Source organism: Enterobacter cloacae complex sp. FDA-CDC-AR_0132 (assembly GCF_003010695.1).
Taxonomy (GTDB): Bacteria; Pseudomonadota; Gammaproteobacteria; order Enterobacterales; family Enterobacteriaceae; genus Enterobacter; species Enterobacter ludwigii.
Genome location: NZ_CP027618.1, coordinates 1,207,444 through 1,264,197, shown reverse-complemented (window position 1 = coordinate 1,264,197; position 56,754 = coordinate 1,207,444). Strand labels below are relative to the sequence as shown.

General features: G+C 56.2%; 56 protein-coding genes (2 of these 56 cut by a window edge). 33 read left to right on the top strand and 23 right to left on the bottom strand.

The genetic code is table 11. The features are described from left to right. Positions 1-597 carry the 3' portion of a pimeloyl-ACP methyl ester esterase BioH gene (gene bioH, locus AM379_RS06245; RefSeq protein ID WP_020884568.1) on the top strand. It extends 177 nt beyond the left edge of the window, so 597 of the gene's 774 nt are visible here — the last part of the coding sequence; its start codon lies off the left edge, out of view; it ends in the stop codon at positions 595-597. Between the two features lie 111 nt (positions 598-708). Continuing rightward, positions 709-978 carry a YdgH/BhsA/McbA-like domain containing protein gene (locus AM379_RS06240; protein ID WP_020884569.1) on the top strand — a complete coding sequence of 90 codons (270 nt, stop codon included), beginning with the start codon at positions 709-711 and terminating at the stop codon, positions 976-978. Positions 979-1,008: 30 nt separating this feature from the next. Here the strand turns inward: AM379_RS06240 and feoC are convergent, their stop codons facing one another. From feoC to greB, 5 genes are all read right to left on the bottom strand, one after another. Further along, entirely contained in the window at positions 1,009-1,248 is a 240-nt protein-coding gene (gene feoC / locus AM379_RS06235; protein ID WP_106503539.1) for a [Fe-S]-dependent transcriptional repressor FeoC, read from the bottom strand. Between the two features lie 10 nt (positions 1,249-1,258). Further along, positions 1,259-3,577, bottom strand: coding sequence for a Fe(2+) transporter permease subunit FeoB (gene feoB / locus AM379_RS06230; protein ID WP_106503538.1), 2,319 nt, complete (start codon positions 3,575-3,577; stop codon positions 1,259-1,261). Between the two features lie 30 nt (positions 3,578-3,607). Next, a complete protein-coding gene (feoA, locus tag AM379_RS06225; RefSeq protein ID WP_020884570.1) occupies positions 3,608-3,835 on the bottom strand; it encodes a ferrous iron transporter A in 228 nt (75 codons plus the stop codon). A 292-nt stretch (positions 3,836-4,127) separates the two neighbouring features. Next, positions 4,128-6,458: a Tex family protein gene (locus AM379_RS06220; protein WP_032679114.1), complete on the bottom strand. Its 2,331-nt coding sequence runs from the start codon at positions 6,456-6,458 to the stop codon at positions 4,128-4,130. Positions 6,459-6,546: 88 nt separating this feature from the next. Then, the gene (gene greB, locus AM379_RS06215; RefSeq protein WP_014171964.1) at positions 6,547-7,020 is read right to left on the bottom strand and encodes a transcription elongation factor GreB; all 474 of its coding nucleotides are present in this window, start codon (positions 7,018-7,020) and stop codon (positions 6,547-6,549) included. Between the two features lie 232 nt (positions 7,021-7,252). Between greB and ompR the strand changes: the two genes are divergently transcribed. Together ompR and envZ are read left to right on the top strand one after the other, a co-directional pair. Then, positions 7,253-7,972, top strand: coding sequence for an osmolarity response regulator transcription factor OmpR (gene ompR, locus AM379_RS06205; RefSeq protein WP_006177890.1), 720 nt, complete (start codon positions 7,253-7,255; stop codon positions 7,970-7,972). After that, on the top strand, positions 7,969-9,315 hold the full coding sequence (gene envZ, locus AM379_RS06200) for a two-component system sensor histidine kinase EnvZ (RefSeq protein ID WP_014171962.1): 1,347 nt from the start codon (positions 7,969-7,971) through the stop codon (positions 9,313-9,315). The genes ompR and envZ overlap by 4 nt, the downstream gene beginning before the upstream one ends. Before the next feature lie 47 nt (positions 9,316-9,362). Here the strand turns inward: envZ and pckA are convergent, their stop codons facing one another. From pckA to AM379_RS06175, 5 genes are all read right to left on the bottom strand, one after another. Next, positions 9,363-10,982, bottom strand: a complete 1,620-nt coding sequence (gene pckA, locus AM379_RS06195; protein WP_014171961.1) for a phosphoenolpyruvate carboxykinase (ATP) — start codon at positions 10,980-10,982, stop codon at positions 9,363-9,365. Positions 10,983-11,335: 353 nt separating this feature from the next. After that, positions 11,336-12,214 (bottom strand): Hsp33 family molecular chaperone HslO, encoded by an 879-nt coding sequence (gene hslO, locus AM379_RS06190; RefSeq protein WP_014171960.1) that lies wholly within the window; start codon positions 12,212-12,214, stop codon positions 11,336-11,338. 24 nt (positions 12,215-12,238) lie between these two features. Continuing rightward, positions 12,239-12,640 carry a ribosome-associated heat shock protein Hsp15 gene (hslR, locus tag AM379_RS06185; RefSeq protein WP_020884572.1) on the bottom strand — a complete coding sequence of 134 codons (402 nt, stop codon included), beginning with the start codon at positions 12,638-12,640 and terminating at the stop codon, positions 12,239-12,241. Then, complete coding sequence (gene yrfG, locus AM379_RS06180) at positions 12,637-13,320, bottom strand: GMP/IMP nucleotidase (protein WP_025202858.1); 684 nt, start codon at positions 13,318-13,320, stop codon at positions 12,637-12,639. Before yrfG ends, hslR begins: the two co-directional genes overlap by 4 nt. 67 nt (positions 13,321-13,387) lie before the next feature. Next, positions 13,388-15,523: an intracellular growth attenuator family protein gene (locus AM379_RS06175; protein ID WP_032679110.1), complete on the bottom strand. Its 2,136-nt coding sequence runs from the start codon at positions 15,521-15,523 to the stop codon at positions 13,388-13,390. Positions 15,524-15,849: 326 nt separating this feature from the next. On the opposite strand from AM379_RS06175, the gene nudE reads away from it, so the two are divergent. Beyond that, entirely contained in the window at positions 15,850-16,410 is a 561-nt protein-coding gene (gene nudE, locus AM379_RS06165) for an ADP compounds hydrolase NudE (protein ID WP_014171956.1), read from the top strand. Between the two features lie 72 nt (positions 16,411-16,482). Here nudE and mrcA read toward each other — a convergent pair whose 3' ends face one another. Continuing rightward, positions 16,483-19,035 carry a peptidoglycan glycosyltransferase/peptidoglycan DD-transpeptidase MrcA gene (mrcA, locus tag AM379_RS06160; RefSeq protein ID WP_106503537.1) on the bottom strand — a complete coding sequence of 851 codons (2,553 nt, stop codon included), beginning with the start codon at positions 19,033-19,035 and terminating at the stop codon, positions 16,483-16,485. A gap of 119 nt (positions 19,036-19,154) precedes the next feature. On the opposite strand from mrcA, the gene AM379_RS06155 reads away from it, so the two are divergent. The 12 genes from AM379_RS06155 to trpS all read left to right on the top strand — a co-directional run bounded on the left by AM379_RS06155 (position 19,155) and on the right by trpS (position 29,132). Next, positions 19,155-19,931, top strand: a complete 777-nt coding sequence (locus AM379_RS06155) for a DNA utilization protein HofM (protein ID WP_106503536.1) — start codon at positions 19,155-19,157, stop codon at positions 19,929-19,931. Continuing rightward, positions 19,928-20,416 (top strand): PilN domain-containing protein, encoded by a 489-nt coding sequence (locus tag AM379_RS06150; protein ID WP_106503535.1) that lies wholly within the window; start codon positions 19,928-19,930, stop codon positions 20,414-20,416. The genes AM379_RS06155 and AM379_RS06150 overlap by 4 nt, the downstream gene beginning before the upstream one ends. A 3-nt stretch (positions 20,417-20,419) precedes the next feature. Then, positions 20,420-20,881 carry a HofO family protein gene (locus AM379_RS06145; protein WP_106503534.1) on the top strand — a complete coding sequence of 154 codons (462 nt, stop codon included), beginning with the start codon at positions 20,420-20,422 and terminating at the stop codon, positions 20,879-20,881. Beyond that, complete coding sequence (locus AM379_RS06140; RefSeq protein WP_059305538.1) at positions 20,871-21,275, top strand: HofP DNA utilization family protein; 405 nt, start codon at positions 20,871-20,873, stop codon at positions 21,273-21,275. Before AM379_RS06145 ends, AM379_RS06140 begins: the two co-directional genes overlap by 11 nt. Then, the gene (gene hofQ, locus AM379_RS06135; protein WP_032680150.1) at positions 21,187-22,425 is read left to right on the top strand and encodes a DNA uptake porin HofQ; all 1,239 of its coding nucleotides are present in this window, start codon (positions 21,187-21,189) and stop codon (positions 22,423-22,425) included. The genes AM379_RS06140 and hofQ overlap by 89 nt, the downstream gene beginning before the upstream one ends. Positions 22,426-22,711: 286 nt before the next feature. Next, entirely contained in the window at positions 22,712-23,233 is a 522-nt protein-coding gene (gene aroK, locus AM379_RS06125) for a shikimate kinase AroK (protein ID WP_003861630.1), read from the top strand. A gap of 57 nt (positions 23,234-23,290) precedes the next feature. Continuing rightward, on the top strand, positions 23,291-24,379 hold the full coding sequence (gene aroB / locus AM379_RS06120) for a 3-dehydroquinate synthase (protein WP_032679104.1): 1,089 nt from the start codon (positions 23,291-23,293) through the stop codon (positions 24,377-24,379). Positions 24,380-24,471: 92 nt separating this feature from the next. Next, positions 24,472-25,782: a cell division protein DamX gene (gene damX / locus AM379_RS06115; RefSeq protein WP_032679103.1), complete on the top strand. Its 1,311-nt coding sequence runs from the start codon at positions 24,472-24,474 to the stop codon at positions 25,780-25,782. 67 nt (positions 25,783-25,849) lie between these two features. Beyond that, positions 25,850-26,662 (top strand): adenine-specific DNA-methyltransferase, encoded by an 813-nt coding sequence (gene dam / locus AM379_RS06110; RefSeq protein ID WP_032679102.1) that lies wholly within the window; start codon positions 25,850-25,852, stop codon positions 26,660-26,662. Between the two features lie 41 nt (positions 26,663-26,703). After that, a complete protein-coding gene (rpe, locus tag AM379_RS06105; RefSeq protein ID WP_014885523.1) occupies positions 26,704-27,381 on the top strand; it encodes a ribulose-phosphate 3-epimerase in 678 nt (225 codons plus the stop codon). Continuing rightward, complete coding sequence (gene gph / locus AM379_RS06100; RefSeq protein ID WP_020884582.1) at positions 27,374-28,135, top strand: phosphoglycolate phosphatase; 762 nt, start codon at positions 27,374-27,376, stop codon at positions 28,133-28,135. Before rpe ends, gph begins: the two co-directional genes overlap by 8 nt. Further along, on the top strand, positions 28,128-29,132 hold the full coding sequence (gene trpS, locus AM379_RS06095) for a tryptophan--tRNA ligase (protein ID WP_014171943.1): 1,005 nt from the start codon (positions 28,128-28,130) through the stop codon (positions 29,130-29,132). The genes gph and trpS overlap by 8 nt, the downstream gene beginning before the upstream one ends. A 100-nt stretch (positions 29,133-29,232) precedes the next feature. Here the strand turns inward: trpS and AM379_RS06090 are convergent, their stop codons facing one another. From AM379_RS06090 to nirB, 4 genes are all read right to left on the bottom strand, one after another. Then, the gene (locus AM379_RS06090) at positions 29,233-29,403 is read right to left on the bottom strand and encodes a YhfL family protein (protein ID WP_032679101.1); all 171 of its coding nucleotides are present in this window, start codon (positions 29,401-29,403) and stop codon (positions 29,233-29,235) included. Positions 29,404-29,548: 145 nt separating this feature from the next. Then, positions 29,549-30,922: a siroheme synthase CysG gene (cysG, locus tag AM379_RS06085; protein ID WP_020884584.1), complete on the bottom strand. Its 1,374-nt coding sequence runs from the start codon at positions 30,920-30,922 to the stop codon at positions 29,549-29,551. 136 nt (positions 30,923-31,058) lie between these two features. Next, a complete protein-coding gene (nirD, locus tag AM379_RS06080) occupies positions 31,059-31,385 on the bottom strand; it encodes a nitrite reductase small subunit NirD (protein WP_032679100.1) in 327 nt (108 codons plus the stop codon). Then, positions 31,382-33,925, bottom strand: a complete 2,544-nt coding sequence (nirB, locus tag AM379_RS06075) for a nitrite reductase large subunit NirB (RefSeq protein WP_014171939.1) — start codon at positions 33,923-33,925, stop codon at positions 31,382-31,384. The genes nirD and nirB overlap by 4 nt, the downstream gene beginning before the upstream one ends. A 240-nt stretch (positions 33,926-34,165) precedes the next feature. Between nirB and AM379_RS06070 the strand changes: the two genes are divergently transcribed. Further along, positions 34,166-35,482, top strand: a complete 1,317-nt coding sequence (locus tag AM379_RS06070) for a cytosine deaminase (protein ID WP_032679098.1) — start codon at positions 34,166-34,168, stop codon at positions 35,480-35,482. Positions 35,483-35,486: 4 nt separating this feature from the next. Here the strand turns inward: AM379_RS06070 and tsgA are convergent, their stop codons facing one another. Further along, positions 35,487-36,671, bottom strand: coding sequence for an MFS transporter TsgA (gene tsgA, locus AM379_RS06065; protein WP_020884588.1), 1,185 nt, complete (start codon positions 36,669-36,671; stop codon positions 35,487-35,489). Between the two features lie 278 nt (positions 36,672-36,949). Here tsgA and ppiA point away from each other — a divergent pair, with 278 nt between their 5' ends. The 5 genes from ppiA to argD all read left to right on the top strand — a co-directional run bounded on the left by ppiA (position 36,950) and on the right by argD (position 40,290). Then, positions 36,950-37,522, top strand: a complete 573-nt coding sequence (gene ppiA, locus AM379_RS06060) for a peptidylprolyl isomerase A (RefSeq protein ID WP_014171936.1) — start codon at positions 36,950-36,952, stop codon at positions 37,520-37,522. A gap of 107 nt (positions 37,523-37,629) precedes the next feature. After that, positions 37,630-37,797, top strand: coding sequence for a YhfG family protein (locus tag AM379_RS06055; protein WP_014171935.1), 168 nt, complete (start codon positions 37,630-37,632; stop codon positions 37,795-37,797). Continuing rightward, positions 37,787-38,389, top strand: coding sequence for a putative adenosine monophosphate-protein transferase Fic (locus tag AM379_RS06050; protein ID WP_025202869.1), 603 nt, complete (start codon positions 37,787-37,789; stop codon positions 38,387-38,389). The genes AM379_RS06055 and AM379_RS06050 overlap by 11 nt, the downstream gene beginning before the upstream one ends. A gap of 30 nt (positions 38,390-38,419) precedes the next feature. Next, on the top strand, positions 38,420-38,983 hold the full coding sequence (gene pabA / locus AM379_RS06045) for an aminodeoxychorismate synthase component 2 (RefSeq protein WP_032680156.1): 564 nt from the start codon (positions 38,420-38,422) through the stop codon (positions 38,981-38,983). Positions 38,984-39,069: 86 nt separating this feature from the next. Then, entirely contained in the window at positions 39,070-40,290 is a 1,221-nt protein-coding gene (gene argD, locus AM379_RS06040) for a bifunctional acetylornithine/succinyldiaminopimelate transaminase (protein WP_171032977.1), read from the top strand. Here argD and AM379_RS06035 read toward each other — a convergent pair. Together AM379_RS06035 and crp are read right to left on the bottom strand one after the other, a co-directional pair. Beyond that, entirely contained in the window at positions 40,287-42,374 is a 2,088-nt protein-coding gene (locus tag AM379_RS06035; protein WP_020884592.1) for a YccS/YhfK family putative transporter, read from the bottom strand. The genes argD and AM379_RS06035 overlap by 4 nt on opposite strands. Before the next feature lie 57 nt (positions 42,375-42,431). Further along, complete coding sequence (crp, locus tag AM379_RS06030; protein WP_000242758.1) at positions 42,432-43,064, bottom strand: cAMP-activated global transcriptional regulator CRP; 633 nt, start codon at positions 43,062-43,064, stop codon at positions 42,432-42,434. Positions 43,065-43,375: 311 nt separating this feature from the next. Here crp and AM379_RS06025 point away from each other — a divergent pair, with 311 nt between their 5' ends. Next, entirely contained in the window at positions 43,376-43,780 is a 405-nt protein-coding gene (locus AM379_RS06025; RefSeq protein ID WP_025202873.1) for an OsmC family protein, read from the top strand. 67 nt (positions 43,781-43,847) lie between these two features. Here the strand turns inward: AM379_RS06025 and AM379_RS06020 are convergent, their stop codons facing one another. From AM379_RS06020 to AM379_RS06010, 3 genes are read right to left on the bottom strand one after another with little or no spacing between them, the layout of a single operon-like run. Next, on the bottom strand, positions 43,848-44,717 hold the full coding sequence (locus AM379_RS06020) for a phosphoribulokinase (RefSeq protein ID WP_014171927.1): 870 nt from the start codon (positions 44,715-44,717) through the stop codon (positions 43,848-43,850). Between the two features lie 30 nt (positions 44,718-44,747). Further along, complete coding sequence (locus tag AM379_RS06015) at positions 44,748-44,966, bottom strand: YheU family protein (RefSeq protein ID WP_003861664.1); 219 nt, start codon at positions 44,964-44,966, stop codon at positions 44,748-44,750. Further along, entirely contained in the window at positions 44,963-45,985 is a 1,023-nt protein-coding gene (locus AM379_RS06010) for a hydrolase (RefSeq protein WP_106503533.1), read from the bottom strand. Before AM379_RS06010 ends, AM379_RS06015 begins: the two co-directional genes overlap by 4 nt. A gap of 228 nt (positions 45,986-46,213) precedes the next feature. On the opposite strand from AM379_RS06010, the gene mdcA reads away from it, so the two are divergent. The 8 genes from mdcA to mdcH all read left to right on the top strand — a co-directional run bounded on the left by mdcA (position 46,214) and on the right by mdcH (position 53,259). Beyond that, entirely contained in the window at positions 46,214-47,869 is a 1,656-nt protein-coding gene (gene mdcA / locus AM379_RS06005) for a malonate decarboxylase subunit alpha (protein ID WP_014171924.1), read from the top strand. After that, a complete protein-coding gene (locus AM379_RS06000) occupies positions 47,869-48,726 on the top strand; it encodes a triphosphoribosyl-dephospho-CoA synthase (protein WP_020884594.1) in 858 nt (285 codons plus the stop codon). The genes mdcA and AM379_RS06000 overlap by 1 nt, the downstream gene beginning before the upstream one ends. Positions 48,727-48,735: 9 nt before the next feature. Next, positions 48,736-49,035 (top strand): malonate decarboxylase acyl carrier protein, encoded by a 300-nt coding sequence (gene mdcC / locus AM379_RS05995; protein ID WP_020884595.1) that lies wholly within the window; start codon positions 48,736-48,738, stop codon positions 49,033-49,035. Continuing rightward, positions 49,028-49,861, top strand: coding sequence for a biotin-independent malonate decarboxylase subunit beta (locus AM379_RS05990; RefSeq protein WP_014171921.1), 834 nt, complete (start codon positions 49,028-49,030; stop codon positions 49,859-49,861). Before mdcC ends, AM379_RS05990 begins: the two co-directional genes overlap by 8 nt. Then, a complete protein-coding gene (mdcE, locus tag AM379_RS05985; RefSeq protein ID WP_032670503.1) occupies positions 49,861-50,661 on the top strand; it encodes a biotin-independent malonate decarboxylase subunit gamma in 801 nt (266 codons plus the stop codon). Before AM379_RS05990 ends, mdcE begins: the two co-directional genes overlap by 1 nt. A gap of 122 nt (positions 50,662-50,783) precedes the next feature. Next, positions 50,784-51,743, top strand: a complete 960-nt coding sequence (locus tag AM379_RS05980; protein ID WP_014171919.1) for an AEC family transporter — start codon at positions 50,784-50,786, stop codon at positions 51,741-51,743. Between the two features lie 2 nt (positions 51,744-51,745). Next, positions 51,746-52,363 (top strand): malonate decarboxylase holo-ACP synthase, encoded by a 618-nt coding sequence (locus AM379_RS05975; protein ID WP_059306250.1) that lies wholly within the window; start codon positions 51,746-51,748, stop codon positions 52,361-52,363. After that, a complete protein-coding gene (gene mdcH / locus AM379_RS05970; RefSeq protein WP_020884598.1) occupies positions 52,363-53,259 on the top strand; it encodes a malonate decarboxylase subunit epsilon in 897 nt (298 codons plus the stop codon). Before AM379_RS05975 ends, mdcH begins: the two co-directional genes overlap by 1 nt. On the opposite strand, the gene AM379_RS05965 is transcribed toward mdcH, so the two are convergent. After that, on the bottom strand, positions 53,248-54,198 hold the full coding sequence (locus AM379_RS05965; protein ID WP_047355660.1) for a LysR family transcriptional regulator: 951 nt from the start codon (positions 54,196-54,198) through the stop codon (positions 53,248-53,250). The two genes, mdcH and AM379_RS05965, sit on opposite strands and share 12 nt — an antisense overlap. Positions 54,199-54,213: 15 nt before the next feature. After that, a complete protein-coding gene (locus tag AM379_RS05960) occupies positions 54,214-56,118 on the bottom strand; it encodes an ABC transporter ATP-binding protein (protein ID WP_014171915.1) in 1,905 nt (634 codons plus the stop codon). Positions 56,119-56,256: 138 nt separating this feature from the next. Between AM379_RS05960 and kefG the strand changes: the two genes are divergently transcribed. Further along, a protein-coding gene (gene kefG / locus AM379_RS05950) for a glutathione-regulated potassium-efflux system ancillary protein KefG (protein ID WP_020884601.1) crosses the window boundary here: on the top strand, positions 56,257-56,754 show its 5' portion. It continues 54 nt past the right edge of the window; the window shows 498 of its 552 coding nt (coding positions 1-498); it begins with the start codon at positions 56,257-56,259; its stop codon lies beyond the right edge, outside the window.

The following is a 56,754-nucleotide window of genomic DNA, read 5'->3' as shown; positions in this document are numbered from 1 at the left end:
TCGGTCGAGGAGATGGCGCAGCAGGTGCTGGACGCTGCGCCGCAACACGCCATCTGGCTGGGCTGGAGCCTGGGCGGGCTGGTGGCGAGCCAGATTGCGTTGACCCATCCCGAGCGCGTGCGTGCGCTGGTCACGGTAGCCTCGTCACCGTGCTTCAGTGCAAAGGACGACTGGCCGGGCATAAAACCGGATGTGCTGGCCGGGTTCCAGAAACAGCTGAGCGAAGACTTCCAGCGGACCGTTGAGCGTTTCCTGGCCCTGCAGACAATGGGAACCGACACCGCGCGTCAGGATGCCAGAGCGCTGAAGCAGACCGTGCTTTCCCTGCCGATGCCGGACGTTGAGGTGCTTAACGGGGGGCTTGAGATCCTCAAAACCGTCGATTTGCGTGAGCCGCTGGCCGCGCTGGCGATGCCGCACCTGCGTATCTACGGCTACCTCGACGGGCTGGTGCCGCGCAAAGTGGTTCCAGTACTGGATTCACTCTGGCCACAAAGTGAGTCTCTGGTGATAAATAAAGCCGCGCATGCGCCGTTTATCTCTCATCCGGCGGAGTTTTGTTCAGCGCTCGTTGCGTTAAGTCAACGTTTAGACTGATTATTTTCTATCCAGCCTGGAAAAAGTTTCACACCGCAACCATACTCCAGATGTCGTTGCGGTTGTTCTGCCTACGATAATCAAAACAACAATCCTATGGAGAGTCAGGCTATGAAACTTGTTACAGGTATCGTCACTTCTCTGGTTATTGGGTCACTTTCATTTGGCGCCTTTGCGGCACAAGAGCTGGAAAAAGATAAAGTTGCCGGGATGAATCTGACCAAAGTTGGTGAGATTTCTACGTCTGACACGACCGCGCCGATGGACGCTAAAAGAGAGCTGTCTAAGAAAGCGGATGAGCTGGGTGGGAAGTACTACGTCGTCACCAGTGCCGAAAAACAGACCAAAAACGTACGCGCAACGGCGGACGTCTATAAGTAATACGTTAATGCCGGGCAGCGATGCCCGGCTTTATGCGCGCAGTGCCCACCACTCTCTGAGACAGGCTTTTCCTTCCGGGCAGCTTTTACACCTGCCGGACAGGCAGCCCTCCGCCTCTTCCTGAATACGCACCGCTTTTCCCATGGCTTCCAGTCTTTCCAGCATGGCATCGATCATCGGCTGCGGGGTATGCAGGGTGAGGCTCAGCTGTTTCGCCTCCATTCGCCCTTGTAACGCCAGCAGGTCACGTACCTGAATCAACGATGCCATGGCTTACCCCTTAATGACAGTCGCCCGCCGGGCTGTTGCAGCAGGTGGCAGCCGTTTTGCGGTTTGCCAGCAGGTTGATATCAACCCGGCTGCGTGCCCGGCGTAGCAGGCCGAGAACGAGCACGTTAAACAGCACAACCGCCAGGATGCACACCAGGCTATAACGCGGGTGCTGGCTAAAGTTAACGGTCTGATAAAAGAGCGTCGCCAGCGAGTACGCGATGTTGAGCCCCCACAGAATGGAGAAGCCCATCCAGCCACGGCTGGACTCGCGGGCAATCGCGCCCATGACGGAGATGCACGGAATATAGAGCAGAACAAAGATGAGGTAGCTGTAGGCCGCAGAGGCGCTACCAAATTTCTCGCTCATCACGCCCATGGCACCCGTTGCCATTTCGCCGTCACCTTTACTGGCCTCAATAGGGTTCGCCAGCACGCTCAGGCTAAAGGTGTCTTTCAGGCTCTGCCATGTCTCTTCGACGGCGCCCAGCAGTTCGTTACCGAGATGAAACTCTGCCGGATTGAACGCTTGCTCCTGGATGTTCTCCGCGGTGTAGAGCGTATTCAGGGTCCCGACGACCACCTCTTTCGCCATCGCACCGGTGAACAGACCGACGGTCGCCTGCCAGTTATCGTCATGGACACCAATCGGTTTGAAGACCGGGGTTATGACGCGGCTGACGGAGGCGAGGGCGGAGTCGTTGATGTTATCCGCAGCCTCTCCGCTCAGGGTGAAGCTGTTCAGCGCGCTCAGGAAAATACTCACGATAACAATCACTTTACCGGCACGCAGGACGAAGCCTTTCAGGCGCTGCCAGGTCTGGATCACCAGGCTTTTAAGATGGGGGACGTGGTAGACCGGCAGTTCCATGACGAACGGCGACGCTTCGCCGCGCATGATGGTGTGTTTCAGCATCAGCCCCGTGAGAATGGCCATGACGATACCCAGCACGTACAGCGAGAAGACCGCCAGCGCCCCCTGCTGCCCAAAGAAGGCCGCGGCAAAGACCGCGAAGATAGCCAGTCGCGCACCGCAGGACATAAACGGTGCCATCATAATGGTCATCAGACGTTCACGCGGCGCATCCAGCGTACGGGCACCCATAACCGAGGGCACGTTACAGCCGAAGCCCACGATCAGCGGCACGAAGGATTTGCCCGGCAGACCGAGCGCCTGCATCAGGCGATCCATGACGAAGGCGGCGCGCGCCATGTAACCGGAATCCTCAAGGAAGGAGAGGAACAGATACATCATGCCGATTTGCGGCACCAGAGGCAGTACGGTGTTGATACCACCGCCAATCCCCTGGGCAAGGAAGATAGTCAGCCATTCCGGGAAATGCAGGGTGTAACCCACCCACTGAATACCATGAACAAAGATAGCAACGGAACCGGCATCGAAAATCGGCTGGAGTGCGCCACCAATGTTAATGGCGAGCAAGAACATCAGGTACATCACCAGCAAGAAGACCGGCAAACCGAGGAAGCGGTTAAGCACAACTTTATCCACGGCCGCGGTGAAGCGGCTCGGTTCCGCCGTCAGGGCGTTACTGACCACGTCGCAAATCGCGGCGATGGCCTGATAGCGAGCATCAGCGATATGCAGGGCCGGGTCATCCAGCTCGTCGCTCAGACGGGCGAGGACCACGTCCAGTTTATCTGCCGCATGACCAGCATAGGCGCGGCTGTAGATATCCCCTTCCAGCATTTGCAGGCTGAGCCACAGACGCTGTTTCGCGGGCATGCTTTTGTCCATCTCTTGCGCCAGCAGATCCGCTTCGCGCAGGAGCGGCTGGGCGTAGTGCACCAGCTCAACGTTACGATTTCCCGCGTGGCGATCGATAGCCAGTTTCAGGGCATCAATACCGCGGGCGCGCGTCGACACCAGCGGAACGACCGGGCACCCCAGCCGTGCGGAGAGGGCATCGACGTCGATACGCAGTTTCTGTTTCTCTGCAATGTCGAGCATGTTGAGCGCCACGATGCAGGGAATGCCCAGCTCCAGCAGCTGCAGCGTCAGGTAGAGGTTACGCTCAAGGTTTGAGGCATCAACCACGTTGATGAGCAGATCCGCGTCGCCGCTAAGAATATAGTGGCAGGCAATCTGCTCATCGAGCGAAGTTTGCGAGGAGATCGTGGTTAAGGAGTACGTGCCGGGCAGGTCAACCAGCGTGACCTGGTGATCTGTTGTTGAGAACAGGCCTTCTTTACGTTCAACCGTTACGCCAGCCCAGTTACCGACGCGCTGGCGCGCACCCGTGAGCTGGTTAAATAGCGTTGTCTTGCCGGAATTAGGATTGCCAATTAAGCCAATAGTTAATTTTTTCATTTTTCTGGACTCACTGAAACCGCTGGCTTGTTATCGGGATAAGGCTTCGACTTCTATTAATGCGAGATCTTTTTTACGCAATACCAGATTTACGCGTCGGGTTTCGATATGCACCGGATCACCTAACGGGGCGACGCGCACGACCTGAAATGACGAGCCGGGCAGCATGCCCAGCGACAGCAGCTTTTGTCGATAGGCCGGGCTAATTTCGTGGGTAAAACCGGTAATTTTCCATGCACTGTCTGGAGTGAATTGCATAATGCCTGATTCCACGAGAGGTTAAAATATCTACTATGGGATGATAATGAGAATAGTTTTTATCAGCAATAATAAAACTGTGACGGAATGTTGTTTGCGGTATTAATTTACGGCCTGTTTGACCTTGCTCAATATTTACTGATTCTGCGGCAGGGAGAGGAAAGGCTTATTTGTTAATAGTGTGATCACTGATGGTTGAAATATAGATATACAACCGGTTTCATATTTTACAATTAATTTCGGCGGGATAACGGCCCGATGAGTGACGTATCACCGGGCCTTTTTTATGCGGTTAGCGTTTCTTACCCATTGCTGCCGCCAGTGCATCCATCATGGCGCTGTTGCCCGCAGGCTGGGCGTCACGTCCGCGTGGCTTCGCCGCTTTTGCGGCCGGGCGCTGCTGCTCGCGACCGCCGCCGTTACTGCCGCGGCGCGCGTTGGTTTCACCTGGCTGCTCGTCCAGACGCATCGTCAGGGCGATACGCTTACGCTGCAGATCCACTTCCATCACCTTCACCTTCACAATGTCGCCCGCTTTGACCACGGTATGCGGATCTTCAACGAATTTATCGGCAAGGGAAGAGATGTGGACCAGACCGTCCTGGTGCACGCCGATATCGACAAACGCGCCAAAGTTGGTGACGTTAGTGACCGCCCCTTCGAGTACCATGCCTGGAAGCAGGTCATTCATGGTTTCAACGCCGTCGGCGAAGGTCGCGGTTTTAAACTCAGGACGCGGATCGCGGCCCGGTTTTTCCAGCTCTTTGATGATGTCCGTGACCGTCGGCACCCCGAACTGCTCGTCGGTAAAATCGACCGCCTTCAGGTTACGCAGCGCGCTGCTGTCGCCCATCAGGTCTTTCAGCGCCTGCTGGGTTGCGGCCAGAATGCGTTCCACTACCGGGTACGCTTCCGGGTGAACGGTTGAGGCATCCAGCGGGTTATCGCCGTGGTTGATGCGCAGGAAGCCCGCGCACTGCTCAAACGCTTTTGGCCCCAGACGGCTCACCTTCAGCAACTGCTGGCGGTTCTGGAACTGGCCGTTCTCATCACGCCAGGCAACGATGTTTTGCGCCATCATGCGGGTTAAGCCCGCCACGCGGGTCAGCAGGGGAACAGAGGCCGTGTTCAGGTCAACGCCGACGGCGTTTACGCAGTCTTCCACGACCGCATCCAGCTTACGGGCCAGCTGAGTCTGGCTCACGTCATGCTGATACTGGCCGACGCCGATGGATTTCGGGTCGATCTTAACCAGCTCCGCCAGCGGATCCTGCAGACGGCGGGCGATAGAAACTGCACCGCGCAGGGAAACGTCCAGGTCCGGGAACTCCAGGGCGGCCAGTTCAGACGCCGAATAAACGGAAGCACCCGCCTCGCTGACAATCACTTTCTGTGCGGTGACTTTCGGGAACTGTTTCTGCACGTCGAGGTAGAAACGCTCGGTTTCACGGGAGGCCGTACCGTTGCCGATGGCTACCAGCTCCACGTTGTATTTCTCGCACAGCGCCGCAACCACGACGGCAGCCTTCGCCGCCTGGCCGGTATGCGGATAAATGGTATCGGTAGCCACCAGCTTGCCGGTACCGTCAACCACGGCCACCTTTACGCCGGTACGCAGACCCGGATCGAGACCCATGGTGGCGCGCAGGCCGGCAGGTGCGGCCATCAGCAGGTCGTGCAGGTTACGGGCGAAGACGTTGATTGCTTCGTCTTCGGCGCGTTCACGCACGGTGCCCATCAGTTCGGTTTCGAGGTGCATTAGCACCTTGATGCGCCACGTCCAGCTCACCACGCCTTTGCGCCAGCTGTCTGCCGGCGCGTTGTTCAGGCGCAGGCCGAGGTGGTCGATAATGATCTGCTCGCAGTGGCTCTCTTTTGGTGGCTCGTCAAACTGCGGGTCGGCATTCAGGGAGAGCTGGAGCACGCCTTCGTTGCGGCCGCGGAACATCGCCAGCGCGCGGTGTGAAGGGGTGGTAGAGATGGGTTCGTGATGATCGAAATAATCGCGGAACTTGGCGCCTTCTTCCTCTTTCCCGCTGACCACGGTAGAGACGATGTGGGCGTTTTTCCACAGATAGTCACGCACTTTCGCGAGCAGGGCGGCATCTTCGGAGAAGCGCTCCATCAGAATGTAGCGCGCGCCGTCGAGTGCGGCTTTGGTGTCTGCGACCCCTTTATCGGCATCGATAAACTTCGCGGCTTCGGTTTCCGGGTCGTGGGACGGTTCGTTCCACAGCAGTTCGGCCAGCGGCTCCAGGCCTGCCTCAATGGCAATCTGTCCACGGGTGCGGCGCTTCGGTTTATACGGCAGATAAAGGTCTTCGAGTTCGGTTTTGCTCAGGGTGCCGTTGATTGCGGTTTCCAGATCGCTGGTCAGTTTTCCCTGTTCGCCGATGGATTTGAGGATCGCCTGACGACGGTCTTCCAGTTCGCGCAGGTAACCGAGACGGGTCTCCAGGTTACGCAGCTGCGTGTCATCCAGACCGCCGGTGACTTCCTTACGATAACGTGCAATAAACGGCACGGTGTTCCCTTCATCAAGCAGGCGAACGGCAGCTTCTACCTGTTCGGCTCTGGCCTGAAGTTCACCCGCAATAATGCGGCAGAGCGAATCTTTCATCATGGCTTTATCATCTGTTGAGTCGAAAAAATCAGGGGATAGTTATACGGGCTGACACGGCAAAATGCCAGCCGCGGAGGGCGCTCTCGGACTATTTAACGTACGTAATTTCGTTGACGTACCAGCTGGCTTCGCCGCCAGGGGTCTGCACGACGGCCAAATCGCCCACTTCCTTTTTCAGCAGCGCACGGGCCATTGGTGAGTCGATAGAGATGTAATCCTTACGACCAAAAATTTCGTCATAGCCGACGATACGAAAACGCAGGGTGTCACCATCGTCGTTCTCAATCTCGACCCACGCGCCGAAAAACACTTTGCCTTCCTGCTGTGGGGAGTAATCCACTATTTTGAGGTTCTCAAGGCATTTGGTCAGATAGCGGACCCGGCGGTCGATTTCACGTAACCGTTTTTTGTTGTACTGGTAGTCAGCATTTTCACTGCGATCGCCCAGGCTTGCGGCCCAGGTCACTTTCTTGGTCACTTCAGGACGCTCTTCGCGCCACAGGTAATCCATCTCTTTTTTGAGTTTCTCATACCCTTCGCGGGTGATCAGGGGCGTTTTCATGGGGTGACCTTAAGACTCGACATCATTGCATTCTTTGCGCACATTACGTATCACGTAGTCTAACAGACAACGTTAATAATGATTTATGTGATGAAATGTGCAGATAAGCTGCTGTTAAATATGCTTTGTAACAATTTCGACTAGAATTTATACCAGAATTAGCTGGTCGAACACGTGCACTTTTTTAGAATACGCTGTTATTAGACTATCCGAACCTTTGGGAGTACACACAATGCAAGAGAACTACAAAATTCTGGTCGTGGATGACGACATGCGCCTGCGTGCGCTGCTTGAGCGTTATCTGACCGAGCAGGGCTTCCAGGTTCGTAGCGTGGCCAACGCTGAGCAGATGGACCGTCTGCTGACCCGCGAATCATTCCATCTTATGGTACTCGACCTGATGCTGCCTGGTGAAGACGGGCTTTCCATCTGCCGCCGTCTGCGTAGCCAGAGCAACCCTATGCCGATCATCATGGTGACGGCGAAAGGGGAAGAGGTTGACCGCATCGTTGGTCTGGAAATCGGTGCTGACGACTACATTCCAAAACCGTTCAACCCGCGTGAACTGCTGGCCCGTATTCGCGCCGTGCTGCGCCGTCAGGCGAACGAACTGCCTGGCGCACCGTCGCAGGAAGAAGCGGTGATTGCGTTTGGTAAGTTCAAGCTGAATCTCGGTACCCGTGAGATGTTCCGTGAAGATGAACCTATGCCGCTCACCAGCGGTGAGTTCGCGGTGCTGAAAGCGCTGGTCAGCCACCCGCGTGAGCCGCTTTCACGTGACAAGCTGATGAACCTGGCGCGCGGCCGTGAATACTCCGCAATGGAACGTTCCATTGACGTGCAGATCTCCCGTCTGCGCCGCATGGTGGAAGAAGATCCGGCGCATCCTCGTTATATTCAGACCGTATGGGGTCTGGGCTACGTGTTTGTCCCGGACGGCGCTAAAGCATGAGGCGAATGCGCTTCTCTCCGCGAAGCTCATTTGCCCGTACGCTGTTACTGATTGTCACCCTGCTGTTCGTCAGCCTGGTGACAACCTATCTGGTGGTGCTGAACTTTGCGATCCTGCCGAGCCTCCAGCAGTTCAATAAGGTTCTGGCATACGAAGTGCGTATGCTGATGACCGATAAACTGCAACTGGAGGACGGCACGCAGTTAGTTGTTCCCCCGGCGTTTCGCCGTGAAATTTACCGTGAGCTGGGTATTTCGCTTTACTCCAACGAAGCGGCAGAAGACGCTGGCCTGCGCTGGGCGCAGCATTATGAGTTCCTCAGCCAGCAGATGGCGCAGCAGTTAGGTGGCCCGACGGAAGTGCGCGTTGAGGTCAACAAAAGCTCGCCGGTCGTCTGGCTGAAAACGTGGCTGTCACCCAATATCTGGGTGCGCGTCCCGCTGACCGAAATTCACCAGGGTGACTTCTCACCGCTGTTCCGCTACACCCTTGCCATTATGCTGCTGGCGATAGGCGGCGCGTGGCTGTTTATTCGTATACAGAACCGACCGCTGGTCGACCTGGAGCACGCTGCGCTGCAGGTCGGTAAAGGGATTATTCCCCCGCCACTGCGTGAGTACGGCGCCTCAGAAGTGCGTTCCGTGACGCGGGCCTTTAACCATATGGCGGCCGGCGTGAAGCAGCTGGCAGACGACCGTACGCTGCTGATGGCGGGCGTGAGTCATGACCTGCGCACGCCGCTCACGCGTATCCGTCTGGCGACGGAGATGATGGGCGAAGAGGATGGTTATCTTGCGGAGTCCATTAACAAGGACATCGAAGAGTGTAACGCCATCATTGAGCAGTTTATTGACTACCTGCGTACCGGGCAGGAGATGCCGATGGAGATGGCCGATCTGAATGCGGTACTCGGTGAAGTGGTCGCGGCGGAAAGCGGCTACGAGCGGGAAATCGATACCGACCTGCAGGCCGGTGAAATTCAGGTGCGGATGCACCCGCTTTCCATTAAACGTGCGGTGGCCAATATGGTGGTTAACGCGGCCCGTTATGGCAATGGCTGGATTAAAGTCAGCAGCGGGTCTGAGCTCAACCGCGCCTGGTTCCAGGTAGAAGATGACGGTCCGGGCATTAAGCCAGAGCAGCGTAAGCATCTGTTCCAGCCGTTTGTGCGGGGCGATAGCGCGCGCAGTACCAGCGGAACCGGCTTAGGCCTGGCAATTGTGCAGCGTATTGTGGATAACCATAACGGCTTGCTGGAGATTGGGACCAGTGAGCGGGGTGGTTTAAGCATTCGCGCATGGTTACCGGTGCCGGTGACGCGCGGGCAGGTGAGAGAGAGTTAAAAAAGGGTGGCAAAAGCCACCCTTTTTTTTGCAGGTCGTGTCAGCTGTTACAGCTTCGGACCCGCACTCACCAGCGCTTCACCTGCCGGGGTATCGGTATACTTCTCGAAGTTCTCAATAAACAGTTTCGCCAGCGATTCTGCTTTCTCACGCCACTGCTCCGGTGAACCGTAGGTATTGCGTGGGTCGAGAATACGGGTTTCTACGCCCGGCAGCGCCGTCGGGATTGCCAGATCAAACATCGGCAGCGTGAAGGTTTCGGCGTTATCGAGTGAACCATCCAGAATGGCGTCGATAATGGCGCGGGTATCTTTGATGGAGATACGTTTGCCGGTGCCGTTCCAGCCGGTATTCACCAGGTACGCCTGCGCACCGGACGCCTGCATGCGTTTGACCAGCACTTCCGCGTACTGCGTCGGGTGCAGCGACAGGAACGCTGCGCCGAAGCAGGCGGAGAAGGTTGGCGTTGGCTCCGTCACGCCGCGCTCGGTACCGGCCAGTTTGGCGGTAAAACCAGACAGGAAGTGGTACTGCGTCTGGCTGGCGGTCAGGCGGGACACTGGAGGCAACACGCCGAACGCATCTGCCGTCAGGAAAATCACCTTCGTCGCGTGGCCCGCTTTTGACACCGGCTTCACGATGTTGTCGATGTGGTAGATAGGGTAAGACACGCGGGTGTTTTCGGTTTTCGAAGCATCGTCGAAGTCGATCGTTCCATCGGCACGCACGGTGACGTTTTCCAGCAGCGCATCGCGGCGGATGGCATGGAAGATATCTGGCTCCGCTTCTTCAGACAGGCGAATGGTCTTCGCGTAGCAGCCCCCTTCGAAGTTAAACACGCCGTCATCATCCCAGCCGTGCTCGTCATCGCCAATCAGACGACGTTTCGGATCGGTAGAAAGGGTGGTTTTACCGGTGCCGGACAGGCCGAAGAACACCGCCACATCCCCTTTTTCACCGACGTTTGCCGAACAGTGCATGGAGGCGATACCGCGCAGCGGCAGCAGGTAGTTCATCACCGAGAACATCCCTTTCTTCATTTCGCCGCCGTACCAGGTACCGCCGATCAGCTGAATACGCTCGGTCAGGTTGAAGGCGATGAAGTTCTCGGAGTTAAGACCCTGCTCTTTCCACTGTGGGTTCGTGCATTTCGCCCCGTTCATCACGATGAAGTCAGGGGTGAAATCCTGCAGCTCTTTGTCGTCAGGACGAATAAACATGTTTTTCACGAAATGCGCCTGCCAGGCCACTTCAGTGATAAACCGCACGGAAAGGCGAGTGTCGGCGTTAGCGCCGCAGAAAGCATCAACGATAAACAGACGCTTGCCGGAAAGTTGATGGGTAACGAGCCCTTTCAGATGCTGCCAGGTTTCCGGAGAGAGCGGTTTGTTATCGTTCTTCCCTTTGCCTTTATCAGCCCACCACAGTGTGTCGCGGGTGGTCTCGTCTCGGACGATGTATTTATCTTTCGGCGAACGACCGGTAAAGATACCGGTATCGACGGCGATAGCACCAAGGTTAGTCAACACACCTCGCTCGTATCCTTCCAGTGCTGGATTGAGCTCTTCCTGATACAGCGTATCGTAATCGGGGTTGTAGACGATTTCCTGGACGTCGTGAATACCATAAGCCTTGAGATCTTGCGGGGTTAAACCAGTAACACGCATATCACTGCTCCTTAGCCAATATGTACTGTCTGAAATTGTAGGGTTTTTGTGAGGTTGTTAACCGCGACGGGGCTCATAGATTTACGCATCTGGACAAAACCCTTACTAACGGAAAACGCTGCGACTCCAGTCACAGGGCAGGCGGATTATCGCAGGAATCGCTTTTTGGTTGGGGAAAATGTTCCGAAAAGGTTAATGGCTGGTGATTTTATCGGAAGGAATGTGAATGTAATCGCATACACGTAAGAAAATTACGTAAGAGTTACAGTGTTAAAAACGATTCAGCCAGAGAGGGCTTTTTTGCACTTTGCCCTCTCGCAAAAGGGAGAGGGCAAGGTGAGGGCAGGCTTTGCTTAGTGGACCTGAGGATCCGCCGGGGAGGCGTTGTTGCGGATCTCAGCAATATCCATCGAATTGAACACGTAGTGCGTACCGCAGTAGTCACAGTGCATATCGATTTCGCCGTCTTCCGCCATGATGCTGTCGATCTCTTCATCCGGCAGCGTCTTCAGCGCGCCAGCGCAGCGTTCACGTGAACAGGTGCACTTAAATTCCACCGACTGTGGGTCGTAAACCGTCACTTCTTCTTCGTGATAAAGACGCCACAGGACATCTGTCGCCGACAGGGTGAACAGCTCTTCTGCTTTGACGGTTTCCGTCAGAGTCGCGAGGTGCTCGAAGTCGTTGGTCTGCGCGTCCTGCGCAGGCAGAACCTGCAGCAGCATACCGCCAGCAGCAGGCTGACCGTCTACTTCACCGGTGCGGATGAACAGACGCGTCGGCAGCTGTTCAGAACGCATGAAGTAATCTTCCAGGCAGGCCGCCAGCGTATCGCCTTCGAGGCCAACCACGCCCTGATAGCGCTCACCTTCCTCCGGGGAGATGGTGATGACCAGATAGCCATTACCCACCAGCGTTTTCAGGTCCGCGTTTTCAGGAACATCGCCCTGTACGCGCGCCACGCCGCGCATCTGCTGCTGGTTATTACCGTTGATGACCGCCAGGGTCATAGGGCCATCACCCTGCAACTGCACGGTGATATCCCCGGCAAATTTCAGGGTGGCAGTCAGCAGGCTGGTGGCAACCAGCAGTTCGCCCAACAGGGTTTTCACCGGCAGCGGGTAGTTGTGGTTTTCCAGAATCTGTTTCCAGGTTTCGGATACGGTGACCAGCTCGCCGCGCACGGCGAATTGTTCAAACAGATAGCGGTGTAATTGGTCGTGTTGGGCCATAATAGTCTCTCGTGCAGGTGAGGGTTACTCGGTCTCACCGTGTTTAAATTTCATCAGATCGCGGCGCTCTTTTTTATCCGGACGCCGGTCCGGGTGGGGCATTGTCAGCGCATTCATTTTGCGCGCCAGCGCGGTCTTCTCGCGTTTTTCAATGCTCTCAGCCGTCTCTTCATACAGCAGTACGGCTTCGGTTGCGGGCCGTCGTTGTTCAGTAATGGCTTTAATCACCACGGTACGTTCATCGTTGCCCTGACGCAGCGTTAAGGTGGCATTCAGTTCGACCAGCTTGCTCGGTTTGCTGCGCTGGCCGTTGTAATGCACTTTACCGCCGTCGATCATGTCGCGGGCAAGGGCGCGCGTTTTATAAAAACGGGCCGCCCACAGCCATTTATCCAGTCTTACCCCTTCAGAGGGTTTTTCTTTCATGGCCTCTCCTTCACGGTCAGTGAGGGGATCATCTGGCGATAGTCGTTCAGCCCCGGATGACGCAGATAGCTTTTTTCAGCCAGGCCAGAGTCAGGGTTGGTAACGCCCAGACAATAGCGAATGCCAAACCTGGCCGCGGAATCCAGAATAGGCTCGCTGTCATCAATAAACAGCGTGCGTTCCGGCTGCAAACCGGTCTCTTCCGCCACCGCATGCCACAACCGCTGATCCTCTTTCGGATAACCAAATGTGTGGGTGGAAAGTAATAAATCAAGGTGCGAAGCAAGACCCGTATGCTCCAGCTTCACGGCCAGATTGTGAGGATGGGCGTTGGTCAGCAAGATACGGCGCTTGCCGCTCGCTTTCAGCGCATCCAGAAAAGGCACGGTATCCTCACGCAGTACGGCGCGCGGGCCCTGGGCGGTGGTCATGGCACAAATATCCAAACCGAGGCGCTCGCTCCAGTAGTCAAGACAGTACCAGTTTAGCGTATGCTGCACCGCGCTATATTGCGAACGAATGAATTCCTGCGCTTCTGCCGGGGAGATCCCCTGCTGTTCACCATAGGTTTCCGGAACCAGCTTTTGCCAGAAATAGTTATCAAAGGCGAGATCGAGCAGCGTGCCGTCCATATCCAGCAGAACGGTATCAACCTCCTGCCAGGCGATATCAAGATGCATAAGGGGGAACTCCAGCCTGAAGAAACGTGCGCGACAGGGTAGCACATCTTGTCGCGCATCGACGTTATCAGATCAGGCTCTCAGAGGAGGGGATCAGCTTAGGGTTAAGGCAATTTTCGTAATACTGCTGGATGTCGGCAAGCCTGGTGCGTGAGCGCTGATAGCGACGCAGCGCCATAAAACCGTTCCAGCAAATGCATACCAGCATCGCAATCATCAGCAGCGAGGTGCCAATGTAGCGCCACAGGCCAGCGCTGTCCGGCATGCGGTGCAGGCCGATGTGGCGCGTGCCGTTGGCATCGGTAAAGATACTCGTCACAATCCCTTCAGCGCTAAACGGCGTCTGCATCAGCATCTGCGCCAGGCGCTGGAACTGGCCCCATTGTTCCTGAGCCGGGTAGTCATAAAGTGCGACCTGCGGGTAAGGCTGATCGACCAGGTCGCTCCCTTCATCACTGACGATCACAAAGCCGCCCGGTGCCGGGCTGTTCAGCGCCTGCGCCGCGCGGGTGGTTTCGCGCATCACGAAGGGTGCGGTTGACGTGGCGACCAGATTATCCAGCGACTCGGCGCTGACCGGACGCAGCAGCACGTTAACGCCATCCAGCCGGCCCGCTTCCGCGCGTTTCACCAGCGAATCCCAGTCTTTACTGTTACCCAGGTTCACAAGGGCGTTTTTGAGACGTACGCATTCGTCCTGAGCGGAACACAAATCCTGCGTTTTCAGAACGATGTCACCAAAGTCGTCCAGAAGCACCATCCCCGATTTCTGAATGGCCGAGCGCAGGGCAGGGCTCACGCGTGAGTCGTCATCGGGTTTCGGGTGCAGCTGGCGGTTGACCGTCTGGGTAAGCGACGTGGCTTTATTAACAACCTCAGATTCAGGCAGCGGCAGCGGCGGCGCGTCATTCCAGATAATTTGCGAGCAATCGAACGGCATGAACGGCGAGCTCTGACGCGTATTCCATGCGCCAGGCGTATGAATGTTACACATCCCGGTGCCCTTCAGGCGCAGCGTATCACCGACCCGCACGCCAGCCTCGTCCAGTTGGTTGACGCTGGTTGCCTCAATGGTTTGCGCCCCTTTTATCCATGACAGGGTAAATTTAATGGGCATATCCAGCGGGACAAACAGCAGAAGCATGATAAAGACCAGCGCTGCCCCCCCGGCAATAACCGCACTGCGTAACCAGTGCTGAAGCGGGAAATTTTTTACTTCATCATGCAGGGATAAAAAGCGCCCCTGGCGCACCACATGGCGGTCAAGGTAGATATCGATATCGGTTTTCTGCCCTAAATCCTGGGCAATCCACGGCTGCCAGTGGCGCGGGTAGATAAGATCGATAATACCGAGCGAGATATTATTGAGGTGCTCCTGGTCACTCTCACCGAACAGACCCCAGCGCTTAGGGGTACCGCGCAGGCAGTGGATCTCACGTAGCGAGGTTTTTGCCGGCGGAGCAAAGAGCCCCCACAGCCCGGCTGCCAGCAACAGCACCGCACCGCCAGCCAGCCAGGGAACAAACACATCCGGCGTCAGCAGGCAGATGAAAAAGAGCAGGAACGCGGCCACGATCAGAATCGCTTCGCGAATGCCGTCAGGGCGGCTCAGGGCGTACTCTTCATGCGTCTCCTGGCGAATGTTCAGCAGCTCGATCTGCTCTGTCTCTTCGCCACGAATGGAGGCCTGCGTTGAGCTTGCGCGTTCCAGCGCAAAACGCGGGGCTTCCTGAAGATATTCATTCAACGTATGGCCGTTGAGTGAGATAACCAGCGGCAACGAATCGGTATGGATCAGCTCTACGCTGTTTTCGTCATTAATGTACTGCTCCCAGGACGGGGGCAGATGCACTTCAACCGAATCCAGGTAATAGCGCCATTTATTGGGATCGTCTGTGGTGATGCCATAGCGGGTGATGGAGCGCGTCACACTGAGCACTGTGTCACTTTGCGCATTTAACTTGAGCGCCACCGGCGCAGCAGTTGCCCCCGTCGGCCCAGGTGTTAACTGAGAACGGTTCAGTGTTTCGAGATAGTTTTCTACTGCATCGCGCTCTTCTTGCGTCAGTTTACGCGTCGTCGCACCGGCAAAGGCGTTTAAAAAGGGCAGCCGGTAACGACGCCTTACGCGACGCCTGTATACCCACCCTGCAACCAATGCGCCGGCCAGCATAGCAGCGAGAACAATCAAAATGGTGCTCATGCTTTCCCCATCTTACTTATCTTCTTACAGGTGTAGTCAGTAGCACCTTTAACATTGAATGAGAGTCTGTGGTTGGCTATCGGCAAGTATGGAGTCGAACTTGAGCATTCTGAAGCGCATCCCAGTGACCGATGATGATAGCAAAGCCTGTTATGGCGCGATATCAGCAAATTCCTGGAAACATTTCAACCTCTTGACATTTGTTTTGAATTGAGGATTGATTCCTGTTACGTTGCGTAAATGTAAATACAGAACAATTGACATTGCCGAAACCGTGCGGCGTATCGCACAATAAAGCCAGTTCCCACTGCTAAGACCCCATCACGATGAGCAAACCACTACAAAAACCCACCATTCTGAATGTTGAAACAGTCGCAAAATCGCGCCTGTTTAATGTCGAAAGTGTGGATCTGGAGTTCAGCAACGGTGTGCGTCGCGTTTACGAACGTATGCGCCCTTCTTCGCGCGAAGCGGTGATGATTGTTCCTGTCGTCGACGACCATCTGATCTTAATCCGCGAGTATGCCGTGGGAACCGAATCTTACGAACTTGGGTTCTCGAAAGGGCTCATCGATCCGGGTGAAACGGTCTTTGAGGCGGCCAATCGCGAGCTGAAAGAAGAGGTCGGTTTTGGCGCGAACGAACTGACGTTTCTGAAAAAACTGAGCATGGCACCCTCCTATTTTTCCAGCAAAATGAACATTGTGGTTGCTGAGGATCTCTATCCAGAATCGCTGGAAGGGGACGAGCCGGAGCCACTGCCACAGGTTCGCTGGCCGCTGGCCCATATGATGGACCTGCTCGAAGACCCTGACTTTAACGAGGCCCGCAACGTGAGCGCGCTGTTCCTGGTACGCGAATGGCTGAAGGGGCAGGGGCGTTTATAGCAGCCTGATGTCCGCAACGTGTGAGAGAACAAAAAAAACGGCAACCTGAGGTTGCCGTTTTTACGTTGCCCGTTAGAACAACTCGTGCGTTTCGCCGTTATCAATGATTTCTGTACCCACCTCATGCACCGCCTGTGTGGTCGGCTGCGTGCCCTCGATGAAATACTCTGCACGGCTATTGCCGCCATTGGCGAGCTGCCCGGTGCTGCGGTCGATATTGACGGTAACCACGCCCGGTGGTGGCGTCAGCGGTTGCTCCGGAACGCCTTCCAGCACGGATTTCATATAGGCATCCCAGGCCGGTTGCGCACTCTTCGCGCCGCCTTCGTAGCCAGAAATCTGATCTTTAATCGCGCCTGAAGCCGTGGTGCGGCCTAAATCACGGCGATGATCATCAAAACCGATCCAGACTGACGTCACCACGCCCGGGCCGTAACCGGAGAACCACGCATCTTTCGAGCTGTTTGTTGTCCCCGTTTTACCGCCGATATCATGGCGCTGTAAATCACGTCCTGCGCGCCAGCCGGTCCCTTGCCAGCCAGGTTCGCCGAAGATGTTGGTGTTCAGCGCGCTCTTTATCAGGAACGACAGCGGCGTGTTGATGACATGCGGTGCATACTCCTGCGCCCCGCTCTGCGCCACCAGCGACTGGTTAGCCTGTTCCAGCTGCGGCTGCGGCAACACAGGGTTCGTCTGCTCCTGAGACACGGCAACGTCTTCCATGTCTTTGTTTTCAATCACCTCAGATTTTGGCGTATTGCCGTAAATGACCGGAATATCGCAGTCAGGGCAGGCAATTTTCGGCTTCGCTTCAAACAGCACGCCACCCTGGTCGTTCTCGATTTTACTGATGAAGTACGGGTCAATCAGGAAGCCGCCGTTAGCCATCACCGAGTACCCCCGCGCCACCTGAAGCGGCGTAAAGGATGCAGAGCCTAACGCCAGCGATTCGGTGCGCACGATGTTCTGAGCCGGGAAACCGAAGCGTTGCAGATATTCCGCGGCATAGTCGACACCCATCGCACGCATTGCGCGCACCATCACCACGTTTTTCGACTGCCCAAGACCCTGACGAAGACGAATAGGGCCTGAATATTCCGCCGGTGAGTTCTTCGGCTGCCAGTCAGAACCGGCACCGGCATCCCAGCGGGAGATAGGCACGTCGTTCAGGATACTGGCGAGAGTCAGTCCCTTATCCATGGCTGCGGTGTAGAGGAACGGCTTGATGTTAGAGCCAACCTGACGCAACGCCTGGGTGGCGCGGTTAAATTTGCTCTGGTTGAAATCGAACCCACCGACCAGGGCCAGCACGGCACCATTCTGCGGATTGATGGACACCAGGGCCGAGTTAACGTCTGGCACCTGCGCCAGCCACCAGCTGTCGGCCACCTTGCGTACCCAGATTTGCTGTCCGGTCTGGACGACATCCGTCACTTTACGCGGTGTCGGGCCTTGCAGGGTGTCTGAGCGGTACGGGCGAGCCCAACGGATCCCGTCCATACGCAGGGAGACAGACGTTCCATCCGCCAGCGTTGCCACCGCTTCCTGCGGATCGGCCTGAGTCACCACGGCGGGAAGGAGCGGGCCATAGGTGGGCAGCGCTTTCAGCGTACTGGTGATTTTTTTGCTGTCCCAGGCGCTTTCGCCGACTTTCCACAGCACATTTGACGGGCCGCGATAACCGTGGCGCATGTCGTAATCCATCACGTTGTTACGCACCGCTTCCTGAGCCGCCTGCTGAACGTTGCGGGTCACGGTGGTGTAAACGCGGTAGCCATCTTCGTAGGCTTTATCGCCGTAGCGGCTCACCATCTCCTGACGCACCATTTCGGTGAGATAAGGGGCAGAGAAGGCAATCTCCGGCGCATGGTAGTTGGCATCGATGACATCGTTGCGCGCCTGTTCGTACTCGCTCTGGCTGATATAGCCTTCGCTCAGCATACGTGACAGGACGACGTTACGACGCGCCGTAGCGCGTTCAAGCGAGTAGAGCGGGTTGAAGGTCGATGGCGCTTTAGGCAGACCAGCAATGGTCGCCATTTCGCTTAACGTCAGCTGCTCGACAGGTTTACCAAAGTACACCTGCGCGGCCGCACCAACACCGTAGGCGCGGTAGCCGAGGTAGATTTTATTGAGGTACAGCTCAAGGATCTCGTCTTTGCTCAACAACTGCTCAATACGGATCGCAAGGAACACCTCTTTGATCTTACGGGTCAGGGTCTTTTCTGGGCTAAGGAAGAAGTTACGCGCCAGCTGCTGTGTAATGGTACTTGCCCCCTGAGAGGCATGACCGGAGAACAGCGCAATACTTGCAGCACGGAAAATCCCCACCGGATCGACACCGTGGTGCTCGTAAAAACGGCTGTCCTCGGTAGCGATAAAGGCTTTGACCATTACGGGTGGAATTTGATTTAAGGTCAGCGGGATACGACGCTTTTCGCCGTACTGCGCCATTAACTCGCCATCGGCGCTGTAGACCTGCATCGGGATCTGGAGTCGCACATCGCGAAGCGTAGCGACATCAGGCAGCTGCGGCTCAATATATTTGTACAAACCATAAATCGAGCCTGCTCCCAGCAGAATGCAACAGACTGCAAGGATTAATAAATACTTTACGAACTTCACCGGAGATTTCCCATTTGGTTTCACTTGGGCAGTTTCTAAACAATCGCGCGGTAGTATAAAGGCAAGCCTGATTCATTGATATAGCCGTCACCTGACGGGCGATAAGGAGATCGTGAAGCATGGCTTTTAAAACATGGCAAACAGGCGTTCATATTCAACAGGATAGGGTGCAGATAGTGGCGCTGGCCCGGGAGCGGTCGGGCTGGCGTTTGTGCCGCTGGTGGGCTATCACTCTGGCCGACGGGATTATCCGGGATGGCAAAATTTGCCAGCCTGAACAATTGGTTGACGCCCTGCGCGACTGGCGGAAAACGTTGCCCCACTCCCACCGGGTGTTTCTCTCATTTCCGGCGGCACGCACGTTGCAACGATCGCTTCCCCGTCCGGGCGTGGCGCTGCGCGACAGCGAACAGCTCTCATGGCTGGGGGCGACGCTCGCGCGTGAACTGGAGATGGCTGCTGACACGCTCTGTTTTGATTATGCGCAGGATACGTTCAGCAATACATTCCATGTCACCGCTGCACAAAACAACGAGATTCACCCCCTGCTGACGCTGGCAAAGATGTTGCGTTTACGGCTCGTGACGATCACCCCGGATGCCAGTGCGCTGGCGAACCTTCTCCCTGCGGTAGCGCCGGCGCAGTGTGTCGCCTGGCGGGATGGGCATCAGTGGCTGTGGGCGATGCGCCATCAGTGGGGACGGCGTTTTACCACGGAAGCGGAAAACGTGGCCGATCTCGCGGCACTGCTGGCCCTCACGCCGGAGGACATTGCCCTCTTTGATAGCCAGCGAGACCCCTGGGACGCCCTGGTTCGTTGCCATGCTCCTCTGCCGGCGTGCGGCGCTGATTATACCGTCGCGCTGGCGCTGGCCATGAGTGAGGTGCCGGAATGAGCATGACGAACTTTCTGCCGTGGCGGCGGCAGCGACGCGTGCGCTGCCTGCGATTCTGGGGCGTACTGTTTGTCGCTACGTGGCTGCTGATACTGATGGGGGTTTTCAGCCTGCGGATGAACCCTCTCGTGATGTCGCGTGCGCTGCATATTCAACTGGCGGGCATGCAGTCCGTGCAGCAGGTGCTGGTGTCTCGTACAAGGTCAGGCACGGAGACGCCGACACCCGCGCCTCAACGACGCGCCTGGCAGCCGGTGCTGGAGTCCTTTGCCGGGATGATGCCATCCCAGGTCTGGCTGACCGAACTGCGCTATCAGCCCCCTTCACTGATGTTAACCGGATATGCCGCAACACTCCCCGCGCTCTCTGCTCTGCGGGATGGGCTCGGAAAAATGGCGGGGTTTACCCCGGGGCAGACGGGGGAATTACAGCAGGACGACCAGGGGCGCTGGATGTTCACCTTTCATCTGCGAAGCGAGGGCTAATGCGTGGAAACCTTGTTCGAACGCTGGTGCGAAAGCAGCCCCCGATGGCGGGTGCTGTGCTGGTGTCTGAGCGTTCTCTTTCTGGGGAGTACGACATGGGGCATGGTGCTTCGACCGGTTGCAAAGCAGGTGGCTGAACTTCAGCGGCAGGTCAGCGAGGCCGCACAGGCTAATGTCTCGCTATGGCCCGCCGCCAGTCAGGTGCCGCAGCGTCACGCCCCCCGTGAAGCCATGGTAAAGACGCCTTTTTCGCCACTCGAGTTTCAGGGGGCGGGTACAAGACTGGTTCACTGGAAGCCGTTGCAAAACGGAGGGGAACTGACGCTGGATGCTGAATGGCAGGCCATCCCGACTGTTTTCACCCGGCTGGCGCAGTGGGATGTTCAGGTTGCCGCCTTTGCTCTCTCTGCACAGGGTTCGGCATTACGCCTGCGGGTGGAGCTGGAGGAGCCGCATGCGAAATAGCGCGCGTTGCCTGCTGGTGTGTTGCGCCCTGTTAGTGACCGGGATGCGGGATCCTTTTCGCCCGCCGGATGACCCTTGTGCGGTAGGGCAACTGGCGCAGTGGCATTACCACGGGATGGTGGGCGGCACGCAGGACACCGGCATTTTACAGGACGGGCAAAAGCGCTGGCATCGCCTGACACCGCAACAGCATCTCCCGGTGGGCTGGCGGGTAACGGCCCTCAATGAAAGGGAACTGGTCGTCGATGTGGGGGATGCATGTGAACCCAGACAATGGACGTGGCAACGAGAAGGAACGAAAAAGAATGAACATAAGGATAACGCTGTGGCTGCTGGCGTTCAGTCATCCGCTGTGGGCCGCCGCGCCAAAGCCGGTCACGCTGGTGGTGGATGAGGTACCGGTGGTGCAGGTGCTACAGGCGCTGGTCGCGCAGGAGAACCGTAATCTGGTGGTATCGCCAGATGTCAGCGGCACGCTGTCGCTCAATCTGACACGCGTCCCCTGGCGACAGGCGCTACAGACGGTCGTCACCAGCGCCGGGCTTGTTCTGCATGAAGAAGGGGGCATTTTTTATGTTCACACCGCAGCCTGGCAGCGTGAACAGCTGGAACGCAAAGAGCAGGAGCGGACACGCCGACAGCTTGATGCGCCGCTGGTCTCGCACAGCATACCTTTTTCTTACGCTGACGCCGGGGAGCTGCAAAAAGCGGCGGAAAAACTGCTCAGTCCAAAAGGGAGTTTGTCTGTCGACAAGCGCACCAACCGTCTGCTGATACGGGATAACCAGGCGGTGCTTGATACGCTGCAGCACTGGGCGACACAAATGGATATCCCTGTCGAGCAGGTGGAACTGGCGGCGCATATCGTGACCATCAATGAAAAAAGCCTGCGTGAGCTGGGGGTGAAGTGGAATCTCGCCGACGCAACGGAGGCGGGCAAGGTCGGGCAACTCACAACGCTTGGCAGCGATCTGTCCGTGGCAAACGCCACCACCCATGTGGGTTTTAACATTGGGCGGATTAACGGCAGGCTGCTGGATCTGGAGTTGTCGGCGCTGGAGCAAAAGCAGCAGGTCGATATCATCGCCAGCCCACGACTGCTGGCCTCGCATATGCAACCGGCCAGTATTAAGCAGGGCAGTGAGATCCCATATCAGGTCTCCAGCGGTGACAGCGGGGCGACCTCCGTGGAATTTAAAGAGGCGGTGTTAGGCATGGAGGTGACGCCGGTGGTGCTGCCCGGCGGTCGCGTACGCCTGAAGCTGCACATCAGTGAAAATATGCCAGGACAGGTGCTGCAGCAGGCTGATGGTGAAACGCTGGCTATCGATAAACAAGAAATTGAAACCCAGGTGGAAGTAAAAAGTGGAGAAACGCTGGCGCTGGGCGGAATTTTTTCGCAAAAGAATAAAACCGGAAGCGATCGCGTGCCCGGGCTGGGCAACATCCCGTGGCTTGGACAGCTTTTTCGCCATGACGGAAAGGACAATGAACGACGGGAGTTAGTGGTGTTTATTACACCACGACTGGTCGGTATTCGCTGAAGAGTCACGATCCTCCCAATGATTTTGCATTCAGATTGTTGCAGATGTTTGACGTGGGGCATGAATTAGCATACAAGGAGTACCGATTTGAGTTGGACTTACGTCTTATTGCCTTATGCGTCTGGTGCGGTGATTTAATCAGTTGCCAAACAAGCCGGAGTATTGAGATAATTTTTAGTCTGACTCTCGCTCTATTGCATATGAGGTTTCAGTTCATGTCCTGCTACGCCGGGTGTCTGCGAAGCGGGGATTACCATTAACGAATAGTCTTAGTAGTACCGATAAAATGGCAGAGAAACGCAATATCTTTCTGGTTGGGCCTATGGGTGCCGGCAAAAGCACTATTGGGCGTCAGTTAGCTCAACAACTCAATATGGAATTTTACGATTCTGATCAAGAGATTGAGAAACGAACCGGAGCTGATGTGGGCTGGGTTTTCGACGTAGAAGGCGAAGAAGGTTTCCGTGACCGAGAAGAAAAAGTGATCAACGAACTCACGGAAAAGCAGGGCATTGTTCTGGCAACAGGCGGTGGCTCTGTCAAATCTCGCGAAACCCGCAACCGTCTCTCCGCCCGTGGCGTAGTGGTCTATCTCGAGACGACCATCGAAAAACAGCTGGCACGTACGCAGCGCGATAAAAAGCGCCCGCTGCTGCAGGTTGAAACGCCACCACGCGAAGTTCTGGAAGCGTTGGCCGATGAACGCAATCCGCTGTACGAAGAGATTGCTGATGTGACCATTCGTACTGACGATCAGAGCGCTAAAGTGGTTGCAAACCAGATTATTCATATGCTGGAAAGCAACTGATTCTGGCTTTATATATAATCGCCTGCGGGTAAAAGCATTAAAGGTGGATGTCGCGTCATGGAGAGGATTACAGTTACTCTCGGGGAACGTAGTTACCCAATCACCATCGCGGCTGGTTTGTTTAACGACCCAGCTTCCTTTTTACCACTGAAAGCGGGTGATCAGGCGATGCTGGTCACCAATGAGACGCTGGCTCCGCTTTATCTCGACCGCGTTCGCCACCTGCTTGAACAGGCGGGCGTTAAAGTCGACAGTGTGATTCTGCCCGATGGCGAGCAGTATAAAAGCCTGGCGGTACTGGATACCGTCTTTACCGCATTGCTGCAAAAACCGCATGGTCGCGATACAACACTGCTTGCCCTGGGCGGCGGTGTTGTGGGCGATCTGACGGGCTTTGCGGCTGCAAGTTATCAACGTGGTGTGCGTTTTATTCAAATCCCTACCACGTTACTGTCTCAGGTCGACTCTTCTGTCGGCGGCAAAACGGCCGTTAACCATCCGCTCGGTAAAAATATGATTGGCGCGTTCTACCAGCCGGCATCGGTGGTGGTGGATCTCGACTGTCTGAAAACCCTACCGAAACGCGAGCTGGCTTCTGGCCTGGCTGAAGTGATCAAATACGGCATTATTCTGGATGGCGAGTTCTTTGACTGGCTGGAAGAGAATATGGATGCGTTGCTGCGCCTGGATGAGGCGACACTGGCTTACTGCATTCGTCGTTGTTGTGAGCTGAAAGCGGAAGTTGTCGCTGCAGACGAGCGTGAAACGGGCTTACGTGCTTTACTGAATCTTGGGCATACGTTTGGTCACGCGATTGAAGCCGAAATGGGTTACGGTAACTGGCTTCACGGTGAAGCAGTCGCTGCCGGAATGGTAATGGCTGCCCGCACTTCTGAACGTCTGGGGCAGTTTAAACCGGAAGAGACGGCACGCATCATCACGCTGCTTGGGCGTGCGGGCTTGCCGGTAACCGGGCCGAAAGAGATGTCGGCACAAGCGTATTTACCCCACATGATGCGCGATAAAAAAGTATTGGCAGGTGAGATGCGTCTTGTACTCCCGCTTGCAATAGGGAAGAGTGAAGTACGCGGCGGAGTGCCGCATGATGTGGTTCTTGGCGCTATTGCTGACTGTCAGCAGGCGTAACAACTAGAAAGGTCAGGCCACTGTTACAGGTGGTCGTTTAGCTTCAGGCGAAATGCAAAGTCGTTGGCATAAGCCTTTGAGTGGGGTGTTAAATGGATGAATTCAAACCAGAAGACGAGCTGAAACCCGATCCCAGCGATCGTCGTACTGGTCGTTCTCGTCAATCTTCAGAACGTGATAACGAGCCGCAGATCAACTTTGACGATGTTGATCTGGATGCAGACGATCGTCGCCCTTCGCGTAGCCGCAACGCGCGTGATGAGCGAGAAGAAGAAGAGGGTTATGAGTCCGAAGAAGATTCAATGGACGAAGAGCCTGTAGAGCGTCGCCCACGTAAACGTAAAAAAGCCGCTGCGCAGAAACCCGCCTCCCGCCAGTACATCATGATGGGACTCGGCGTTCTGGTGCTCGTGCTGCTGATTGTCGGTATTGGTTCTGCGCTAAAAGCGCCTTCGACCCCTTCCGGTGAGCAAGCGGCATCCACTGAGAAGAGCATCAGCCTCTCTGGTAACGATGCGACCGATCAGGCGAATGGTGCGCAGCCAGCGCCGGGTACCACCTCCGCCGAGCAGACTGCCGGAAATACAACACAGCCGCAGGATGTTTCTCTGCCGCCAGTTTCTTCTACCCCCGCACAGGGTCAGGCACCTGCCACGCCGGAAGGCCAGCAGCGTGTAGAAGTTCAGGGCGACCTGAACAATGCCCTGACGCAGCCGCAAAATCAGGCGCAGGTGGACAATGCCGTGGTTAACTCTACGCTGCCAACTGAACCTGCGACCGTTGCGCCAATCCGCGGTGGTAACGCTCAGCCGCAGACGGCTGCAACCGAAACCAAACCGCGCCAGACGCAACCTGCGACCCGTCCTGAACGTAAGCAGGCTGTGATTGAACCTAAGCGTGAAACCAAACCTCAGGCAGTCGTCAAAGCGCCTGAAGTGAAAGCGCCGGCTCAGACAAAACGTACTGAAACGGCCACGGTGAGCGAACCGGCAAAAGCACCGGTTACGCAGACTGCACCGAAAGCAACGGCGACCACCACGGCACCGGCTGCCACTGCACCTACTGCAACTGCACCTGCAGCGACGGCAACAACCAGCGCCGCAGCAGGCAAGACTGCAGGTAACGTCGGTTCGCTGAAGTCAGCCCCGTCCAGCAATTACACGCTGCAGCTGAGCAGTTCGTCTAACTATGACAACCTCAACGGTTGGGCGAAGAAAACAAATCTGAAAAACTATGTGGTTTATCAGACGACCCGTAATGGTCAGCCGTGGTACGTGCTGGTAAGTGGCGTTTATGCTTCAAAAGATGAAGCGAAACGTGCTGTCGCAACGCTGCCAGCCGACGTTCAGGCGAAAAACCCATGGGCTAAGCCAATTCATCAGGTTCAGGCTGATCTGAAGTAATGTTTAAAGCGCAGGATGCTGTCGGAGCTTTCTCCACAGCCGGAGAAGGTGTAATCAGTTAGTCAGCATGAAAAAAAATCGCGCTTTTCTGAAATGGGCAGGGGGGAAATACCCCCTGCTCGATGATATTAAAAAGCACCTGCCGAAAGGCGAGTGTCTTATCGAGCCCTTTGTGGGCGCTGGATCGGTATTCCTGAATACCGATTTTTCTCGTTATATCCTGGCGGATATCAACAGCGACCTCATCAGCCTCTACAACATCGTCAAGCTGCAGACCGACGAGTACGTGGAAGAGGCTCGGAAGCTGTTTACACCCGAGCACAATAATCCGGACGTTTACTACCAGTTCCGCACTGAATTTAATCAGAGTCAGGATCCGTTCCGTCGGGCGCTGTTGTTCCTCTATCTCAATCGACACGGCTACAACGGTCTGTGCCGGTATAATCTTCGTGGTGAATTTAACGTGCCGTTTGGCCGTTATAAGCGTCCGTATTTCCCACAGGATGAGTTGTATCACTTTGCTAAAAAAGCGCAGAATGCCGAATTCCACTGCCTCTCCTATGAAGAGTGCATGGAGCTGGCAGGCGTAAACTCGGTGGTCTATTGCGACCCGCCTTACGCACCGCTGTCTGCGACGGCAAATTTCACCGCTTATCACACCAACAGCTTCAGTCCGGCCGAGCAGGCCCGTCTGGCGGAGATGGCGGAAAAGCTGGTCAGCAAAAGAATTCCGGTGTTAATTTCGAATCACGATACCCCTGATACGCGCGAATGGTACAAAGCCGCGAAGCATTTTCAGGTCAAAGTGCGGCGTAGCATAAGCAGCAACGGCGGCACACGTAAAAAGGTGGACGAACTCCTGGCGCTTTATCGCCCCTGAGCCGTTTTGCCCGCCGGTAAACACATTTCAAGGAGATGCGGATGAAACAGTTTTTGATTGCTCCCTCAATTCTGTCGGCCGATTTTGCCCGCCTGGGTGAAGACACTGCAAAAGCACTCGCGGCGGGCGCGGATGTCGTCCATTTCGACGTTATGGATAACCACTACGTTCCTAATCTGACCATTGGCCCGATGGTGCTTAAAGCGCTGCGTAACTACGGTATTACCGCGCCGATTGATGTCCATCTGATGGTGAAGCCTGTTGACCGTATCGTGCCTGATTTTGCCGCTGCGGGAGCCAGTATCATCACCTTCCACCCTGAAGCGTCTGAACATGTGGATCGCACGCTGCAGCTCATCAAAGAGAATGGCTGTAAAGCGGGTCTGGTTTTCAACCCGGCTACGCCGCTGAGCTATCTCGACCATGTGATGGATAAGCTGGATGTCATTTTGCTGATGTCCGTTAACCCGGGCTTTGGCGGTCAGTCGTTTATCCCTCATACGCTGGATAAACTGCGTGAAGTGCGCCGTCGTATTGATGAGTCAGGTTACGACATTCGTCTGGAAGTCGACGGTGGTGTAAAAGTGAATAACATTGGTGAAATTGCGGCAGCGGGCGCGGATATGTTCGTTGCAGGTTCAGCGATTTTCGACCAACCGGATTACAAAAAAGTCATTGATGAAATGCGCCGTGAACTGGCGAAGGTAAGTCATGGATAAATTGCAGGCAACCCGGGGTATCGCATTTGACCTCGACGGCACGCTGGTCGACAGCGCGCCGGGCTTAACCAGCGCCGTAGACCAGGCGCTGTATGCTCTTGAATTGCCCGTTGCGGGCGAAGAGCGTGTCATCACGTGGATTGGCAATGGCGCCGATGTCCTGATGGAGCGCGCGTTGACATGGGCCCGCCAGGAGCGTGTGTCCCAGCGTTCCGCACAGGGTAAACCGAGCGTGGATCATGCGGATATCCCGCAGGAAGAACAGCTGCGTATCCTGCGTAAATTGTTCAATCGTTTCTATGAAGAGACGGTCGAAGAGGGCAGTTTCCTGTTCCCGGATGTCGCAGAAACGCTGAGTGCGCTTCATGCCAACGGCATTCCGCTGGGGCTGGTGACAAACAAACCGACACCTTTTGTCGCCCCTCTGCTGGAAGCGCTGGATATCGCGAAGTATTTTTCCGTCATTGTTGGCGGTGATGATGTGCAGAACAAAAAGCCGCATCCGGAACCGTTACTGCTGGTGGCAGGAAAATTATCCTTAACGCCCGCGGAGCTGCTCTTTGTCGGTGATTCCCGCAATGATATTCTGGCTGCCAGAGCGGCGGGTTGTCCTTCAGTGGGATTAACCTATGGCTACAACTACGGTGAGGCCATCACGCTGAGTGAGCCGGACGTCGTGTTCGACCACTTCAAAGATTTGTTGCCCGCACTCGGGCTTTCGCACAGTGATAATCAGGAATTGAATAATGACTAAGCCCATCGTTTTTAGTGGCGCACAGCCGTCAGGTGAATTGACCATTGGTAACTACATGGGTGCGTTACGTCAGTGGGTCAGCATGCAGGATGATTACCATTGCATTTACTGCATCGTGGATCTGCATGCTATCACTGCACGTCAGGATCCTGAGAAGCTGCGTAAGGCCACCCTGGACACCCTGGCGCTGTATCTGGCCTGCGGAATTGATCCTGAGAAGAGCACCATTTTCGTTCAGTCTCACGTTCCAGAGCATGCGCAGCTGGGCTGGGCGCTGAACTGCTACACCTACTTCGGCGAACTGAGCCGCATGACGCAGTTCAAGGATAAATCCGCGCGCTACTCAGAAAACATCAACGCCGGTCTGTTTGATTACCCGGTACTGATGGCAGCAGACATTCTGCTGTACCAGACCAACCAGGTGCCGGTTGGCGAAGATCAGAAACAGCATCTGGAACTGAGCCGCGATATCGCCCAGCGCTTTAACGCGCTGTATGGCGACGTGTTCAAAGTGCCTGAGCCGTTCATTCCAAAATCCGGCGCACGAGTGATGTCGCTGCTGGAGCCAACCAAGAAGATGTCCAAGTCTGACGATAACCGCAACAACGTTATCGGCCTGCTGGAAGACCCGAAATCGGTCGTTAAAAAGCTCAAGCGTGCGGTGACCGACTCCGATGAGCCACCTGTTGTGCGTTACGACGTGCAGAACAAAGCGGGCGTCTCCAACCTGCTGGATATCCTCTCCGGTGTGACGGGGCAGAGCATTCCTGAGCTGGAACAACACTTCGAAGGCAAGATGTATGGTCACCTGAAAGGGGAAGTGGCGGATGCCGTTTCCGGCATGCTGACCGAGCTGCAGGAGCGTTATCACCGCTACCGTAACGACGAAGCTTTCCTGCAGAAAGTGATGAAAGAGGGCGCGGAAAAAGCCAGTGCCCGCGCGTCTGAAACCCTTAAGGCGGTGTACCAGGCGATTGGGTTTGTGGGTAAACCATAACCCTGTTTTGTCGGGTAAGCATGAGTGCTCCCCGACAAAAAACGCGCTGAGCCAGACAAAAAACCGGGAAATTCCCGGTTTTTTTACGCCTGAAAAACGCTTACTGCTGTGCGGCCGGGCCGCAGCCACCGATGATCTTCGAAATGGAAATTGCCGGGTGCAGCAGGTAATCATAGCTGCAATTATTTTTGGTATTTTGAACGTGACCGGTGCAGGCGGTCAGAGTCGATAACATGCCTACCAGAACGGCGGTTTTTGCCAGTTTAAACATACGCATTCCTTGTCTGAAAAAACGAAAATTGGATCTAACGTGAGGGAATAAATGAAAAAATTCCATTTCGCGGGCGGTATGTTATCGGGAGCGGTAAGAGGGGAGTAGTCCGCATAAGGACTACTCCGGGAAGGGGGAATATGCGTTAGTGATTCGAGAACCAGTTCAGTTTATCGCGCAGCTCCACCACGCGTCCGACAATAATCAGCGCCGGGCTTTCAACCTGCTGTGCCAGCTCACCTAACTGTGTCAGCACGCCGTTCACCACGCGCTGCTTAATGGACGTGCCGTTTTCCACCAGCGCGACGGACATATCCTCTTCCATGCCGTGCTCAAGCAGTTTGGCCTGAATGGTCGCGGCCTGGTTTAACCCCATATAGAACACCAGCGTCTGTTTTTCGGCGGCCAGGTTATGCCAGTCCAGCTCACTGCCGGTTTTCAGGTGTCCCGTCACCAGGCGTACGCTCTGGGCATAGTCACGGTGGGTTAGCGGAATGCCCGAGTAAGCTGAGCAGCCGGAAGCTGCCGTGATGCCCGGCACCACGGAAAACGGAATGCCCGCGTTGCACAACGTTTCCAGCTCTTCACCGCCGCGACCAAAGATAAACGGATCGCCACCCTTGAGGCGCACCACGCGTTTTCCTTTTTGCGCTTCGCGCAGCAGGATCTGGTTAATCTCCTCCTGCGGCACACAGTGGTACCCGGCACGTTTACCGACAAATACGCGGTCAGCATCGCGGCGGACCAGGTTCATTATCTCATCGGAGACCAGACGGTCATAAACCACAATATCCGCCTGCTGGATCTGCTGCAGCCCTTTCAGCGTCAGCAAACCGGCATCGCCCGGGCCGGCACCCACCAGCACCACTTCACCACGATGATCCAACGGCTCGCAGAGCAACTGCGCCGTCGTCTCTTCCACCGCTTTATGATCCTGATTCGCCAGCGACTGGGCCAGCCTGTCATTCACAAAGAATTTTTCCCAGAAGCGACGGCGTTCACCCACGGTCGCGAAGGTTTGCTTAACCCGTGAACGCAGCTGTCCGGCATAGTGGGCAATCTGGCCAAGATGCTGCGGCAGGATGGCTTCCAGTTTTTCCCGCAGCAGGCGGGCCAGGACGGGAGAGCGGCCGCCGGACGATACCGCAATCATCAGCGGCGAACGGTCAATGATCGACGGCATGATAAAGCTGGCTTCCTTCGGGGCATCCACCACGTTACAGAAGATGCGGCGCGCTTCACAGGCGTCGCTGACGCGCTGATTCACTTCATCGTCATCCGTGGCGGCTATGGTCAGCCAGCAGGTATCAAGCAGGGATTCATTAAACCCCCCCTGCACCAGCGTGAGCATCCCTTCTTTTTCCCAGGCCTCAAACTGCGGGGCGAAGGCCAGGGCGTTAACGGTGAGTCGGGCTCCTGCTTCTAACAGCAAGCGCGCTTTGCGTTCAGCCACATCGCCGCCGCCTACAAGCAGACAGTCGCGATGGCGTAATTGACAGAAAATCGGCAGGTGGTCCACGACATTACCTCACAGCATTCAAGGAGGGGGTAAGAAATTGAGGTCAGGATAACAGCAGGAATCGTACAGAACATACGGTTTTTCCTGCCGTTACCCATAAGGGGTCATAAGCTTTTCATATTGAAAAGGCGAGAGATTAGCCTTTCAGCTGCACCTTACCGTCCTTCACGCGGACATCGTAGGGCTTCACGGAATAATGCTTATCTTCCATGCAATACCCGTCGCGTAAACGAAAACGCTGTTTCTTCAACGGGCTGGCAACCCAGAGTTCACCCTGATGCTCTGCGATTAATCCCCGGGACAGGACGCTGGCCTCAAAGAACGGGTCGATATTGCTGATGGCAAAAACCTGTTCATCATGGCGAGGGCGGAATATCGCGACCTGCTCGTTACCCAGCAGGGCACAGACCCCGGTGGCAGGCAGAATGTCGTTAATGTTGCAGATGTTTACCCACTGGCTCATGCGTTTTCCTCCACCAGAGTCACCGGAATACGTTCATAAGGTGTCGCCGGACGATGCTGCTCGCGTTCTGCCACAACCTGCACATTCGGGTCGCGCTGGGTGCTGTTGATAAAGTGTCTGAAGCGAGTCTGCGCCGCCGGGGTGTTGACGGTTTCAGTCCACTCGCAGATCACCGCCTCGCGCAGGCGCGCCATTTCCGCTTCCAGATGGTCGTTCAGGCCCAGTTTGTCGTCAATGATGACCGATTTCAGGTACTCGATGCCGCCTTCCAAGTTATCGAGCCAGGACGCGGTACGGGTCAGCTTATCGGCGGTACGGATGTAGAACATCATAAAGCGGTCGAGATACTGAATCAGCGTATCGCGGTCGAGGTCTGCAGCCAGCAGGTCTGCATGGCGTGGTTTCATGCCGCCATTACCACAGACGTACAGGTTCCAGCCTTTCTCGGTGGCGATGATACCCACATCTTTACCCTGCGCTTCCGCACATTCGCGGGTACAGCCGGAGACGCCAAACTTCATTTTATGCGGTGTACGGATGCCTTTGTAGCGGTTCTCCAGCTCCACACCGAAGCCGACGCTGTCGCCTACGCCGTAGCGGCACCAGGTACTGCCCACACAGGTTTTTGCCATACGCAGCGCTTTCGCGTAGGCGTGGCCGGTTTCGAATCCCGCGTCAATCAGCTGACGCCAGATTTCAGGCAGGTCATCTTTCTGCGCACCAAACAGGCCGATACGCTGAGAGCCGGTGATTTTGGTATACAGGTTAAATTCACGCGCGATACGGCCAACGGCGACCAGCCCTTCCGGGGTGATTTCGCCACCGGCGGAGCGTGGGATGACGGAGTAAGTCCCGTCTTTCTGAATGTTCGCCAGGAAGTTATCGTTGGTATCCTGCAGCGGCGTGTGCTCTGGTTTGAGAACGTACTCGTTCCAGCAGGAGGCCAGCAGGGAACCCACGGTAGGTTTACACACTTCACAGCCATAGCCCTGGCCGTGTTTCGCCAGCAGTTCGTCGAAGGATTTGATGCCTTCCACGCGGATCAGGTGGTACAGCTCCTGGCGAGAGTAAGCGAAATGCTCGCACAGGTTATTGTTGACTTCGATACCCTGTTTCGCCAGTTCTGCGTTCAGAACCTGTGTGACCAACGGGATACACCCACCGCAGCCGGTACCGGCTTTGGTTTCTGCCTTTAGGGCCGCGACGGTATGGCAGCCTTTATTGATGGCCGAAATCAGCATGCCTTTGGTCACATCGAAACAGGAGCAAATCTGCGCGCTGTCGGGCAGTTTATCCACGCCGATGGACGGCTTACCGCTGGACGCATGCGCCGGAAGGATCAGCGCGTCCGGGTTTTCCGGCAGTTCGATGGCGTTCAAGACCAACTGAAGCAGGTTACCGTAGTCGCTGGTATCGCCCACCAGCACCGCGCCGAGCAGGGTTTTGTTGTCCTGACTGACGATAAGACGTTTGTACACCTCTTTGCTTTCATCGAGGTAAACATAGCTGCGTGCGCCCGGCGTGCGGCCATGCGCATCGCCAATACCGCCTACGTCTACGCCCAGCAGTTTCAGCTTGGCGCTCAGGTCAGCCCCTTCGAAGGCGTTCTGGTTGCCGAGAATATGGTCAACGGCAACCTGCGCCATTTTGTAGCCAGGCGCGACCAGACCGTACACGCGGTTGTTCCAGCTGGCGCATTCGCCGATGGCGTAGATATCCGGGTCGGAGGTCTGGCAGGTATCGTTAATCATGATCCCGCCGCGCTGAGCGACGGCCAGACCACACTGGGTGGCCAGCTTGTCGCGCGGGCGAATACCGGTAGAGAAGACGATAAAGTCCACTTCCAGTTCGCTGCCATCGGCAAAGCGCATGGTTTTCCGCGCTTCGGTGCCTTCCTGCACAATCTCTTTGGTATTTTTGCTGGTGTGAACCTTCACGCCCATGCTTTCGATTTTACGGCGCAGCTGGTCACCACCCATGTGGTCAAGCTGCTCTGCCATCAGCATCGGGGCAAATTCGATGACGTGGGTTTCAACACCGAGGTTTTTCAGCGCACCGGCGGCTTCCAGACCCAGCAGCCCCCCCCCGACCACAGCGCCACGTTTACTGCGGCGGGCACATGATTCGATCGCATTGAGATCTTCGATGGTACGATAAACGAAGCAATCCTGCGTTTCCGAGCCTTTGATCGGCGGGATCCACGGGTACGAGCCAGTCGCCATGATCAGCTTGTCGTAAAAAACCGTACGTCCGGCGCTGGAGTGGATCACTTTTTCCTGACGGTTGATGGTGATAGCGCGTTCGCCCACCAGCACTTTCACGCCATGCTTCTCGTAGAAACCATCGCGCACCAGAGAGAGCTCTTCAGCGGTATGATGGGAGAAGTAGGAAGACAAGTGCACACGGTCGTACGCCTTGCGGGGTTCTTCACAGAACACGGTAATATCGAACTGGTTAGCATCGGCTTTATCGAGAAGATCCTCAATAAAGCGGTGGCCGACCATGCCGTTACCGATGATAGCGAGTCTGACTTTGCTCATTTTTGCCTCGATTTCTTTTCTATTACTGCCTACCTTAACGATTCAGCAGGGGCACTTATTGATGCAAATCAAATACGCCTTCGCCTACTCCTTAGGTGGTATATGACTGATTTGTCAGGATTTTTATAAGTTGTGGAAATCGCTGGCTTTTCGAGGTCGCCGATTTTGTGTACAAATTAAGGGGCGCGTTGTCAAAAATGCGTACTCCCAAATTTCAGCCGCGTTTTTCAGGGGAAAGGCATGTCTACAACACCGCTTGGGCTTATTCAGAATGTTCGCTTACCGGGTCGCGAAGGGCTGTGGCAAATCGCCATTGAGCAGGGTCGTTTTGGTGGCATAACGCCGATGGGCGATACCGAAGACGAAAACGTAAGAATCTTAAACGCGCGTGGCGGCCTTGCCATCCCCCCGTTTATAGAACCGCATATCCACCTTGATACCACCCAGACGGCAGGCGAGCCGAGCTGGAACCAGTCCGGTACGCTGTTTGAAGGCATTGAGCGCTGGGCGGAGCGTAAGGCACTGCTTAGCCATGAAGATGTAAAAGCGCGCGCCTGGAAGACGCTGAAAGGGCAAATAGCTAACGGTATTCAGTTTGTGCGTACCCACGTGGACGTCTCTGACCCGACGCTCACCGCCCTGAAGGCCATGCTGGAGGTGAAGCAGGAGGTTGCGCCGTGGATCACGCTGCAAATCGTGGCGTTCCCGCAGGAAGGCATCCTTTCTTACCCGGACGGCGCGGCGCTCCTTGAGGAGGCGTTGAAGCTGGGTGCCGATGTGGTCGGGGCAATCCCGCATTTTGAATTCACCCGCGAGTATGGCGTGCAATCGCTGCACATTGCCTTTGAACTGGCGAAGAAATATGACCGTCCGCTGGATATCCACTGCGATGAAATTGACGATGAGCAGTCCCGATTTCTGGAAACGGTGGCCACCCTGGCTTATGAATCCGGGATGGGCCCGCGGGTCACGGCCAGCCATACCACGGCGATGCACTCCTATAACGGGGCATACACCTCGCGGCTTTTCCGCCTGCTGAAGATGTCAGGCATCAACTTTGTCGCCAATCCACTGGTGAATATCCATTTACAGGGGCGCTTTGACGATTATCCCAAACGACGCGGGATTACCCGAGTGAAGGAGCTGCTGGAGGCGGGGATCAACGTCTGTTTCGGGCATGATGATGTCTTCGACCCGTGGTACCCGCTTGGCACCGGCAATATGCTGCAGGTACTGCATATGGGGCTGCATGTGTGTCAGATGATGGGGTATTCTCAAATTGACAACGGTTTGAACCTGATAACCCACAACAGCGCCCGAACCTTTGGCCTGACGGATTACGGTATCGAAACGGGAAATCTGGCTAACCTGATCGTGCTGCCTGCGGAGAGCGGGTTTGAAGCGGTGCGCTGCCAGGTGCCGGCGCGCTGGTCGATTCGGGAGGGGCGAGTGATTGCTACGACGCAGCTTGCGCAGACGTGGATCAAAATGGACGACGTTGCGGAAGAGCACATCTTCACGAAAAACAGCCCCTTCGCTGAGCGCAAAGGGGCGTAGGGGATCAGTGGGACGCCGCTGCCGTATTATGCTGACGGTGGCGGGTCACAAAGCCCAGAACCAGGCACATCACAAACACCACCGCGTACAAACCGTTAGCGGTATGCAGCGCGGCCAGCGGTCCGCTGTGGGCGACGATCGGGCCGGTGACCACGAAGGTCAACATGGTGCCGATGGTGCCGCAGGTCAGCACGAAGTTCACCAGTTTCGGTGACGCTACTTTGGTCTGCAGAGAGCCCAGCGTAATGATAGAGGTGTAAATCGCACTGGAGAAGAAGCCCAGGGTCAGGATGAACCACGGCATATGCTCCGGTGAACCGTTAATGAACAAGTACATCAGCACGGTTGCCATGCCTGCCAGCACAGTCAGAATGCGCTGCAGGTCGAAGAAGCGCAGGATGAAGCTAAACGCCCACATGCCGAACATGTAAGACATCCAGAAATCGCTCACCAGTTTACCCGCGTCGTTCAGACTCATGCCCAGGCCTTTGGCGTATTCCGGTACCCAGGAGATAAAGCCCAGCTGACCGAGGATGTAGCACAGTGCGGCAACGGAGAGGAACAGTACGCCGATACCCCATTTCTCTTTCGCGACCGGCTCGTCCGTGGATTGCGCTTTTTTGCCCAGAACCGGGAATTCACAGCCGAAGGTCAGAATAAAGATTGCCACGTAGACCAGACCGATACAGGCATAAACCCAGTACCACTCAATGCTGCGTGCCAGCAGAACGGCCGCTACCATCGGGAAAATCATCCCCGCCATGCTGAAGAAGGAGTCGGTAAACAGCAGACGTGCGCCACGCTGACGACCTTCATACATATGGGTAATCAGGAACGTACCGATGGACATCGTAATACCGCTCACCAGACCCAGCACAAACATGGCGGCAGAGAACAGGGCGATGCTGTGGCTCACCATTAAACCCGCTACCGCGGCGACCATCAGCACGAAACCAAAACGCAGCTGCGTTTTCAGTGGAACAATTTCCATCAGCCAGGCATTCAGGAAAATGGAGATCAGGATCCCGGCGTTGAGGAAGGTAAAGGTGTTACTCATGCTGGAAACGGGCAGCTGGAAGTAGTCTGCGATATTACCCATCACCATCCCGGTGACGATCACCAACGCGCCGGTCAGGGCGTAGGAGAAGAAGCTGATCCATGTGAGCTTGATACGATTGCTGTTAGTCATGTCTGGCCTGTTCAGGAAAAGAAAAGCGCCCGAGGGGCGCTGAGAGCGGGCAGATTTTAGACATTAAAGTGATCCATTCATATCTTTTAAGAGAAATTCGATCGCTATTGCAGGTTTTTATGTGATTCAGATCACATTAATGGGCGTCATAACCAATCGTTTGCGTGGTTACAACTGTTTCAATTTCGTAAAATTAGGTAAAAGGCTGGTCTCCGTTCATACTGCTCTTTAGAATCAAGCCATTCGCTTTTTATACTGCGCTTTGTTAAGGAATTCTCATGCTCAAATCAACGCTGGCGGCTGTCGCAGCTGTGTTTGCTCTTTCTGCCGTTTCCCCTGCTGCGCTGGCAGCCAAAGGAGACCCTCACGTTCTGCTGACCACCTCCGCCGGGAATATTGAGCTGGAACTGAATAGCCAGAAAGCTCCGGTTTCTGTGAAAAACTTCCTCGACTACGTGAATAACGGTTTCTATAACGGCACCACTTTCCACCGTGTGATCCCGGGCTTTATGGTGCAGGGCGGTGGTTTTAACGAGCAAATGCAGCAAAAGCAGCCTAACGCACCGATTAAAAATGAAGCGGATAACGGCCTGCGCAACACCCGCGGTACCATCTCTATGGCGCGTACGGCAGATAAAGACAGCGCCACCAGCCAGTTCTTTATCAACGTGGCGGATAACGCCTTCCTCGACCACGGCCAGCGCGACTTCGGTTACGCGGTCTTCGGTAAAGTGGTGAAAGGGATGGATGTGGCTGACAAGATTTCTCAGGTGCAGTCCCATGACGTTGGCCCGTACCAGAATGTGCCGACAAAACCGGTTGTGATCCTCTCTGCAAAAGTTCTGCCGTAACCTTCTTTGACACGGGCGCTTCTCGCCCGTGTTTCGCTCCCCTCCCTGCGAAAGCGCGTTTTGCTGCTTATACTTGTGGCACACGGACATCTTCAGGGAGGCGTTAAGTGAAAAAACTCACCGATAAGCAAAAATCCCGTCTCTGGGAGCAGCAGCGAAACAGTAATTTCCAGGCCAGCCGCCGCCTTGAGGGGGTTGATAGCCCGCTCGTTACGCTAAACGCCCAGGATGCGCAAAGCCGTCTTGAAGAACTCAGGAGGCACTATGAGCGATAAAATCGGTGACGATCGTGACCCGTATCTCTACCCGGGTCTGAATGTGATGCGTAACCGTCTGAATATCCGCCAGGCTGACCGTCTTGCAAAGGCATCCTATGAGATCACCGCGCTGCGGGTGGCGACGCTCGGCTTAGGCCCGTCTGCGCCGGGGTTGCCGCATCTCTGTGCAATCCACCGCCACCTTTATCAGGATATTTTTGACTGGGCGGGCGATATCCGCGAAATCGATATTTATCAGGGCGACACCCGCTTCTGTCACTTCGCCTACATCGAGAAAGAGGGCAATGTCCTGATGCAGGATCTCGAGGAAGAGGGGTATCTCAACGGTCTGCAGAAAGAGGAGTTTGTGGCCCGCCTGAGTCACTACTACTGTGAGATCAACGTGCTCCATCCCTTCCGGATTGGCAACGGTATCGCTCAGCGGATCTTCTTCGAACAGCTCGCCATCCATGCAGGCTATCAGCTGAGCTGGAAAGATATCGACCCGGGCAAATGGGCGGCGGCCAACCAGAGCGGCGCAATGGGCGATTTAACGGCCCTGAACGCCATCTTTGCCAAAGTAGTGAGCGAAGCGCGGGAAACTGAGTAGAATAGGGCGGCACGTTTTTCTGGAGCCGCCATGATTCTGCTGATTGATAACTACGATTCCTTCACCTGGAACCTTTACCAGTATTTTTGTGAACTGGGTGCAGAGGTGATGGTCCGCCGCAACGACGACATCAGCCTGGCCGAAATCGACGCGCTTGCCCCGCAGAAAATCGTTATCTCGCCGGGGCCTTGCACGCCGTCGGAATCGGGCATTTCGCTGGATGTCATTCATCATTACGCCGGTAAGTTGCCCATTCTTGGCGTCTGCCTGGGCCACCAGGCCATTGGGCAGGTGTTTGGTGCCACCATTGTGCGCGCCGCCAAAGTGATGCATGGCAAAACCGCGCCGGTGACCCATACCGGCACGGGCGTGTTTACGGGACTTAATAATCCGCTTACCGTGACGCGCTACCATTCGCTGGTCATTGACCCGTCAACGCTGCCGGAATGCTTTGAGGTTACCGCCTGGAGCGATACCCGGGAGATCATGGGGATCCGACATCGTGAATGGGACCTCGAAGGGGTGCAATTCCACCCGGAGAGTATCCTCAGCGAGCAGGGACACCAGCTGCTGGCAAATTTCCTCAATCGTTGAATAGTGGTTGCCTTACTGTGATTTTTTATGCATATTTTGTGATTATATTTTCACAATCACTGTGACATAAAATGGATGGTCATGACATGGCAACTGAACAATCTGCAATTACCCGCGCGACATTCGATGAAGTCATTCTGCCGATTTATGCACCGGCTGAGTTTATCCCGGTAAAAGGGAAAGGCAGCCGAGTCTGGGATCAGCAGGGGAAAGAGTATGTTGATTTCGCCGGTGGGATTGCGGTGACGGCGCTGGGTCATTGCCATCCTGCGCTGGTAGAGGCGCTGAAAACCCAGGGGGAAACCCTGTGGCATACCAGCAACGTCTTTACCAACGAACCGGCGCTGCGTCTGGGCCGTAAGTTAATCAGCGCGACTTTCGCCGAACGCGTGCTGTTTATGAACTCCGGTACCGAAGCGAACGAAACCGCCTTCAAGCTGGCGCGCTACTATGCCTCCACGCGTCACAGCCCGTACAAAACCAAAATCATTGCTTTCCACAACGCCTTCCACGGTCGCTCGCTGTTTACCGTTTCCGTCGGCGGACAGCCAAAGTATTCCGACGGTTTTGGACCAAAACCGGCCGATATTATCCATGTGCCGTTTAACGATCTCCATGCGGTAAAAGCGGTAATGGATGACCACACCTGTGCGGTGGTGGTGGAGCCGATCCAGGGAGAAGGCGGCGTAACGGCTGCCACGCCTGAGTTCCTGAAAGGGCTGCGCGACCTGTGCGATGAGCATCAGGCGCTGCTGGTATTTGATGAAGTGCAGTGCGGGATGGGCCGTACCGGCTCCCTGTTTGCCTACATGCATTACGGCGTGACGCCGGATATTCTGACCAGCGCCAAAGCGCTCGGCGGCGGCTTCCCGGTCAGTGCGGTATTAACGACGCAGGAGATTGCCTCCGCGTTCCACGTGGGTTCCCACGGTTCCACATACGGCGGTAACCCGCTGGCGAGTGCCGTCGCGGGTGCCGCGTTCGACATTATCAACACCCCTGAGGTTCTGAGCGGCGTCAACGCGAAGCGTGAGCTTTTCGTGAAGCATTTGCAGCAGATTGATGACCAGTATGACGTCTTCAGCGAGATCCGCGGGATGGGGTTACTGATCGGCGCGGAGTTGAAGCCACAGTACAAAGGCCGCGCGCGCGATTTCCTGCACGCCGCCGCCCATGAAGGGGTGATGGTGCTCAATGCCGGGCCGGACGTGATGCGCTTTGCGCCGTCGCTGGTGGTCGAAAATCAGGACATTGAAGACGGGTTAAACCGTTTTGCCGCGGCGGTCGCGAAGATCGTAAACGCTTAAGACTCCGTTCGCGTTAAGCGACGGGTTAACCATATCCCGTGGTGAGGGCGCTGACGCCATGCTACCGACGAAATGGTGTGCATGGTGTTCAGATGCCCGAGAACGCGCTGCAGATGCTGCTCCAGGGTACTCATTGGCCCGTGGGTGAGCGTCTCTGGCGCCTCCAGAATGTTCGAATCCCCTGACTCGCCAGGCGCGTCATACTCGAGTCGCTGCTGACACCGCTGCAGGGCAATCTCACACGACTGCAGGTAGCGCTGCGCCAGATCGGGCGTCAGCATCGTATGTTCCCGCGCCAGCGTGGTCATGGCGTTGATATGCTCAACGATAAACTGGCTGTGCGTCACCCAGAGCTTCATGTCCGCCAGATAGTGCGAGTTAAAGCCGGGCTCCTGCATCGCCTGATTCAGCGAGTTAAACAGGGCGTTATGCGCCTGGTTGACCTTCATCCGTTGATACGCCAGCGGGGAGGGCTGCGGGTCGTCACTCAGGATCAGGCGAATGGCCTGCTGGTCGGCCTCCAGCGCATCATGGGCGTTCTGTCTGAGCAGCCCACTTTGCCACTGAGGCCACAGCCAGACCATGCCGCCAAAGGCAATCAGGCAGCCGATCAGGGTATCGACCAGCCTGGCGATAATAAACTGCTCGCCGTTGAGCGTGAGCAACTGCAGGGTATACACCGCCGTTACCGTAAAGCCCACCATCGCCCAGCCGTAGTTTTTGCGAATGATCAGGTAGCTCACCATCGTGATCACCAGCATCCCTGCCAGCGTATAGCCTTCCGGCACGTGAAAGTGCAGCGTAACGCCCGCAATGATCAGCCCCGCCATCGTTCCGCCTGCCCGGTGCAGAATGCGCACCCGCGTCGCGCCATAGCCGTTCTGGGTGACAAACAGGATGGTCATTAAAATCCAGTACGGTTTGGGCAGATGCAGCGCCATGCCCATCAGGCTGGCAATGCTCAGCATCACGCTAATTCGCGCGGCGTTGCGCAGGGCAGATGATTTAAGAGAGAGGTAGCTTCTGAGCGCCGGCAGCAGCGGCAGGCGTTTTTGTTTGTCGGCCATCAGGTCGCGCGGATAAAGCGGACGCTGGGTTCGTAACACGCGGGCGATACGGCTGAAGTGCCAGGCGGCAAACTGACCCACCGGGTTGTCTTCATGCTGACGGGCAATCTTCTCCAGCGCGCCGAGCTGTTTGTCCATGTTAAAGCGCGTGGGGTAGCGGTGATACAGAATATCGTCAGCCAGCACCCGAAGGCGCGCGGAGACGGTTTGCGCGTTCCAGCGGATCACCGCTTCGGCATGGCTGCGCTCGACCAATTTTTGCACCTCCTGCGGCTGGTGCAGGCTCACGGAGATATGCTCCTGTAAGTCCAGCCCCACCTGGAAGACGCGCAGCAGCCGCTTATATTCGTGGTTCTTATTGGCGGCGAGCATATGCAGCTGCTGATAACACTGGCTTATCAGGTCCACCACCTTTTGCTGACGCGTCAGCAGCGGCGGCAGTGATTTTTCTGGATCGGTATGCTGGGTGAGCAAGGTGTATTTGGCTTCACAGTAATCCGCCAGCTGCACGTAGAGCAGGCTCAGGGATTCCCGCAGCGGCTGTTCCCGCCACAGCCAGAACCAAAACCAGTTAAACAGCCCGTACCACAGCGTACCGAGGGCGTAGATCAGCAGCGGCTCCCACACCGGCATGTTGCCCGCAAGGCTCAGCGTGAAGATGGCGGCAATCAGCGACGCGGGAAGCAAACGCGCGTGCAGTGAGCTGATTTCAGCGGTTACGCCCAGGGTCATCGCCAGGACGGTGAGGATCAGCGGCAGCGGGATATCGCGGGCCAGCAAAAGCTGCACGGCGAGGCTACAACCCGCAAACAGCGAGCCGCCCACGATCAGCCGTTTGAAAAAGCGCTTATGCGGTGTATCCAGACCGGCAATGTTGCAGCAGGCGGGAACGAGAGAGAAGAGCAGACCTTGCTGAAGATGGCCCAGAATCAGGCCCACGGCCACAGGAAGGCACAACACCAGCGTTTGTCGCAGTGCGTAGTTAACTTCCGGGTGATAAATCAGCCTGCGCCACATGGGGAATAGAGACAAAAACGGCGTGACACCTTGCGATGGCACGCCGTTTGAGCGGAATTAACGCGTTCCGTAAACCACGATGGTTTTACCGTGTGCGGAGATCAGGTTCTGATCTTCCAGCATTTTCAGAATACGGCCCACTGTTTCACGGGAGCAACCGACAATCTGACCGATTTCCTGACGGGTAATTTTAATTTGCATGCCATCAGGGTGAGTCATCGCATCGGGTTGTTTCGCCAGATTCAGCAGGGTCTGAGCGATACGGCCGGTCACGTCCAGGAAGGCGAGGTTACCCACTTTCTCAGATGTCACCTGCAGACGGCGCGCCATCTGCGAAGAAAGACGCATCAGGATGTCAGGGTTAACCTGAATCAACTGACGGAATTTCTTGTAGGAAATTTCAGCCACTTCACATGCTGTCTTTGCACGAACCCAGGCGCTACGTTCCTGGCCTTCTTCAAACAGGCCCAGTTCACCGATGAAATCGCCCTGGTTCAGATAAGAAAGGATCATCTCTTTCCCTTCTTCATCTTTGATCAGCACTGCCACCGAGCCTTTGACGATGTAATACAACGTTTCCGCTTTTTCACCCTGGTGAATCAGCGTGCTCTTCGATGGGTACTTATGAATGTGGCAATGAGACAAGAACCATTCGAGAGTCGGGTCTGTTTGCGGTTTGCCAAGCACCATGCGCTGTTATCCTCTGTTATAAGCTGTCACCAGAGTCATAAGATGCATCCGGACTCTGGGGTTGCAATCGAATTCTTACCCATACCCTGGGAAGTCGGCTATCGTAACGTTTCGCAGCCAGTAAAGTTTGATGTCCTCTGCATACATGTGTAACGTCAATGTATTACTGTAGCATCCTGAGTGTTTTAGCATAGCTTTCGCCGCGTGTCTCCTGGTGTCTCGCTTCAGCATGACGCAGGTCGCCTTCCATTGCGAGAAATGTAACGCACGCGTAATCTGTCACCAAAAATGCAACGTTGGAGTGAGTGAATATGCAAGCGCGTGTGAAATGGGTTGAAGGTTTAACGTTCCTGGGCGAGTCCGCTTCAGGACACCAGATTTTGATGGATGGTAACTCCGGCGATAAAGCACCAAGCCCAATGGAAATGGTGCTGATGGCAGCAGGTGGATGCAGCGCAATTGATGTGGTGTCGATCCTGCAAAAAGGCCGTCACGATGTGACCGACTGCGAAGTAAAACTCACCTCAGAACGCCGCGAAGAGGCACCACGCCTGTTCACCCACATTAACCTGCATTTCATCGTCAGCGGGAAAGAACTGAAAGACGCGGCGGTCTCACGCGCGGTCGATCTTTCAGCGGAGAAATACTGCTCGGTCGCGTTAATGCTCGAGAAAGCGGTAAAAATTACGCATTCGTATGAAGTGATCGACGCCTGATATTGGGGGGCATCGTTCACCCCGATACCCTCACCGAAACCCTCTCCCACGCGGAGAGGGAAAATCATCAGGCGATTTTCTTCCCTTCTATCAACCGCTGTACCAGCGGCATCATAATTAATTCCATTGCCAGCCCCATTTTTCCGCCCGGAACCACTAACGTATTCATGTGCGAAATAAACGAGCCCTGCAGCATCGCCAGCAGCCAGGGGTAATCAATGCCGTCGAGATTGCGGAAATGGATAACCACAAAGCTCTCATCCAGCGACGGGATACTTTTGGCCGCGAACGGGTTAGAGGTATCGACTGTCGGTACGCGCTGGAAGTTGATATGCGTGCGGGAGAACTGCGGCGTCAGGTAAGTAATGTAGTCTTCCATGGAGCGCACGACGGAATCCATCACCGCCTCGCGTGAATGGCCGCGCTCGCTGATGTCACGCGTCAGCTTCTGGATCCACTCAAGGTTCACGATGGGCACCACGCCAACCAGCAGATCCACGTGACGCGCCACGTCATGCTGCGGCGTCACCACGCCACCGTGCAACCCTTCGTAAAACAGGACGTCGGTTGGTTCCGGCAGCGGTTGCCAGGGGGTAAAAGTGCCTGGCACCTGGTTCCAGGGAACGGCTTCATCGTAGGTGTGCAGATATTTGCGTGACTGCCCCTTGCCGCTCTGGCCGTACTCCTGAAAGGTTTGCTCCAGCAGGCCGAAGTCATTGGCCTCCGGGCCGAAGTAGCTGATGTGTTTACCCAGATCGCGCGCCTTGCGGATAGCCATATCCATCTCTGGGCGCGTGTAGCGGTGAAAGCTATCGCCTTCGACCTCCGCCGCACGGAGATTCAGTTGGGCGAAAATCTTACGAAAAGCGAGGCTGGTCGTGGTGGTTCCCGCACCACTCGAACCCGTAACGGCAATAACCGGATGTCTGGCAGACATAGCAACTCCCTGACTGGAAAGGTTTAAAGATCAGCCATGAAACGCGTTGCGGGGCATGATATTGACCGTCTCATGCAGTTCAGACCATACCAGCACCACGTCGCCGCTTTTGAGCTGGCGCTTCACATCGTTGACCTTTTGCTCAAGCGAACGTTCATGTTCACCATAATCGGTACCTTCGCGCAAGACAAAGCTTTCAATCAGATTATCGAGCGTTTCGGGGGAGAGATCCTGCCACGGAATAATCATTTTGCACCGTCCAGATAAGGGGTAAGCCAGTCAGGAATACGCGACTCCAGCCACATTTTCGGGCGACGCAACGTTCCACCGATGAACCCCACGTGACCACCATGCTCTGTCAGCTGGTAGTGAACGTTGGCAGGCAAAAATTCCTGCGCGGGGATAGAGTGATGATCCATAAACGGGTCATCTTTGGCATGAATGATAAGCGTCGGTTGCGTGATCTTACTGAGCAGCGGCATGGCGCTGCACTGACGATAGTAGTCAATCGCATCGGCAAAACCGTGAATTTTGGCGGTGATCAGATCGTCGAATTCGCGGATGCGACGGACCTTTTTCAACTGACGCAGGCTCACCGGCAGCGTATCCGGATAGGCTTTCAGCTTGCGCGCCGCGTTGGCTTTCAGCAGGTTGAGCAGGTAACGCTGATAGACCCGGGAAAAGCCTTTCTCCATATGGTAGCTGCACTGCTCCAGCATAAAGGGCGCGGAGACAATGACGGCCGCCTCCAGCGGCACGGTGTCGCCCTCTTTTGCCAGCAGGCAGGCCAGCATATTGCCGCCCAGCGAGTAGCCCACGGCCGCTGTCGGGACGGTACCAAAGTTTTCCCGTAACCAGTGTAAAAACCAGGTGCCGTCTTCGGTTTCACCCGAGTGATAGATGCGCTTCTGGCGATTCGGTTCGCCGCTACAGCCGCGAAAGTGCATCACCACGCCGAGCCAGCCCCGCGCTTTGGCTGCCTGGATGAGCCCGTGTGCATAGGGGCTGTGCAGACTGCCTTCCAGACCGTGAAAGACCACCAGACGCGGCTTGTGGCGCGCCTGTTCTGGCTCTTCGCTCCATGCCAGGTCCAGAAAGTCACCGTCCGGTAAGTCCAGCCGTTGCCAGTGCGGCGTGAACTGAACCTTACGGCGGATGAGTCGCGGCAGCATGGTCTGCAGATGGCAATTGGCCACGCCGCGCATGGGCACGAACTCGGTGCTGTCTTCGGCGATGATGTCGAAGTCTGATGGAATGATTTGGCTCATAACGGCGATGCTAATTCTTGTCAGTTATTTTCTATTCTTTCCGAATTGTACCCCGTTTAGCCTGGTTTTCCGAAACATGAACTGATCTCGATCACAAATATTTACCTTGATTATTACTCTCAGGCTAATGATTCCGCCCTGCGCTTAATTGATGGCTTCCTCGCCACAGCGCACACTTTACTCAACGTTAAGCAAATCAGAATGATGTGCTGAATCAGGAGGTTAATAATGTTATCTGGGCAAACACCCACCCGGCAATGGAACACACGACGCACCGAGAAAGCGCGTCGTCTGGCCTCCGTACCGGTGCAGGGCAAGGTACTGCCAACCGGCGATCTTGTCGCCATGCTGGAAAAACTGATCGCGCCTGGCGACAAAGTCGTTCTGGAAGGTAATAACCAGAAGCAGGCCGATTTCCTTTCACGCTCGCTGGCTGAAGTGAACCCGCAAATCGTGCATGACCTGCACATGATTATGCCAAGCGTGGGCCGTAGCGAGCATCTGGATATCTTTGAGAAAGGTATCGCCCGCAAGCTGGACTTCTCCTTCTCCGGTACCCAGAGCCTGCGCATCTCGCAGCTGCTGGAAGATGGTCAGCTCGAAATTGGCGCTATCCATACCTACATAGAACTCTATTCACGTCTGTACGTGGATCTCTCGCCAAACGTGGCGCTGATTGCCGGCTTTAAAGCGGACCGAAAAGGTAATCTTTATACCGGCGCAAGCACCGAAGATACCCCCGCGCTGGTGGAAGCGGCTGCATTCCATGACGGCATTGTCATCGCACAGGTGAATGAGCTGGTGGACGACGAATGCGACCTGCCGCGCGTTGATATTCCCGGCTCCTGGATTGACTTCGTGGTGGTGGCCGACAAACCGTTCTTTATCGAACCGCTGTTTACCCGCGACCCGCGTCTCATCAAACAGGAACATATCCTGATGGCGATGATGGCCATTAAGGGCATTTATGCGGAACATCAGGTGCAATCCCTGAACCACGGGATTGGTTTCAATACCGCGGCGATTGAACTGCTGCTGCCGACCTACGGTGAACAGCTCGGCCTGAAAGGCAAAATCTGTAAACACTGGACCCTTAACCCGCACCCAACCCTGATCCCGGCGATTGAAAGCGGCTGGGTGGAAAGCGTGCACTGCTTCGGCGGTGAGCTGGGGATGGAAGAGTACATTCGTGCACGTCCGGATATCTTCTTTACCGGTGCCGACGGCTCTATGCGTTCCAACCGCGCTTTCTGTCAGCTGGCAGGCCAGTACGCCGTTGATATGTTCATCGGGTCAACCCTGCAGGTTGACGGGTATGCCAACTCCTCAACCGTGACCCGTGGTCGTCTCTCTGGTTTCGGCGGTGCGCCAAACATGGGCCATGACCCGCATGGTCGTCGTCATGCCACCCCGGCCTGGCTGAACATGATCACCGAACCTGATCCGATGCAGCGCGGTAAAAAACTCGTCGTCCAGATGGTGGAAACCTTCCAGGCAGGCGTGAAACCGACCTTTGTGGAAAAACTCGATGCTGTTGACGTTGCGAAAGCGTCCGGGATGCCTCTGGCTCCGGTCATGATCTACGGCGACGACGTTACACATGTGCTGACGGAAGAGGGGATTGCTTACCTCTATCGCGCAGAAAGTCTGGAAGAGCGCCGGGCGATGGTTGCGGCCGTCGCGGGGATCACCGATATCGGTCTGGGCGTCGATGCCAAACGTGTGGCGCAGTTGCGCCAGAGCGGCAAAGTGGTTTACCCGGAAGATATGGGGATTCGCCGCACCGATGCCACCCGTTCTCTGCTGGCAGCAGGCAGCGTGTCAGACCTGGTTGAATGGTCTGGCGGTCTTTACAACCCACCTGCGAAATTCCGGAGCTGGTAATGAAACTTCTGCCCCAGATTCAGGTTGAAGGCGGTGCCGAATGGCTGGCGCGAACCGCCACGCAGTGTCTGATTGACGAAGCACAGTTAAGCCCGAAACCCGGTCTGGTGGACAGTCGGGGGAACGGCGCGCACCACGATCTGTCGCTCGCGTTGATGGAGCGTTCCGCGCGCAGCCTGACCCCCACGTTTCAGGCGCTGGCGCAACACAGCTGGCAGCGTCCGGCGGATATTGCGCTCAGGCAAACCATAGGGCGGCTCGGCCGTGAAGGTGAGCAGCAGATGATGGCGGCTACCGACGGTGTAAATACCCACCGCGGCGCGATTTGGGCGCTGGGGCTGCTGGTCAGTGCCGTGGCGATGCTCGGTGGCGATGCCAGCGCGCAGGCGGTAGCGAATACCGCGGCACAGCTGGCGAAACTGCCCGATGACGCGGCGCCGAAAGTGTTCAGCAAAGGGCTACGCGCCACGCGCCGCTACCGGGTTCCGGGCGCACGTGAAGAGGCCCAGCAGGCATTTCCACACGTGATGCAGCGTGCTCTGCCGCAGCTTCGTCTGAGCCGTCTTAACGGCAGCAGCGAAACGTACGCAAGGCTCGATGCGCTGATGGCCATCATGACGTCGCTTACCGACACCTGCGTGCTGTCGCGCGCCGGGATGGCGGGGCTGGAGGCCATGCAGAACGGTGCGCGTGCGGTGCTGAGCGCCGGAGGATGCGCGACATCCGCAGGCCAGATGGCGCTGGCGAGATTAGACCGTCACATGCTGGCACTCAATGCCTCACCGGGCGGAGCAGCCGACCTGCTTGCCGCCACGCTGTTTCTCGATCGCATCGAAACGCCTTATTCAAAGCATTAAGAGGATGTTATGGAAAAAATCACATTAACCATGCCAGCGAGCCGCGCGTTAAGCGGCAAAGCGCTCGCAGGGGTTGTTGGTTCCGGGGATATGGAGGTGCTGTTTGCCGCCGAACCGGGCCAGACGTTAACCATTGATATCACCACGTCCGTCGACAACAGCCGCGGTCGCTGGGAGGCGTTGTTCAACCGCCTGCACACCGTCAGCAGCCTGCCTGCAGGAAAACTGACGATCCACGACTTTGGCGCGACGCCGGGGGTGGCACGCATTCGTATCGAACAGGTTTTTGAAGGGGTGAGCCATGCGTGATGATCGGAGTTTTATTGAATTAAAAGCTCGCCAGCGTGCGCAGGCATTGCTGGACGACGGGAGCTATCGCGAACTGCTGGATCCTTTTGAAGGCATTATCTCCCCGTGGCTGGGGCCGCAGGGCATCGTTCCTCAGGCCGATGACGGCATGGTGGTCGCCAAAGGCACCCTCAACGGTCAGCCTGCGGTAGTGGTGGCGATCGAAGGTGCGTTCCAGGGCGGCAGTATGGGCGAAGTGTCTGGCGCCAAAATGGCAGCGGCGCTGGAGCTGGCGGCAGAAGATAACCGCAACGGGATCCCGACGCAGGCGGTACTGTGTCTCGAAACCGGCGGCGTGCGGCTGCAGGAAGCCAACCTGGGCCTGGCGGCCATTGCCGATATTCATGCGGCAATTGTTGACCTGCGTCGTTACACCCCGGTGGTCGGGATTGTGGCCGGGACCGTGGGCTGCTTCGGTGGGATGTCTATCGCTGCTGCACTGTGCAGTTACCTGATTGTCACCCGCGAAGCGCGTCTCGGTCTGAATGGTCCTCAGGTTATCGAGCAGGAAGCGGGAATTGAAGAGTATGACTCCCGCGACCGTCCGTTTATCTGGAGCATGACCGGTGGCGAAGTCCGCTATGAAAGCGGCCTGGTGGATGCGCTGGTTGGCGATGGCGTGAACGCGGTGAAAGCGGCGATGAACGACGCGATTGCCAAAGGCGTGCCTGCAAAACATCGCACCGATAACTATGACGATTACCTGAACCGTCTGACGAATTTCGACACCCGCAAACAGGCCGATGCCGAACAGATTAAAGCGCTCTTTGCCCGGGAGGTGAAATGATGACTAACTCAGTAAGCCGTGGCGAACTCTGGCTGCAAACGCTCGCGCCGAACGCCAGACGCCTGGAAGGGTTATGCCCGTCCGTACAGGCGGCCGATGGTGAACTTAACGGTGAAACGGTACGTTTTGTTGCCGTGGTACCGGATGCCAACAACCACTTCCCGCGCGCGGCGAAAGGGGAAGTCGGTCTGCTGGAAGGCTGGACGCTGGCGAAAGTGGTGAGCGAAACCGTTGCCGCCGATGCCAACAGCGCCGTGAAGCGCCCGATCGTGGCGGTGATTGATGTGCCAAGTCAGGCCTATGGCCGTCGTGAAGAGGCATTTGGTATTCACCAGGCGTTGGCCGGCGCGGCGGCGGCCTATGCTAACGCGCGTCTGGCCGGTCATCCGGTGATTGGGCTTATCGTTGGTAAAGCGATGTCCGGCGCGTTTCTGGCGCACGGGTACCAGGCAAACCGCCTGATTGCCTTTAACGATAAAGGCGTGCTGATCCATGCCATGGGTAAAGAGTCTGCGGCGCGTATTACGCTACGTACCGTGGATGCGCTGGAAAAACTGGCGGCAACGATCCCGCCAATGGCCTATGACATCAGCAACTACGCCACACTGGGGCTGCTTTCCAACCTGCTGGACATCAGCAACCCGGATGCCCCTTCTGAAAACGATCTGACGCAGGTGAAAACCACGCTGCAACAGGCCATCCATGACGCTCGTCAGGACAACACCCTGAAAAACCGTCTCGGTGCTGACAATCGCCGCAGCTCTGCCCTCGTACGCGAACGCATGCGGGCAAGCTGGTAAGTAAAAAGAGACCTGCCAGATGCACTCCCCGCGGACGTAACCGTTACGTCCGCGCGGGAACCTGCATCCTGAAAATAATAATCATCGCGCCAGTGCTTAAACTTTTTTACTACAGGTGAATTATGACTTACGTAATTGTTCATGCTCTTGCACCGATTTTCGTCATCATGCTGCTGGGATTCTGGGCCGGTAAGGCAAAGATGGTCGATAACAAAAATGTCTCCCTGCTCAATATTTTCGTCATGGATTTTGCTTTGCCTGCCGCGCTGTTCAGCGCCACGGTGCAAACCCCGTGGACCGGCATCGTAGCCCAGTCACCGCTGATTCTGGTGCTGACCCTGGCGATGTGGATAACCTACGCGGCCATTTACTTCCTCGCGACCAGCGTCTTTAAAAAATCCCCACAGGATGCCGCCGTGCTTACGCTGACGGTTGCGCTGCCAAACTATGCCGCGCTTGGCTTGCCGATTCTGGGCAGTGTGCTGGGTGAAAGCTCTTCAACCTCACTGTCCGTGGCGGTCTCTATTGCCTGTGGTTCGGTACTGATGACGCCGTTCTGCCTGCTGATTCTGGAACGTGAAAAAGCGCGTGCCGAAGGCAATAACTCCGGTTCAACGCTCTCGATGCTGCCGGTGCTGATGTGGCGCTCGATTAAAAAACCGATTGTGATGGGACCCCTGCTGGGTGTGATTTTGTCTGCTATCGGCATCAAAATGCCTGAACTTGTTCTGGCCGCCATTAAGCCACTGGGGCTTTCTGCAACGGCTGCCGCGCTGTTCCTGACTGGGGTGATCCTCTCTGCGCGTAAGCTGCAGATCAACACCATGGTGATTACCTCAACCGTAGCCAAGCTGCTGATCCAGCCTGCGATTGCCTGGGGTATCGTTCTGATCTTCGGTCTGCACGGCTCCGTGGCGATCACCGCTATCCTGATGATTGCGCTCTCAGCCGGTTTCTTCGGCGTGGTGTTCGGTAACCGCTTTGGCGTGCAGTCTCCGGATGCGGAAGCGGTGCTGCTGTTAAGCTCGGTACTGTGTATCCTGTCGCTGCCGCTGTTTATCTCGCTGACTTCAGGAATGTAATCATGACCACAACATTACGCCCTCACGACCTCATCTGGCTTAACGCGCGTGACGCGCTGGAAGGCATCACTGACGACTGGGTGGATGCGGTATGGCATACCGGTTTGCCGGTGGTCGTGCGGCGTGATGTTGATAACGCTGGCCGTATTCCCGTTGGCGTACGCGGTTTACGCCGCGACCAGCGGGCGGCCGGTTGGGTGAAGCCAGAAAAAGTCGTGCGGGTGGTCTCACCCGAGGCGTTGAGCGTGACCGCCGATCTTCTGCGTTCACCGTTTGTGACTCAGCCACCGGTGCAGGTGGCGTTGCAACTTTCTCAGCAGGCATGGCCGTGGACGTGGGGAATTACGGGCAGCACGGGCTACGCCCTGGCGACCGGTATTCCGGTCATTCATGCCGACAGCGATCTCGATTTGCTGGTGCGAGCCCCTCAGCCTCTGTCGGCTGACGCTTTTCGTGTCTGGGCGTCACAGCTCAGCCGCGCGTTATGTCGGGCAGACACCCAGGTCGACACCCCTGAAGGCGGCTTTGCGCTGACGGAGTGGCTGCGCGACGGCAAAACGTTGCTGAAGACCCGCCGTGGGCCACGTCTGGTGGCGGACCCGTGGCACAGGGAGGAGTGATGAAAATACTGTTTACCTTTCCAGGGCAGGGCACCCAGCATGTCGGTATGCTGCAAAACCTGCCTGGCACGACGCTGGAGCAGGCCCGCGAGGTATTGGGTGGCGAAGTCGATACGCTGGATACCGCGGCAGCGTTAACCCACACGCGAGCCGTTCAGCTTTCGTTGTTAATTGCCGGTGTTGCCTGGGCGCGTGAGCTTGAACAACGCGGCGTGGCACCGGATATCGTCAGCGGTCTGTCTATTGGCGCGTATCCGGCCGCGGTCATTGCCGGTGCGCTGGAATTTGCCGACGCGCTGAAGCTGGTCGCGCTGCGTGGCGATCTCATGGAGCAAGCCTATCCGCACGGTTATGGCCTGACCGCGATAATGGGTCTGACCCTGCCTCAGGTTGAAGCGTTGCTGGAAGGCACCGGAACGTATATCGCCAATCTGAACGCGGAAACGCAGATTGTGATCGCCGGCACCGATGAGGGGATGGCGCAGGTGGCGAAACGCGCGCTGGCAAAAGGGGCTAATAAGGCGCATCGGCTGACCGTCAGCGTGCCTTCCCATTGCGAGCTGTTGGCGGAGCCGGCGCACAAGCTGGTGGAGGCATTCACATCCGTCACGCTCACACGCCCGCGCTGTGCTTACCTGAGCGGCAGCACAGGACGCGTGCTCTGGACGCCTGAGAAAATCGCGGACGATCTGGCGATGAATATGGCGCGCACGGTGCGCTGGCAGGAAGCGGTGATTTCTGCCAACGAGCGTGAAGCTCGGCTGGCGATTGAAATGCCACCTGGCGGAGTACTGACCTGCCTGACGCGTCAGGCGGCCTGGGAAGGGGAGTCAGTTTCGCTGGAGCGCAGTGGTGTTGACGTGGCGGTACACCTCGCTAAGCGGCTACAGCGGTAGGGTCTGCGCAGGGTCGGGGGCGATACTGCGGGCATACATTCGCCCTTCGGCTGCCAGTGCCCGCAGGCTGGGGTCTTGCTCGCGGTTGCGGGCAAACACAATGGCAATCAACTGCTGCATCTGATACGGCTGGGCCAGCTTCAGTAGCTGTACTGAGTTCTCATACACTTTCTTCATTCTGCCTGGCATGAGCGTAAAGCCCACGCCCGCCTGCACCAGACTCAGCATCGAGAAAATGTCATTTACGCGGGTGACGATTTCCGGTTCGAAACCGGCAATATGAAACGCCTCCTGAAACCCGGCGTAGGTGGCAAACCCTTCCGACAGCGCGACAAACTTCTGGTCTTTGTAATCACGTAAGTCGGCAGGCCCGCTGGTGTTCAGCGTGGCAGAGGCTGGTGCGGCAAGAAAAATGTCGTCATGGAACAGGGGGAGCACTTCCAGACTGTTGCGATCGATATCGCTTTCGGAAATAGAGATGAGGATGGCGTCGAGCAAACCGTCGTCCAGCATACGCAACAGGGTCTCGTTAGAGCCCATCGTCAGGTCCATCTCCAGGTCCGGACGGCGCAGTTTCATCCCCATAATCAGGCGTGGCACGGTTTCCAGCGTCAGCGAGTAGAGCGTGCCGACGCGCAGTCGTCCCTGGCCAACGCCGGCCGTTTTGCGCGCTTCTTCCAGCCCGCGCGCCATTACCTGCATCACTTCCTGACAATATTCCAGCAGCGTCCAGGCCGAAGGCAGCGCAATGAGATTGCGACCTTTGTGCGTAAAGAGCGGGCAGCGCACATTTTCTTCGAGAGTATGCAGCGCGCGGTGCACGCTAACGCCGCTCAGGCCAAGCGCTTCGGCGGTACGGGCGATATTGCCCTTCTCCATAAAGGTCATGAAGATGCTGAGTTTACGAAATGTAATGTCGCTCGTGATATCGAAACTCATAACCCTCCCGGGGATTTAGTCGGCCTGCAGCATGGTTTCCAGCTGTTCCTGGGCGTCCAGCCACGCCATCTCGCACGCTTCGAGGCTGGATTTCGTCTTAGCCTGTGTCTGCAGGCAGTCGGTCAGTTCCGCCTTACGGCTCTGGTCATACAGACCGCTGTCGCCCAGCTTCTCTTCAACGGTAGCCAGCAGAGCGTTAAGTTTCTCCATCTCCTTTTCGAGACGGGCAATCTCTTTACGCAGCGGCTGGGTTTGAGTACGCAGTTCCGCTTCACGGCGCTTCTGGTCTTTACGCGCCTGGGCGCTGTTGGCGTTATCTTTCGACGAGTCGTCCGGCTGGTTTTCCTGCTTCTGCACGTCCGTTAGCCACTGCTGATAGTCTTCCAGATCGCCATCGAACGGCTCGACTTTGCCATCGTGCACTAAATAGAGATCGTCCGTTGTGGAGCGGATCAGGTGACGATCGTGCGAGACGACAACCAGCGCGCCTTCAAACTCAATTAACGCTTCGGTCAGCGCCTGACGCATGTCGAGATCGAGGTGGTTTGTAGGTTCATCGAGCAGCAGCAGGTTCGGACGCTGCCAGACGATAAGCGCCAGCACCAGACGCGCTTTCTCGCCGCCGGAGAAACGTTCGGTGTTTTCGGTGACTTTATCGCCCTGGAAGCCAAAGCCGCCAAGGTAATCGCGCAGCTTCTGCTCCATCTCCTGCGGCGCCAGTCGCGCGAGGTGCTGGATGGGCGATTCATCCGCGCGTAAGAATTCCAGCTGATGCTGGGCGAAGTAGCCAAGCTTAATGCCTTTTGCCAGGCCGATCTCGCCGCTGACCGGGTTAAGCTCGCCCGCCAGCAGTTTAATCAGCGTCGATTTACCGGCGCCGTTACGCCCCAGCAGACCAATACGTGAACCCGGCACCAGGTTGAGCTTGATGGAGTCGAGAATAATGCGATCGCCGTAGCCAGCGCTCACCTTTTCCATCTTCAGCAGTGGGTTCGGCAGGCTCTCGGGCTCGCGAAAACTGAAGTGGAACGGGTTATCGACGTGCGCCGGGGCGATCATCTCCATGCGTTCCAGCATCTTGATGCGGCTCTGGGCCTGCTTGGCTTTAGACGCTTTTGCCTTGAAGCGGTCAACAAAGCTTTGCAGATGCGCCACGCGCTGCTGCTGGCTTTCGTACATCGCCTGCTGTTGAGCAAGGCGCGTCGCGCGCTGGCGCTCGAATGAGCTGTAGTTGCCGGTGTATTCAAACAGGCTTTGCTGTTCGATATGAATGATTTTATCCACCACCGGGTCGAGGAAGTCGCGGTCGTGGGAGATCAGAATCAGAGTGCCCTGATAGCTCTTGAGCCACTTCTCCAGCCAAATAACCGCATCGAGATCGAGGTGGTTAGTGGGTTCATCAAGCAGCAGCAGGTCGGAACGGCAAATCAGTGCCTGCGCCAGGTTAAGGCGCATACGCCAGCCGCCGGAGAAGTCGCTGACGGGGCGTTCAAGCTGTTCGTTGCTGAAACCCAGACCGTGCAGCAGGCTGGAGGCGCGGGAGCGAATTGTCCATGCGTCGATGGCGTCCAGCTTACCGTGGACGGTGGCTATAGCATGACCGTCATTACGCTCGTTGGCGGCGTTCAGTTCAGCTTCCAGCTTACGGTATTCACGATCGCCGTCGATAACATAGTCGAGAGCGGGTTCGCTCAGGGCAGGCGTCTCCTGATTTACCCAGGCAAGCTGCCAGTTGCCCGGATAGGTAAAGTTACCGCCGTCAGCGCTAATCTCGTTTTTCAGCAGCGCAAGCAGGGTCGATTTTCCGCAGCCGTTTTTGCCGACCAGACCCACTTTTTGACCGGGATTGATGGTGGCGGAGGCGTTATCCAGCAGGACGCGCACGCCGCGGCGAATTTGTAACGAGGAGAAAACAATCATAGAAGCGCCGTATGTTCCGACTATGTTAATTTGTCATTATGATAATGTAAGGTGTGGGCCATTTTCCGCACCGGGCCGCCATGGTAGCCCAAAACAACGACGATACACAAAAACAGAAACAGAACCGGGAGGGGAGTGATGTCTCAGACAGCGAAAGTGCTGCTGCTGTATGCCCATCCGGAATCTCAGGACTCGGTGGCAAACCGGGTTCTGCTTAAGCCGGCTACTCAGCTCAGCAATGTGACGGTGCACGATCTCTACGCGCACTATCCTGATTTCTTTATTGATATTCCTTACGAGCAGGAACTGCTGCGTCAGCATGACGTGATTGTGTTCCAGCATCCGCTTTATACCTATAGCTGTCCGGCACTGCTGAAAGAGTGGCTGGACCGTGTGCTGAGCCGGGGATTCTCCAGCGGGGTGGGGGGCAACCAGCTGGCGGGAAAGTACTGGCGCAGTGTCATTACGACCGGTGAGCCAGAGAGCGCTTACCGCCACGACGGTCTTAACCGTTATCCCATGAGCGATATCCTGCGGCCGTTTGAGCTGACGGCCGCGATGTGCCGCATGCACTGGATGAGCCCGATTATTGTCTACTGGGCGCGTCGCCAGAAGCCTGAAGCGCTGGCGAGCCAC

Coding starts and splice junctions, on each gene's coding strand:
- AM379_RS06240 (WP_020884569.1), top strand. CDS start 709: ATGAAACTTGTTACAGGTATCGTCACTTCTCTGGTTATTGGGTCACTT.
- feoC (WP_106503539.1), bottom strand. CDS start 1,248: ATGGCATCGTTGATTCAGGTACGTGACCTGCTGGCGTTACAAGGGCGA.
- feoB (WP_106503538.1), bottom strand. CDS start 3,577: ATGAAAAAATTAACTATTGGCTTAATTGGCAATCCTAATTCCGGCAAG.
- feoA (WP_020884570.1), bottom strand. CDS start 3,835: ATGCAATTCACTCCAGACAGTGCATGGAAAATTACCGGTTTTACCCAC.
- AM379_RS06220 (WP_032679114.1), bottom strand. CDS start 6,458: ATGATGAAAGATTCGCTCTGCCGCATTATTGCGGGTGAACTTCAGGCC.
- greB (WP_014171964.1), bottom strand. CDS start 7,020: ATGAAAACGCCCCTGATCACCCGCGAAGGGTATGAGAAACTCAAAAAA.
- ompR (WP_006177890.1), top strand. CDS start 7,253: ATGCAAGAGAACTACAAAATTCTGGTCGTGGATGACGACATGCGCCTG.
- envZ (WP_014171962.1), top strand. CDS start 7,969: ATGAGGCGAATGCGCTTCTCTCCGCGAAGCTCATTTGCCCGTACGCTG.
- pckA (WP_014171961.1), bottom strand. CDS start 10,982: ATGCGTGTTACTGGTTTAACCCCGCAAGATCTCAAGGCTTATGGTATT.
- hslO (WP_014171960.1), bottom strand. CDS start 12,214: ATGGCCCAACACGACCAATTACACCGCTATCTGTTTGAACAATTCGCC.
- hslR (WP_020884572.1), bottom strand. CDS start 12,640: ATGAAAGAAAAACCCTCTGAAGGGGTAAGACTGGATAAATGGCTGTGG.
- yrfG (WP_025202858.1), bottom strand. CDS start 13,320: ATGCATCTTGATATCGCCTGGCAGGAGGTTGATACCGTTCTGCTGGAT.
- AM379_RS06175 (WP_032679110.1), bottom strand. CDS start 15,523: ATGAGCACCATTTTGATTGTTCTCGCTGCTATGCTGGCCGGCGCATTG.
- nudE (WP_014171956.1), top strand. CDS start 15,850: ATGAGCAAACCACTACAAAAACCCACCATTCTGAATGTTGAAACAGTC.
- AM379_RS06155 (WP_106503536.1), top strand. CDS start 19,155: ATGGCTTTTAAAACATGGCAAACAGGCGTTCATATTCAACAGGATAGG.
- AM379_RS06150 (WP_106503535.1), top strand. CDS start 19,928: ATGAGCATGACGAACTTTCTGCCGTGGCGGCGGCAGCGACGCGTGCGC.
- AM379_RS06140 (WP_059305538.1), top strand. CDS start 20,871: ATGCGAAATAGCGCGCGTTGCCTGCTGGTGTGTTGCGCCCTGTTAGTG.
- hofQ (WP_032680150.1), top strand. CDS start 21,187: ATGAACATAAGGATAACGCTGTGGCTGCTGGCGTTCAGTCATCCGCTG.
- aroK (WP_003861630.1), top strand. CDS start 22,712: ATGGCAGAGAAACGCAATATCTTTCTGGTTGGGCCTATGGGTGCCGGC.
- aroB (WP_032679104.1), top strand. CDS start 23,291: ATGGAGAGGATTACAGTTACTCTCGGGGAACGTAGTTACCCAATCACC.
- damX (WP_032679103.1), top strand. CDS start 24,472: ATGGATGAATTCAAACCAGAAGACGAGCTGAAACCCGATCCCAGCGAT.
- dam (WP_032679102.1), top strand. CDS start 25,850: ATGAAAAAAAATCGCGCTTTTCTGAAATGGGCAGGGGGGAAATACCCC.
- rpe (WP_014885523.1), top strand. CDS start 26,704: ATGAAACAGTTTTTGATTGCTCCCTCAATTCTGTCGGCCGATTTTGCC.
- gph (WP_020884582.1), top strand. CDS start 27,374: ATGGATAAATTGCAGGCAACCCGGGGTATCGCATTTGACCTCGACGGC.
- trpS (WP_014171943.1), top strand. CDS start 28,128: ATGACTAAGCCCATCGTTTTTAGTGGCGCACAGCCGTCAGGTGAATTG.
- AM379_RS06090 (WP_032679101.1), bottom strand. CDS start 29,403: ATGTTTAAACTGGCAAAAACCGCCGTTCTGGTAGGCATGTTATCGACT.
- nirD (WP_032679100.1), bottom strand. CDS start 31,385: ATGAGCCAGTGGGTAAACATCTGCAACATTAACGACATTCTGCCTGCC.
- nirB (WP_014171939.1), bottom strand. CDS start 33,925: ATGAGCAAAGTCAGACTCGCTATCATCGGTAACGGCATGGTCGGCCAC.
- AM379_RS06070 (WP_032679098.1), top strand. CDS start 34,166: ATGTCTACAACACCGCTTGGGCTTATTCAGAATGTTCGCTTACCGGGT.
- tsgA (WP_020884588.1), bottom strand. CDS start 36,671: ATGACTAACAGCAATCGTATCAAGCTCACATGGATCAGCTTCTTCTCC.
- ppiA (WP_014171936.1), top strand. CDS start 36,950: ATGCTCAAATCAACGCTGGCGGCTGTCGCAGCTGTGTTTGCTCTTTCT.
- AM379_RS06050 (WP_025202869.1), top strand. CDS start 37,787: ATGAGCGATAAAATCGGTGACGATCGTGACCCGTATCTCTACCCGGGT.
- pabA (WP_032680156.1), top strand. CDS start 38,420: ATGATTCTGCTGATTGATAACTACGATTCCTTCACCTGGAACCTTTAC.
- argD (WP_171032977.1), top strand. CDS start 39,070: ATGGCAACTGAACAATCTGCAATTACCCGCGCGACATTCGATGAAGTC.
- AM379_RS06035 (WP_020884592.1), bottom strand. CDS start 42,374: ATGTGGCGCAGGCTGATTTATCACCCGGAAGTTAACTACGCACTGCGA.
- crp (WP_000242758.1), bottom strand. CDS start 43,064: ATGGTGCTTGGCAAACCGCAAACAGACCCGACTCTCGAATGGTTCTTG.
- AM379_RS06025 (WP_025202873.1), top strand. CDS start 43,376: ATGCAAGCGCGTGTGAAATGGGTTGAAGGTTTAACGTTCCTGGGCGAG.
- AM379_RS06020 (WP_014171927.1), bottom strand. CDS start 44,717: ATGTCTGCCAGACATCCGGTTATTGCCGTTACGGGTTCGAGTGGTGCG.
- AM379_RS06015 (WP_003861664.1), bottom strand. CDS start 44,966: ATGATTATTCCGTGGCAGGATCTCTCCCCCGAAACGCTCGATAATCTG.
- AM379_RS06010 (WP_106503533.1), bottom strand. CDS start 45,985: ATGAGCCAAATCATTCCATCAGACTTCGACATCATCGCCGAAGACAGC.
- mdcA (WP_014171924.1), top strand. CDS start 46,214: ATGTTATCTGGGCAAACACCCACCCGGCAATGGAACACACGACGCACC.
- AM379_RS06000 (WP_020884594.1), top strand. CDS start 47,869: ATGAAACTTCTGCCCCAGATTCAGGTTGAAGGCGGTGCCGAATGGCTG.
- mdcC (WP_020884595.1), top strand. CDS start 48,736: ATGGAAAAAATCACATTAACCATGCCAGCGAGCCGCGCGTTAAGCGGC.
- AM379_RS05990 (WP_014171921.1), top strand. CDS start 49,028: ATGCGTGATGATCGGAGTTTTATTGAATTAAAAGCTCGCCAGCGTGCG.
- mdcE (WP_032670503.1), top strand. CDS start 49,861: ATGACTAACTCAGTAAGCCGTGGCGAACTCTGGCTGCAAACGCTCGCG.
- AM379_RS05980 (WP_014171919.1), top strand. CDS start 50,784: ATGACTTACGTAATTGTTCATGCTCTTGCACCGATTTTCGTCATCATG.
- AM379_RS05975 (WP_059306250.1), top strand. CDS start 51,746: ATGACCACAACATTACGCCCTCACGACCTCATCTGGCTTAACGCGCGT.
- mdcH (WP_020884598.1), top strand. CDS start 52,363: ATGAAAATACTGTTTACCTTTCCAGGGCAGGGCACCCAGCATGTCGGT.
- AM379_RS05965 (WP_047355660.1), bottom strand. CDS start 54,198: ATGAGTTTCGATATCACGAGCGACATTACATTTCGTAAACTCAGCATC.
- AM379_RS05960 (WP_014171915.1), bottom strand. CDS start 56,118: ATGATTGTTTTCTCCTCGTTACAAATTCGCCGCGGCGTGCGCGTCCTG.